Genomic DNA, 52,260 nt, shown 5'->3' with positions numbered 1-52,260 from the left:
AGATGTTGGACACCACGCCGACCAGTTCAACCTGCTCATACCCCTGTTCTTTCAGATATTCCGCCAGCGCCAGCGAACCGAAAGTTCCCTTTTCAAAATTCCGGTCCGTTTCCCGAATCTGCTTTGCCGTTTCACCGAACAGGTCCCATCCACCTGTTCCGCGGACACAATGGACCACAGGAAGATTTTTGCCTTCCTGGGTTTCCAGATAATTTTCCGCATGAGTATCCAGCGTAACGATGATGTCGCCGCCGGAAGAGCGGTATTCCCGAATTTTGGCGGCGATCGCCTCGTCAAGTGTTTCCGCTTTTGGAAATCCGAGGCTTCCGTTGACAAAATCCTTTTGATAGTCCACGACAATCAAAGCCTTTTTCATTACACTAACCACCTTTTCCTTCCGGTTCCGTTTTTATTTTGAATCGATGACCATTTTACCCGCCGTTCCATTCTGCGGCTTCGTTCTCCTGTCCACATCCGTCTTATCTCCTGCAGCCTGCGCCGAAATATTTGGAGGGCCGGAATCTTCTGTGGTAACCCCGATCAGGTTGCATGGCACGACGGTCAGAAAATTCACCATCTCTTTCGCCAAAAACGACGGTGAGTACTTCATGTCGTGATTCAGCCACCATCTTGCCAACGAAATATAGAAAGAGGCCATCAACTCAAAGAACAAATCTCTCGAAACCTGAATTTCTCCTTCAAAACTTTCTTCCAACTTAGTTTTCAGAACATCTTCGCACTTTCTGCAAAACCCCAAATGTTCGTTATCATTTAAAATGAGTTTATAAAGCAAAGAATCTTTTTCAATCGAATGAAAGATAGCATTCAGATTTTCCCGAAAGCCATCGTAATTCAGACTTCCGTGGACAATATGCTCTTCAGGCTCCACCAGGCTCAATATGGATGAGATTGCTTCATCCGTCACTTTATTCAGCAGTTCATACTTATCGGCATAATGCAGGTAAAAAGTGGAACGGCTGATCCTTGCTTTGTCTGCAATATCATTTACGGTAAGATTGCGGAACCCCTTTTCATCCATCAGCTCTATAAAGGAGTTTCTTATAAACGTCAGGGTTTTCATCACACGCAGATCCTGTTCACTGGACATTTTCATACCACCTGTCTATCATCTTTTATCTGAATCTACACTTTCTGCCTGTATATCGTATAAGCTACATTTGCATACGGATCAATCATTGCGGCGACCCGATTTAACGCTTATACTTTGGATGTAAAATTCTAAAGGAGGCCGATATTATGGATAAAAAATGGACGACTAAAGATTTTCCTGTTGGACTTTTTCAGATGCATCCGGATGTAAGCGTCAATTTTCAAATGAACCGGTTTTACAACTGGTCAAACGACGAAACGATGCGGGAGGAAATGCAGGCCGCAAGTCCGTCTATCCGTTCTTACGAAGATCTGATCGCATCATTTACGCGCCTTGGCAATCAGGCGCTGGACCGGGACGAAAAGCTGAAAGCCGCCCCGTATTTCCGTGGAGCCGAGTTTTTTGTCCCGGAAAGCAATGCACAGAAACAGGAACTGCGCCACCGGTTTCTTTCACTGAACAATGCTTATTATGGCATTACAGATGATCAGCAATACCGGATTCCTTATAACAGCGGTTATCTCTCAGTCTATCGTTTTACGCCTCCATCCCCCCAAGGGACTGTCGTCGTGTGCAACGGGTTTGACGGTTACATTGAAGAGTTCATGCGCATGCTTCTGGTTTTGAAAGACGCCGGTTATGATACGATTGCCTTCGATGGCCCCGGCCAGGGGACAGTGCTGGAAGAATGCAACATGCCGATGATTCCCGAATGGGAAAAACCAGTCCATACCCTCCTTGATTATTTCAAACTCAATGATGTCACCCTGATTGGTGTGTCCCTTGGCGGCTGCCTGGCTCTGAGGGCCGCCGCTTACGAGAAAAGGGTAAAAAGAGTGATTGCCTTCGATGTTCTTGCGGACTTCTTTGAAGTACTGCTGCGCCAGATGGATGATTCCTTACGTGAAAAAGCACGATACGCCGTCCTGCATGGCAGGCGTTTGGAAATCAATACAGCCGTCGACCTGATGATGAAAAAAAGTCTTGTAGTGGAGTGGGGGATCAGGCAAGGGATGCACGTGATGGGGAGCGACTCCCCTTATGATTTCCTCCACAAGACCCTGTCCTATAACACAGCGGAGATTTCGCCGCTCATTACACAGGATGTTCTTCTGCTCGCAGGACAGGACGATCATTATGTGCCCGTTCACCAGTTAACCGAACAGATCTCCGCTCTGACAAACGTGCGCTCTTTGACGGCGCGAATGTTTACCGCAAAAGAAAATGCAGGGAGCCACTGCCAGCTCGGAAATATCGGACTTGCCGCGGAAGTGATACTTGATTGGATCAATCAGACGGCGCCGGCGGATGGACTCAAACCGGCACCCGCAATCAGCACGATCTTCCCGGCATGACTCAGCTTTTTGAGCGCGGCTTCCCGCCTGAGAGCTTCGCTTTTTGTCGCAAAGCTTTCCTGATAAACCAGCGTAACCGGCAGGCGGGAGCGGGTATATCTTGCGCCTTTTCCACGGTTATGTACGGCGGCGCGCCGATACGGGTCGGTCGTATAGCCGCTGTAGATCGTACCATCCGAACAGAGCAGCATGTATGTGTAATATTGGTCCGCTTTTCCGTTTTCCATCGTCGCTTACGGCCCTCCAGACAAAAGGATTCTCATTGTGCGGCGATAATCAGACTTTCCATTTCCGCTTCCATTTTTTCAATGTCGATGTTTGCCCGGGATTCCATTGATTCAAGCCGATGTACGGTGTCATGGACCTGGCTCTGTACATGGAAAACGCTTTCCTGCGACTGGTTGATTTTTGATTGCATAAACCAATCGGAAATCAATCCGTCAAAGAAAAAATCTGCGAATTTTGCAAATCCGCCCGTTTCAATATGAATGTCGGAATGGATTTGAACGTCGGCTAACTCGGCGTGAAATTGCCGTAACAGCCGCTGCGCGTTTTCGGTTTCCTCTTTTGCGTCGTCAATATGGGAATGCTTTGCAAGGTCGGAGATCAGCCCGCCGCCAAGAAGGTCCCAGGTTCCCCAGCCTTCGGCATGGCCAAGACTGCTTTGAATCCGATCCAGACTGGCCAGCGCTTCCTTCCCGGCGGATATTGCTTCCTTGATTTCTTTCAGATTTATTTTTCCACTGCTTATTTGGGTTGACAGTTCCAGAATCCTTTGAGCGGATTTACCGCCGTCTTTCATGATCTGTTCCTTTTTATCGGCATAGAGAATGTCGAAATCGTGCTGACAATCCACATAGTTCAGCCGTTCCATGGAAAGTTTTGAAATCTGATATTTTATATTTTCTAAATCTCTGATGGCCTGATCGTATTTGAGCTTCGCGGCAAGAGCTTCCGCCTGTTCTTTTTCAAGATGTTCTTCCAGCTTCCCGAACAGGGAATAAAAGACAGCGGCAATACTTCTGTCGCCCAGCTTAACGACATCGTAGTTTTCTTTTTCTAAAGCAGTCTTGAGCTCGGCAACTTTGCGGCTTAATTGGGACTGTTCATTTCGCAGGTCCTGCAGCATGGCGTCAATCTTATGCAGTCGCGCAATCCCTTGCTGAGCCAACTGTATTTTCTCGTTTATCATAGAATCCATTCTTACACCTTCCAAGTCTAATAAAAGTTGAACGTGTTCAGGCCCGCGCGCTGCAGGCGAATGAGATGAATTGCTTCTCTGAATCTTTTTAATTATATCATGGTTATTGTACCAATACTATATTTCCCCTGATTTTTCAGCACGACACTTTTACGACGTAGAAGTGGGTTTTAGCCGCTTTCAATCACTTGAAAAGAATTAAAGCAAGTAAAAAAGCCGCCCCAATAGTCAAAAAGATGGCTATCTGATACGGTTTTTTTGGTGAACCATCGGGGATTCGGGTGTTGGCACACTCCACCCGCGTTCCGCGAGTCCCTTAAGCAGCTATAAGCAGTCGGAACTTTCCTTTTTCTCCCCACCTGCACCGCGGGGTTCTCACCCCCAATGGCAAAATAAAGAAGCACCCCTGCGGGTGCTTCTTTATTTTGGTGAACCATCGGGGATTCGAACCCCGGACACCTTGATTAAAAGTCAAAAGAATGACTAATTTTCGTTTTACCGTGTTTTATTTGGTTTCAAAAACCGCATTAGACAGCCATTTTTCAATATTTTGTTTCTCGACATTTTACTTGATTTCGCTACGGTTACTACGTGTTTACTACGTATTCAGGATACATTTTCATTGAAATTTCCCTTTGATTCCCCCATAATATCTTTAGGAGGGGAAGTTATGAAAATCTATGTCGATCCAGTGGGTTATGCTAATCTCGTGCAGTCGGAAGCGGAAATACCTGGGCCATATACGGAAATAGGCGGCGCGGATGCATATGCACTGTACCGGGGAGCGGACGGGAAATTGTATGCTGTTGAAATGCCTGGATATAACGTGAAAAATCCCACCGGATTAACCGGTGGGCTCGTTAATATATTTTGTTATGCCACTGTCAGTATCCACGACTTCGCCAGCGCGTGACCCTTATATGCCCTCTTCTCTGCTAACTACTGTAGCGATATGCGCTAAGTATTTTGCCTGTCTTTTGGACAGCAATGCAATACTTTCGCTGTTATGTATTTCAGAATGAAACTCATCATCAGGAAGAGGGAGGTATTTTAATAACGCATTTACATTATGACACATTTTTACGGTAACAAAAGCAATACTTCCACTAAGATGTGATTTCATAAAAGAAATGCACTCTGATTGACTTCTTCCATTAGCCCTATCGACTGAGAGTCCCTTCTTATCTTTAAAAGCAGCGCTCGACAGAGTGCCATCTGGTTTCCAATAACAATCCGCCGGAAGAATTGCTCGATATATTTGTTCTCCCTCATCCTCAAAATTAACATCCATAAAAATTATTAACCACCTTGTTAATTTCTTGTGCATCAAAATTCACATAAGAGGTATTTTCGGTGCCTTTTGAGTCCATTGAAAAAACTTGTAGTTTGTCTTCGAATAATTCGAACTCTAAATATGAACCGTCATCCTTTTCATATTCAAACTGTATACTATCACAAGCGGTTGGGAAAATGTCTGGCTGGTGTGCTAAAGTCAAAACCAGCCCCTTCATTTTTGCAATAACATTCATTGGAATGGGCGCGGCTCCGTGTCCATTCCAATTGGTTTCAAATTTTGAAAAAGCATCTAGTCTCTTTAAATTTTCACTCATTTTTTCATCACCCATAGTAGTCACCTCATTGCTGCATGAACAAACGGCGATACTATTATATTCGAGGTTAATGTTTTTTATCCCCGTAGAATTTCCAAATTCCTGATGAACTGCATTTGGAAGGTAAGTTTTTGATAGAGCATTATTTGAATAAACTTTTGGGCCAAGCATTCCAGCTATCGAAATGCCAATTACGGCAACAGGTAATAATAGACTTGTCCCCAAATCATTTCTTTTAGTGTATGTATTAATCGCCGATGTCATTGTTTCTCACTCGCTATCACTGGTATTACAGAACCACCTATATCTTCGCCGTTTAGAAATACGGTTGTCTTGTAATCGCCTTCATTCCTAAATAAAACATTCCTATAGTCCATATTCAACACTAAGCCTTGATACTCCGGTGGTAAATTACCTTGTCCTTGATCGGCTGGAAGCTCTACTACCCCGGTATCTTGTATTGAAACTCCGTTCGGGTCACTAAAAACAATTTGTAGTTTGTTGCTTTGGGTTATATTAAAGCCGAGAATTCCAAAAGAAATAGCAAAAGAATAGTTTCCAGGTATTCTTATCGGTGTAAGTACCATTAAAGGACCTGTGATAACAGGCTTTGGTGGTTGCATAGGAGGTACACTCTGAATTGCCTCACTGTAAATAAAAAAAGAAAGTTTTGCCAATTTAATCAATCCTTTTATCTTTTTTCTTCTTTATCTGACGCAATTATATCACGTATAGTTAATATTTTCCATATTTTTATTATAATTAATTTTAATTCTTCCCAGATTTCATTAACTCTATACGATTTATAGTTCTTCACTTTAATATCCATGTAATACTAGGGCTACCACATAACCCTACTTATCCTACAATAGTTTCCTTATACAGGGAAACTATCAAAAAAAAATCCCGCTGCCAGCCAACCGGCCAGCAGCGGGATAAATTGTGTCTATTCGCTTTTTTCGTCCTCGGGCATCGCCTGTGCCGCTTTGCTCTCAACCTGATCGCGTACCTTGTCCACAATCCGTTTCAGGAATGCCGGGTAGCTGACGCCAATGTCCGCCATGTTTTCCAATATGCTGATGATCTCGTTACAGATCAGCCACACGGCGACCAGGGACGCGACCGCATAGCCGATGTGCAGCACGATCCCCGCCTGCTCCGCGCCGTATGTAATCAGCATATCAATAATAGCGCCGATGCCGACCAGCAACCACATGCAGACTTTTTTTACAATTCCGCGAAAGCCTTTATAGCTGCTGATCTTCTGGTCCCGATACTTCGCCGCGGCAAGGCCGGTACCGTAATCGATTATATTGAGCAGCACCAGCATGAGCACCGGCACGGCCAGAATCCCCAGCCATGCCGACAATGCAGTGAATACCGCAATAATGGCTACTTTTATTTTGTCCATAGATTTTACCCTCCAAAATATTATTTATTTGATTTTTGCTGTAAATATTTTCTCCGAACGCCCCTGCGGATATATTCCTACATCCTGCCCGGGCTCGCCGATTGGCACGATATGCCACAGGATATAGCCCTGTTGGATGCACCGGATGATCTGTACACGCCCCGGAGTTCCGGCCACAAGCTCAATTTCACCGGTCGTTTTGGCGGTATAGCAACTGCCTTTCGCTATCTCAACCGCGCCGGACGTATCGCAGGTGTATGGCACGACTCCGAAATCCCGATAGGACACATTCATGTCAAGGCCGTCACTGGTGATGCCGTCCGCCTTGCCGTCACTCGCATACTGCCACATGTCGCACAGCGCGGACCGGTCGGTATTGTCCGGCGTTGCCTTGCTGTACCACGCCATCCAGATTGGGATTCCTGCGGCCTTGATGCGGGCGACGTCAAGATATTTTGCAACGTACAGCCAATTGTAATTGCTGTAGATCATCGGCGGGTACCCGGCAGCCTTGATCTTCAGGCAGAAGTCGATTGCCATGTCAGTCAGCTTGTCCCGTCCGAGTTTGGACAATTCCGTGGTTCCTGGGGCATCCTCCACGTCCACGGCGACCGGCCATGTAATCCGATATGGCTTAATCGCCGCCAGACAATCCCGCACTTGATCAGCTACGCTGCCCGCGCGAAGAAAATGGTATACGCCGATCGGCAACCCTGCGGAAATCGCGGCCGCGGCATTGGCCTTGAAACAAGGGTCTATGTAGTTGACTCCCTCGGTTGCTTTAAGCATCGCATACTGGATGCCGGCAGCCTTAACGCGCCGAAAATCAGGATTTCCCTGATAACGGGCGATATCGATACCTTTTATCATGCGAATTCCTCCCCTGTAATTGTCTGAAACTGCTCCGGTGTGATCTGGCCGTACGGATTGCTGTCCGTCAACACGGCCTGCCGGAGCTGATCGATCGTTACCCATTTACGGGTATACGCCAACGCCCAAAATGCCATCAGGATGCGCCTCCTTTCAGGGCCATTATGTCAATCTGAGTCTGTGCGAGCGCGGCGCCCAGCGTGTCCACTGCGGAATTGAGCTGCATGTTTTGCAGTGTCAGATCGGCAACCGTCTGACCGAGAATGTCGGTGTCTGTCGGCTGTTCAGGCGGCGGAACTGGTTCAACAACTGTCGGTGTATCTCCCCATACGGCAATGATAGCATTATAGGTTTCTTCATCCACATCGGCTTGTAGTTCAACTCTACCTTCTGCGCTATTGCTGTACCATTTTCTATTATTAACATCATCAATGATTTTTAGAATAGATACACCTTTTTCTGTTAATGAATCATAATACATGTTTGACCTCCTAACCATCAAATCCATGAGTGATAAGAAAAATGGAATCCTATTTCCGGATTTACATTTGCAACAGCTGCAGCATCAAAAGCAGCATATCCTGGTTGCACTTTACACAGGAACAGTCCGCTCTCATCAATCATTAATCTCCCAAACGCCCATGTTGTAGTTTCTATATTTGTTATTGGAATCAACACACCGACATTTTCTGCGGATGACCAAGGAAATCCTTGAATTTGCACCTGACCACTACCCAGACCGGTTTGCGGAACAGTTACTCTGCAGCCAATTAGTACCTTATGACCAATTTTCGTAGCCGCCATCCTCGGCCCATACGATATATCGATCTGTTTTTTTATGGGACGTGTAATGGCCGACATTATCGGTGACAGAAAGCAAGGCGGTTTTTAAAGCATCAAGAGAGCTCATAATCCTGTGTCACCCTTTCCAGTGTCAAGTCCATCACAGGCGGTTCCGCATCCTCCGGGTACTGCACAAGCGTAATTCGGTACTGCTTCCCATCGTTCGGGATTGCAATATCCTGCCCGGATACATCACGGCGGAGCAGGCAGCGGAGCACCATATCAACCTTCGCCCCAGCCTGCATCGCCTGATAGTAACGTTGATTACCGACAGTTCGTTCCTTGTAGCGGAGCGTTTCTTTCAGTACCAGCGCCTCCACAGGCATCCCGCCGGGCGGGGCGGAGTTCGTCACGGTATAGATTTTCACAATTCCGTCGTTATGGGTCTGTGCTTTCTTCCGTATCATACGCGCCCACCTCCGCTTGAATTTGGAGCGTCAACAGCTCGTGCAGATAATTTGTCTGAAATTCGTCAAGAGCGTTGCTGCGGGCATATCGGCAATACTCCATCAGCAATTCGCGGGGCTTATCCTCGGCGGTATAATCCAGTACCATGCCCGCCGAGGTGTCGAGGTACTTAATTCCGCGCGCAATAATCCCGGACAGCTTTGTGTCGCCGCCCGGGTCATCCCACGTTATATCCAGATTGTTTTTGACCGCGTCGAGCAGCCCATCGGGGAGGGCCATCACATCACCGCCTCAATCGCTGTTTTTATGTCCGCTTTTCTGGCGGCGCTTAGACCGGTAAGCCCCATTCCCGCCGCCGTTTCAAGCAGTTCCGCCCGTGTCATGGCAGCGAGGTCAGGGCTGTTTTCGGTTAAGCGCCCGTCGGAAAATCCGCTGCGTTCGTCACCTTAACCTGCTGGACGTAAGGCACAAGCCCGGAGATGTCGAGATAAACAAAAGCATTCTCGTCCAGCGCCCTGCCGTTTCCGTACAGCTTAATACGGTAAACGCGCTGATCCTCGAGGAATTTGTATTCGTCGGAATATTCCAGTTTCCCGGCCTTACCAGTCCCGAGGCCCATAAAATATTTCGGCCCAAGTCCCATCACCGCATGGCCTTCCGGTACCGCCGCCGACTGAATGACCGTGGTCGGAAACGGGAACACGCCGGAATTGAAGCCGCCGTCCGTGGTGCGGGGAGTAGTAGCGGGGAACACCTTCGTGAAATAGTCCGCAGGATTCACAATCAGCAGGACAGAGGCAATTGCGCGGCGCTTGTTGTTCGGCCCCTGCGAAAGCGTGTTGAGGATGGTTCCGTAGGTCGTCGGGTCAAGAGCAGTAATCGCGGTTGCAGTCTTGCGGGGGAACACTCCGCCGGTGTCTCCGGTCAGTGCGCGGGTCATTCCGAGAGGCTTTCCGCTGCCGTCTCCGTCCACAGCACCAGCTTCCAATTCAACCGCGAGCGCTTCGGAAAGCAGGGTACGGACATACTGGTCAAGCCATGTCGGGCCAAGGTCAAGCATCGCGTTTGCGACGGGGATGAATGCCGACAGTTTTTTCTTGTCGAGATTGATCACCGCAAACGCGCCGGACAGTTCATCCGTGATCGTCGCGGTCAGCTCGCTCCACCCGGCCACGCCGGAGGTCGTGGAAATCAGAATTTCCGTCAGGGCGCTGGTGTTCTGGAAATTGATCGCATCAAGGAGCGGGTGATTTGCGGTTAGGTCATCAAAAACCGCATTGATCGTGGTTTTCGGGAGCGTTTCATCGATCAGGGTAACAGCAGATTTTGCGTGGCCTCCGGTCATGTCGCTACGAATCGCGTCAATAGCGCCCTGCCAGTATTTGGTTTCCTCGCTGGTGAGCTGCCGGACGCCGCGCTGCGCGAGGACGACTGTGTCGTTCTGCTGGATCAGTTCCTGCGCATCCTTCATCACCGCGTCCTGAATGTTGTTGGCAAGGTCAGACCACGCCTGCGCAAACGCCTCGGTGTCGTTGGACTTTACCGCCTCGCTCATACGCTGGAGGATTTCGGCCTTCTTTTCGTTGAGGGTATCAAGATTTTTCATGTTATCAGTCCTTTCCGCCCGTAAGGGCGCTCAAAAATTTCATGGGATTGTTTTCTTTCGGGGGTTCCGGAATCTTTTCCATGAGCTTTTCCACGACGGAGGACGCCAATTTTTCAACGTCAATCGGAGATTGTGTAGCAACTTTCGGCTTTGCCGTAAATTTTTGGAACATCATCCGCATGGCGCTTTGGCTTGCGGCGCTGCTTTCGGTGGCGCTGGAAATCTCTGTCGCAAAACCCATCTTCAATGCGTCCTCCGGCAAGATCCATGTGCCCTCATGGTTTTCACCGTCAAGCATAGTGTCCAGCTCTTCCCGGCTGATTGTAACTTTTTCAGCGTAGGCATTCCCGGCCGCCTGCGAGATTTTTTCCAGCACATCCGCCTGCTGCCGCATCTGCGCCGCATTTCCTTCCGTTATACTCCACGCATTATGGATCATAAGAATTGATGCGCTGTTCATGATCCGGTTACCCCCCGCCATAAATATAATGGACGCGGCGGAGCAGGCGAATCCATCCACGATTGTGTTGACCTTTGCCTTGCTGTTTTTGAGGGTATTAAAGATTGCTATACCCTCGTTGGTGTAACCGCCCATGCTGTTGATGTGGACATTAATTGTATCGACGTCGAGATTCTTAATCTCATTGACAATGGATAGCCCAGAAACATCTCCAAAATCAAACCCAAGTGCTGCATCAACCCCGGTGCTTGCGGCGTCTACAATGTCGCCGAAAATGTACACGTCAGCCGTGCGCCCGCTGGTTTCCATCGAATAATACTTTTTCAACTAATCACCCCCTCTCGCGGAATCATTCTTTCTTAGCTGTTCCATCATCGTTTCCCTCCATAGTCGCCATCAGATCGGCAACGGTATAATTTTTTGTAATCATGTGACGGTTCGCCCAATCGGCATCGATCGGCTCGTCATTACACAGACGGCGAATGTCGTTAATGCTATACGCGCCGGAAGAAATCAGCTTGTCAATGGACGTAGACACGCTTAACAAGTCAATGTGCTTAATGGACTTTGTGTCAATCTGCATGTAATTGCGTTTCAAAAATTCCGATTGGCCGTAACGCTTCCGGTTGATCTCCTCCTCGAGCATGCAACATAATGGATCCACACAAAACGTCAATAGCTGGTCCGTAACCTCATTCACGCCCTGCACGTCGCCATGAAGCAGTGCAGGAGGAACGCCGAATGCTTTTGCCGTGAAGTCGGAAATATCATCTACCATCGCCCGGATATCGCGGGTGCTTTCGGAAGAATAGGTCTTGCTGCCGATGTCAGCATAGGACTGTCCAGAGCCGAGAGGGAGAATAGCATCGCCGGTACTCATGAACGTTTTGAACTTGTTTTCCAGCAAGTCGTCAAAGGCTTTTCTTTGCTCCGACCCCGCGACCGGCAATGTCTCATAATTGAAAATTCCCTTCGTTCCACGCGACTTCTGATAGGCTTTCATGCTATAGGCAAGCAGCTTTGAATAGCTTTGGTACAGCGCCGCCGTGACCTTCCGCATATCTTTTTCGGAGAGCTGCCAATAGAGGACCTCCGACTGGCTAAAAGACCGTGAAAAAGAAAAATCACCAACCGTTACGTTGGTAAAAATATCGTCGTACAGAGCGTAAGGCGTTCTAATAAAACTGTCCGCTACAAGCAGCTGCCCGTTCTGCTCAATAATCAAGCATTCATTATGGCGGTAGAGTTGTGCAATCCATTTATGGATGAATCCGCTTGAATTCTGATTTTTATTTGGTTCCACATTCCAGAGATAATACTCTGCGCCTTTCTTTTCAACGCCCCCGGAGTAAGTCTTGAATTCGCACTTGCTGACGGCGTTTGCGATGGTATTTACAGTTGACCAGAAAGCAAGCTCCCGGTAATACACATCCGCATAGGCTTGATAATATTCGTCGATGTCCTCGGCAAGGCCCTCACCGCTGACTGGTACCGCCTGCCCGCCGAGCTTTTCATACAGCCAAGATATTAATCCCAATTTCTCACCTCCATTACAGGGTAATTACCGGCATATCGTCATAGGAGCTTGTGACTTCATCCAGTTCACTTTCAATCGTCATTGAGTGGACTACCGACATCCACGGGTCTGTCTTTCTGGATTTCGCTTCGATTTTTGCATAGTAAAAATTCCCTGTGCTGGTTCCTTCCGTTCGCCCCCGCTCTTCCCGCTTCGTATTCCGAGCCGCCCAGCGAAGGGGGGGATAATCTCCCCATGCAAAATTCTGATTGATAAACACGCTGTCGATCACCGGTACCGTCCGCATGATGTCGTTCGGCCGGACGCAGACCAGATTCTTATATGTCTTTGTGTCAAACCCGACGTCACGGAGCGCCCGCGCCACAACAGCGTATTTGTTGTTATCCAGGGCAAGCTTTTTGATGTTGTACTTCTGCGCCTGCTTTGAAATCCATTCGGCGAGGATATCCGGATTGATTTCCTTTTCGTCGACCAGCGTCAGCCACCCGCGCGCCGCCCAATCTTTCCACGGAATTTTCAGCCGGTTCAGGTCGGCGGACTGTAAGCAGAGCCATGAGTGATTGATGTCATATCTTTTTTCCCCTTCCTTGAAATGGAGGTTTGCGCTGGCAAAGTCGTTGATTGCCGCATAGTCAATCCCGGCCGTGCAGGGGTGTCCGGTCAGGTCTGAAATCGGCTGATTCGTCGCGGCTATGTTTTCCTCCGCCGTGATCGGCGTTTCTTCTCCGCTGCGGGGTAGGTTCATACGCTTTGTGTAAAAATCAAGAAATGTCTGCCGGTCGTACTTCATCTTGACGTACTCGGAATCCATTTCTTTTTTCAATTCAGGGAAGCACGGGAGAGACGGATTTGCCTTTTCCCACAGTTCAGGATGGTTGACTTCTTCGTCGGAATCCATCTTATAGATCAGCGGGCAGAGGCCAAGCTCGGTAATGTCGCCGCTCAAAACATCATGTGCCAAGCGGAGATCATCATCAAGTACGCCGTCGCGAACATATCCGTTTGTGGTAATTTTGAATATCCGGCTGTGTTTCCGCTTGCCGAACCCAGACTGAAACACGCCGATGTTTTTGGAATTTTCGTACTCATGCTCTTCATCAAAAATCAAACACGCCGAGCGCTTTCCGTCTTTGGTGCGGGCGTTCGACGTGTTGTACTTGATATAGGATTTTGTCTGTAAATTTGTAATCTCGACTTTGGACTTATAAAAAAATCGTTTGGATTTTGCCCAGGTGCTTTCCAGCATGGAGTAAATATCTTCAAACGATGTTTTCGCCTGATCTTCGCTGTTTGCGATGATATCGACGTTGTACCCGTTTACTCCGTGATACTTCGTCGTGAGATACCACGCTAAACCAGAGATAAACCCGTTCTTGCCATTCCCGCGCCCCATCATGATGAAGAACTCATTGAACACGACGGTATCGGTTTGACGATAGTAGCAATGCACAAGAGCCAACACAAAAAGTTCCCACGGCAGGAGCTTCATTTCAAAATATCGCTCAATCAGTTCAACGGCTTTGTCAATCTTCGCGGTGTCGATAAACACATCGGCCGGCGGGTAAAGCTTTCGCTCAATATAATCCATCGCCTGGTGGATTTCTTTTGAGGATTTGACTTTCCCGCTGCGGACCGCCGACATGTAATCGTCGATGTACTTACATTTCAGCATCCCCGCCACCGTCCGTCTGCGCGGGGCGGATCCCGAGGCTGTCCAGCAGTTTCAGCATCTGCGCATTGGTTTTCAGGAGATCCCCGACGGAATCATTGCGCTTGATATTGGTCCCGGCCTGAGTGACGCTCTCCACGGTGACGCCACGCGCTTCAATATCGGCTATCAGGCGGTTTTTGGTGTCCCACAGCTTCATGTAATCGGTAATCATGTCGGTGTAATAGGTGCCGACCGTCCCATTGCGCTCAAGCTGATCGATGAGATCCTGCTGAATTTCGTCCCGCAAAATTTTCTGTTTCGTCTTTTTTGGCACACCCATCACCTCCCATATGTGCGCGATGGAAATATAAAATGTCTTGAACCCACCCGAGTAACGCCCTTTGAAATTAAAATGCGTTTTATTTTGACCGGGGGTATTGTCTGGACAAGATAAATTCACCGTCGCCATCGTCGCGTAAAGTAAATAGCTTATCACACTGGCAACAGCAAAACACGGTCTTGCCATACTCCTGCATATCCCTGTCGTTGAATTCTGCAACCGTATTACATGCTCCACAGTGTGAGCAAGCAACTTCTTTGCTCATCGTTCTCACTCCCAACTCTCCGGCCACGGCTCGAGCTTCGCATGCCGCAGCCGTTCCGGGTGACATACTGTTTCGTGACAATTCTTGCACACGGCAATCAGGTTCCGCCGTGGCATTCCCTGCTTATCCAGGTACCATCTGCTTAATGCAAGTTCCGGTCTGTTGCGCAGATAATTGACATGATGCACATGGTTTGCTCTGGCATAGCTACCGCGCTTTCGGTGCTCCTGGCATTCGTTCTTCTGTTCTCTCAGGACTTCCGCCCGCAGATGCCGCCACTCTGGTGAGACGTAAAACTCATGGGCATTATTGCTTGCAATAAGCTCTTTTAGTTGCCGCAATGTTTCACCAGATAGGATAATAATGACCTTCCCGTCAATCTCTGTTGTGCTTATGTCTTTTGGATATATTTGCCATTTACCATTCATTTACGTTTCTCCATTATGCGCAAAAAATACGTATAAATATTTTTAAAAGTCCTTGACTTATGCGCATTAAGTGTGTATAATATAATCATGAGGTGAGGACATGAAGCGCAAGGACTTAATAAAAAAGTTAGAACAGAATGGATGGTGGAAAATCAGAGAAGGTGCTAATCATGATATCTACACCAACGGAAAGAAAAGCGAGCCGATACCCCGGCACAATGAAATCAATGAACTTCTAGCAAAAGCAATCATCAAGCGGCAGGGGCTGAAATAAAGCCCCTGACCGGCCGCATTAGATAAAATTCGTAGCTCAGAAATTATGGGCAAAATAGCATTAATACGAAGTTGGAGGTGCTTACTATGAAAAAGGTTTATCCCGTTGTCCTTACCCCGGCAGAACGCGGATATGTCGTATACGTCCCCGATCTACAGATTAACAGTGAAGGAAGCGACATTGCCGAAGCGATTGAAATGGCCCGTGATGCCATCGGCCTGTGGGGAATTACTGAACAGGATTCCGGCAAAAAGATTCCGGAACCATCTTCCGCGACAGACATTGACCACGATACGAATGAAATCGTAACTCTGGTTGATATTGACTTAGATTCCTATCGGCGTGCCAATGATATGCGGACAATCCGCAAGAATGTAACTGTTCCCAGCTGGCTTAATGATTTGGCCGAAAAAGCAAACGTCAACTTTTCGCAGGTCTTGCAGGATGGTCTAAAGCAACGGCTGCATGTTTCTGATCGGTAAACTGATCCCCGCCCGATAAAGGCGGGGATTTTTCTTTACGCCGCTTCCAATACTGATCTGCCCGCTTCTCAGCTGCGCCGAATTCCCTTGAATTGAATGTTGGACGATAATGATATTTCATGGGTTAAACACCACACAAAAAGGACAGCCCACTAAGGTCGTCCTTTGAAATATTCAAAGCGCCCCGCCGTGCAGGAGCGGAGCGCCTAAAAGGAGGGCGCGGCGTTGTCGTCTCCGCCCCGCGCTGGCGGTGTGAAACTATCTTCCTTAATTTCCCATGCTCTCATATTAACTCATTTGTGGGTACTATAAACGGCAGTCATATAATATTTTTTTCTTTTGCAAGCAAGTAATAAAAATATCTTCGCTCATTATTAAACTTTTTTTCTCCCGTTTCAAGATTGCACAGCATACGCAAATAGTACCATGGAACGTCCCTGGTCACTGCAAGCACTATCTGTTCCCAATCTCTGGCACTGACCGCCTTTGCACATTTTTCTATTAATTCTATGTCTCTTGCCATACTGGCCGCCTGCATTGCTGCGTTTCCAGCCGGGTCTCCCACACCTGAACCATGAGGCATCCCGGTGACCTGCGGACTGTTGTATTTGCTTCTGACTTCCGTTAGTTTTTGCTTTTTGTATTGATACTGCAAACAGAAATTATGTAATTCCCGATACGCAAATTTAGAAATTTCGTATTCATCAAGTTTGAGATCCTTTTTTATCGGCAAGCTTTCCGCACCTCTCTTTCATACATCCTTTTCTCGGACAATAGTAGGTGTCTCTGTCTACTCTTAACCTCCAATCACAGGCCGGTTCCGTGCATAAGTAGCCGTTGCTCATTCGGTACAGGCAGCCATTGCCCGCTGGCATAGAAATTAATTTCTTCTCTTCCGGCCTTTGTTCTTCCCGCTGTGAATCAGGCGGCTTTAATTTTGCTTCCGTGACCGCTGGACTGGTAAGAAAATCAGGTGATATTCCGTAATACTTTGTTATCAGAGCGACTGCTTTCTTTCCGGGTGCATTTTTGCCGCTTTCCAGCAGGCGGTAATATTGCGCGGTTAGTCCTATCAATTCCGCTGTCTTTTCCGGATCGCGGCCTGTCCCGCGGCGTAGGTGTCTTAATTTTTCTGATGTTGTCATGGGGTGGCCTCCTTCATTCTTCTGCATCCGACAATCCATTTTGTAGGAATTTTTCCGCAATATATGTACCAGTCTTCCCCACCGGGCCAGTTAGTCACGAGCTGATGATCTTCTACCGGCATGTCCTGGACGAAATCAAGCGCTCGAAACAGTTTTTTACGGTAACTATCTGGAATATTGACGGTCAGGCGGTATGCTGTGCGGCTATAATCGATCACATGTTGAGTCGCCCAGCTTTGATTTCGCGGGTCCGGGTCTGCTGTGAGCCATTGGCAACGCGGGATAGGCTGTAGGTCATTTCCTTCCCAATGGGGAAACTTACCTTCCGTCAATCCATTGGCGAGGATGCTGTTCTTCATGTGAGCGGCGCAGAAATGGTATAAGGTCATGGAGTGGCCTCCTTCTTTACAACCGGTGGAAGTTGGCTATCTATTGCCATCCAAAATCCGTCTGCACAATGCGGGCAAAGCCAGAATTCAGAGTTATCGGTTCGTACTCGTAACCAATCTTTCAGCCTATCGGCATCTTCAGCTTTTAAACATTTTTCGCAAGCTATTTTCATTTCTCAGCCTCCTGTTCCTGCGCCTGCCGGGCGCACTTTTCGAGCAAATCCCGGGTAATCGCTTGTTTTACCGAATAAGAAGATTCCGGTAGGGCTCTGTCAATTGCCAGTTCCAGGGCCTTTCTCAGTGTGGAGATCTGCTTTTCAGCAATAACCAGCTTATCACAATATTCTCTGGCCGATGCGCAGGCTGTCTCGCAAGCTTCATTCGCTTGTTCCACCTCGGCAAGCAGCGACTTAACATCCCTGCCGTAAATCAAATCATTAATACCGTCATACTCATGCACCGCAGCAGCTTCCGCCCGTGCCTTGATTTCTGCAAGATATTTAGCGTCCATTTTTATATTTTCCTTTCTTTTGAATTAATGAAGATGTATAATTTAGACAATAAAAGCTTAAGGGTGATTTTTATGAAAATGGTTAGCGAAAGTGCTAGGATGTCTAACAGTTCATCGTCTACTACCGTACTATACTACGAACCAGAGGAATGCCCAATTTGTAAAAAAGCTATTAAGCCGTTTTACATTCAGGGATTTTTAAATATCGAATTTTCAAAATTGTATTTAATGTTTGAATGCAGGGCGTGTCATAATTCTTTCATAAAAACTTGTGATGTTACAATTATAAAAGCCAACACTGGAGGATTTTCCTCTATAAAAGAAAAAGATGACACCGTATTTACTATTGCACCAAACCCTCCCGTACCTATCGCATTTTCAAAATACATTAATGAAATTTCTTCAAAATTCGTTGATATTTATAATCAAGCAAATTCTGCTGAATGCTATGGACTAAATGAAATTGCCGGAATCGGGTATAGAAAATCCATTGAATTTCTTGTCAAAGATTATTTGGTTCTCTCATGTGAAAGTGATGATGAAGCGGAAGCAATAAAGAACAAAGCACTTGCCCAATGCATTTCGCAAGACATAAATAATGAGAATCTAAGAATAGTTGCATCTCGGGCTGTCTGGATAGGAAACGATGAAACTCATTACATCCGAAAACATGAAGATAAAGATATTGTCGACTTAAAGCGTTTAATCGGCCTCACTGTTAGGTGGATTGAAATGGAATGCATGACAAAAGAAGCAAAAGGTATTCCATACATAAAATAATCTTAGGCTGAAGGTTTATTGCTTTCGGCCTTTTCTTTTAGCAATTTTTTGTTCAATTCTATAGATTTTTCTAGCAAGTCCTTATAAGCATTCAAATACAACTCTGCATCATTGTTTTCCGGGGCGGCATTTTTCTTGCGCTCAATTTCCGTCCGCAGCCTTGTATTTTCGTTTCGCAGATCATGGACTGTTTCAAGCAGATTGCGGACGTTTTCCGGAACGGCGCGGCGGTTCGTAACATTAAACGCAACCGCAGCTTTAACCACTTTGTCGACCGCCTTTTCTTCATTGGTTCGTAAACTATAATTGCTTGGTAAAAGGTTTACTATTATGATTGCATTGGTTAAACTATCCATCGTTTTCACTCCTTCTCAAAAAGCATCTTCATCCTTTTGGCTGCTGCATACTCGAATTCTAACCCGGCACCCTCGCTGTGCTCCCATCCGGAAAGAAAATATACCGAGTCGCAGACGTCCATCATTCTGTAGCAGATCGGCATATACGAATCATGCGGAAGTCCCGGCGGCATAAACGCTGGATTGAAAACGGAATATCCCAGCTTTTCAAGGTGTGCCTGTGCGTTCATGAAATTCCATTGGTAATGCTCAACCCCGGTTATCGGACCGGCGATGTAAATCACAGGCATGTCTTATGCCACCTCCCTAATGTAGCACCAGCTCTGCGGCGCCCGCTGTAGGTTAAAATCAGACAATGGCCGCGGATGCTTGTACTCCGTTATTTTGGCAAGGTACCAGCCGTAAACCGGCCGGCCGTTCGCGTAGGTGTCTATTTCTTCGATTGACAGGCAGCTTCCTTCCACCATTACAGGGCTGTATATTCGCTCGGTGGCTCTCTCAACCGCCAAGCAGATGCATTCCCCGACTACGGCCCCGCGGCCTTGCTTTGTTTCGTACAGATAGACGCGGAAAGCGCCTTCAATGAGCGGGTGACTCTTACGGAGTTCTACCGGCTTTTCCCGTTTAAGGATTTTGCGGCACCAGCGCGGGCGGACGCTCAGTAATATGTCAATCATGAGCATCACCCCACGGGAATTCTTGAATCAGCGGCGCGCCCCAAATATCGGTTAAGCTGGATTTCATGAAGACCGGAATTCCGGCCACGCGGCAATCCGCAACAATGCTTTCTATCCATGCCCGCTGTGGGATGACCTTTTCTTTTCGGTTCCCGGTTTCGGATCCGATGATTACCCAATCGATATCAGGCTTCAGATCGGCGCCGTCTTCACTTTCCCACATCCCGCAGCAGTCACAGTACCATGGCTTTTCCCCTTGACAGGTTTTCGGGTTGTCCCGATAGACTTCATCCGATCCGCAAATGGGGCATCGGTTCTTTTTAAGATTCAGAGTGACCGGTCCTAAAATCGGCTCGATGCTTAAAAATCGGTGGCCTTCCGGCAGTCGTGAAAGCGTTTCTATTTTTTCGGCGTCGGCCTGACTTGTCACGGAAGTACCGAACCAACAGTTTTCAAAAGATTCCGTTGTGTCACTGCACCCTCTGTCCTCCGCGGCGTAATTATCAATAGCACTGTCATAGCGTCCGGGGTTTTTGGTTAGAAACAGATACCGGTGCCATGGAGCCGAAACGATACATTCATCAAACACGGCCCGAATCCATTCATCTGGCACCCAATCACCGAAAAGGTCCGCCATTGAGCATACGAATATGTTTCGCGGCTTTGTTTTCTGCTTTGGTTCGTCCAGACGGTAGCGGTGGAATGTGGGTTCAAAACCGAACGGGTAAGGGGCCTCACGATACCATTCATCTTTGGTTTTTGCCAACTGCGGCTCTGAAAGTTCATATGGTGGCTGAAATATTTTTTCTTTGTACTTAGCTATGAACATTCCCATCTCTTTTTCGTAACCTCCCCCCGCGAACCTCCTGGCAATTTTCCTTGCATAACAGTATTCGCAATTGTGGCGGCAGCCGGTGACAGGATTCCATGACATATCGCACCAATCAATTTTTGTTTTGTTCATGGTTCTTCCTCACTTTCCGCTTTTGTTTTGGTCTTTTACTTTTTGACCTGTCCTTTTGCCCGCTGGCGGTATTCATCAATCGATTCCAATACCGGTAACTGCTCTCACCTTTTGCCACCTATTTTCCCTCCCCGCTGTCCCTGCAGGATTTAATATCATGCACGAAGTCAAGGAACAGGACGGCGCCGGAAAAGCGGACTCTCCAATTCTGAATGTCCCGCTGTGTTACATACTGACGGCCGTAATACTTTTTCATATCACGCCAGTAAATCCATGGAATAGTGAAAAACTGGTCTACGATTCCGATACAGACGAACGCCGCGGCGCCCAGGTGGTGATGATGTTCCAGAGAATCCATCTGATCTGGCGTAAGTACGTTTCTTTCCATAGAATCGGTTGTTGTGTACTTCGCTTCAAAAACGATGGACGCGCCGCCCGCAAGCGTCCCCTGAAAGTCCGGCTGTGCGGGTGCGGTAAACCGGCCTTTGAATATTCCGTTTTTCAGCTTTTCCAGCACCCGGAACGGCTCCGGGATTTTGTCGACCTCTGCGCGCTGGTCCATGCTGTAGATTTGACACGCCTTTTTAAGCTGGTCCTCAAAGATATGGCCTTGCGCGTTATTCTTCCGCCCTCTGATCTGGTTCCATGGGTTCGGCATACGTTTTGATTTTGCTATCTCATGAAAAGATTTCGCCATTTCATTTGGCATGAATGTCACCGCCCTTTCCGCCCATTATAGCGCCGTTCGCACAGGAGAAATCCGGCTCAACGTCTGCACTGAACGTGTCGCAATAATTGTCGTGCCACTGGTCACAATCCTTGCAATGCACCACCGGCGCATACTCCCCGGATGCGATTTTTCGTTCATCGGCAGCAGCCTGTAGCGCGGCTATTGTAATTGGGATATCATCCTCTTTATGCCACCCGTACACCGTTTCAAGAGTATTCGCAACCTCAGTGTGATTCATTTCAAGCCCCTTCTTTCTGTTCGGCGCCGCTGGCGATGAAGTCAAACAACGTCGGCTGGTCTATGGCGGCTTCCGCAGACTGTAAATACTCCACTCCATCATGAAAATAATCTGTGTTCAGTTCATCCCCAATGCCGTAACGGCCCATTTTCACGGCCATGTAAGGGACCGTCATCAGGCCGCCGAACGGATCATAAACCGTTTCGCCCTCATTGCTGTACCGCCTGATTACCCGCTCGACGATATCCAGTTGAAGCGGGCAAACATGCATTTGCAGCCGTTTTTGACTCTGGCTGGTATTTAGCGTGCGCATCCTGTTTACATCATCCCATACATCCGGGTTCCAACTGGCGGGCGGCGCCGTCATAAAGGTCTTTGAAAGCCGGTCGGCCTCCCCTAATTCTTCCGTGATTTCCACATGCTCGTGATAATCGTAAATATTGCTCTTAGAAAACTTTTTGAATGTCCGCTGTAACTGGCTGATCGGCATAGCGGCGATTTCATCACGGGTTAAAAACCGGTTCCCGGAAGTGCGCCAGAATGCGTGCGCATCAAGCTGCCACTGTGCCAGCGAGTATTCCTCTTTCGATTTCACGACCGGCACGTCCGCATAGGCTTTCCCGGTATTGCTCGGCAGCTTGCGAAACAGCAGTATGTATTCCGGGCATCCGACGCCCATTTTTGTCCCGTCCTTGCACTGCTCCGTATACCCAAGCCGGTACGTCTGGTTGTTTTCGCGGACAACATCGGTAATCACCGTAATCATGCCGAAATACTGAAAACCATGCTTCATATAATGCTCGATGCACAGCGCGTGGAATGGCTCAATCGTCGGCATCCCGGTACCGGTAGTGTTTCCGAACAGTACACGGTCCTTAACATGACACGCGAACACCCGGCCGGGTTTCAGAATGCGAAGAAGGTTCGGGGAAAGGTAATCCATCTGCTCAAAGAACCGTTCCGAATCCGGATTGTGTCCTAAGTCGTTATAGCTGGCCGTGTACTCATAATGATTTCCGAACGGTATCGACGTGTGAATCAGATCAACACGGTTTTCCGGCATATTTGCTGCTTCCAGAATGCAGTCGTTATTAACCGCTGTGAAATGCTTTCCTTTGACTTCCAATCTTTTCACCCCGATATGGCGTTCCAGTTTCTCTTGAATAGAGGTACCGGAAAGCCCGTATTTTTTGACTATGGCTGCCATCTTTTCCGCCATTTCTTCGTACTGCTTCCACTTCCGTTGCAGTCTGGTGAGGATTTCAGCTTCACTGTCCATGTAGATAATGTCGATAATGACCTGTTTAGTTTGCAGGAAGCGGTAAATTCGGTGAATGGCCTGAATGAAATCATTGAACTTATCATCAATCCCCAGGAATATCGCCCGGTGACAGTACCGCTGAAAATTGCATCCGGATCCGGACAATTCTTTCTTTGTTGCCAGTAGACGAATTTTGCCGTCTGAAAAGTCGATTGTGTTTTGTTCCCGGACGTCAAGGTCCTGCGAACCGAAGATTTCACATAAACCGCGGCTCCCTATTATTTCAGTAACGTTTACATCGCCTTTATTTGCCTCCAGGATAACAAGGCCACCTTTGGTTTTTCCGCACTGATGCCAACCAGCCATTTTAAAGCAATAACCGGGATTGGTGGATTGAATCTTTTCCGGATCAACGTAGGTATATAACCGTTCTCCCGGCCAGCGTCCCCACGCTATGGACATTGCTTCAAGAATAAGCTTCGATGACTGTATTTCACCCTCATTACGAAACACAGCGCAGTTAATTCCCTTTTGCCCGCTGTCATCAATGAATTTTCTCCATACGAACAGCGCGTCTTGCTTTTGTGTGAGAAGGACCATTTTTTCACCTGGTCCGCAAAATAGTTTTCGATCCCGTCCATCCGCATAGTGATAAGCGGAATAATGCCGTTCGTATAGTTCTAAGCCTTTTTTATTACCATCCCGGTATTCATGCCAGTAATGATAATCCATCTTTGGGAATGTATTTTCTATTGCCCTGCGTTCGTCCTCTAAATCGTGCCAGAGGATGAAATGCTCAAATCGGCTACGGTTGATGATCCGCGCGGCTTCCTGCACCCGCTGGCCGATACTGTCCCGTTTTTCCCGGGCGGCGTCGTTCAGGGAAAGAGCTGCTTCCCGGAACATTTTCATTTGGCCGTCTCTGTCACACCCGGCCGTACTGTTGTCCGCCCGCAGCTCATGATAATAGACTTTCATCGGCGGCAGATCGTAACCGGTATCATCATAACCAAGGTCGGACGGCTTGCTGATGTACAGCGCCCAGCTGGACACCCACAACCAGAAATCATCTTCTTTTCCGGGGTACAGCGTAAGGTTATTCGCTTTCGTCGAATCGCGCTTGAAAAAACGTGTCAGGGCCTGTCCGGTATCCATGACCTCTAAAAATCCGGCGTAGTGTATCAGCTCTTTATACCGATTCGGCGCCGGTGTCGCAGTAGCGACCAGCTTATACGGCACCCCTTTGAATTTATCAAGGAACACCTGATATGTTTTGCTCCCAAAGCTGCGGAGTACCGCGGCTTCATCCAGTCCTGAGGATGCTTTGAAGTATGCCGGATCGATATCCCCGTCCCGCACCCGCTCATAGTTGGTCATGAGGATTTGACTTTTATTGTGCCTGACCTCTTCCATGGTACGGACGTATTCCGGCGGCTTGATTTTCAGCTTGTCGACCGCATCGGCATAAAACTCCTGTTTCACCCCCAGCGGCAAAACAATCATGCTTTGCCCGTCGGTATGTTCCGCTGTGAGTCTGCTGAATTCAAGTTCCTGCATTGTTTTCCCAAGCCCGAAGGCTTCAAACAGGGCGCGTCGGCCACCTTTGACCGCCCACATCACGGCATCCCGCTGGTGAGGTTTTAATATGGGGTTGACTTCATCCGGCGAAATGGTAAACCCGCTGTCCTGTGCAATATCAATTTTTGATTTGAGGAATTCTATGTAATCTTTCATATCACACCGCCTTAAAACAATTTGGTTTGTTCTCCCGTTATTAGGCTTTTTTCAAGGATTTTCTTACTTTCGATTTCTTCCACAATTGCATCTTCTTCCTCAGGCCGAAACCACTTTTGATAACGCCTAAGTTCCAATTCATCCAGTCCACTAAACCCGACTTCAAAAATTCGTTTTTTCAGTTTGTTTTTCTTAGCTTCGCGGGCGGAAACCCGGCGTTCGTGCTTTGCGGCTTTAATTTCTTTCTGCTGATCGCTGGCATGGACGACTTCAATCCCTTCTTGGATATTCGCCAGATCGTCCATCAGGTCGCGGGTTTCTCGACTTTCTGCCCTGAAATTCACGTATTGCACCGAAAAATTGGGATCGCTTCGGATTTTAAGCCGCTCCTTGTGCTCATACGAACCCATTTTTTGTTCTATGATTCTCCACTTTGCGTATTTTACGATTGCTTCACAGAGCGTAAGTGATGCCTGATGTTTTAGCAGCTTTTTTCCTTTAGTCGCCGTGGTCACCACTTTATCAGGGAATAGCCCCTTGCCCTTTTCGGTGTGAGTAACGATTTCGTCATAGTACACATTGCCTTTTTTGTGACACAATTCGGTTTGCAGCACATTGCAGAAAGAGCAGCCATACGTAGCGCATCCTCGCGGATCGTAATTCATGTGCCATTGCTTGGTATGCCTGTCGTAATAACTTTGGAGTCTGCAAGCTCGGCCACCTTTTTGAATGTTAAATTCCTCGAAAAGCTCGTTACTCTCTTTGTTGACGTCATCGATCACCTTATCACAGCTGCGTTCATAATCGTAAGGCTCATTGACCTGGTGACACGCACAAGAAACAATTTTTCCCGATCTACTCAGCAATCCGCATCCGCGCAATAATTCATGATTAATTTGACATGGTTCTTTCAGGCTGAACCGCGGACAGGTGATTGTTGGATTGTCGTTTTCAGGTATCCAGTCAATCCCCATGTACGACATGCTGCCATTGGTAAAGTGGTCACCTGAAACAAGCAATCCGCACGGAGTGGAAAAAACCATTTTCCGTAAATGCTCCAATGTATAGGTAAATCCGCCATAAAACCAAAAGTACGGTTTTACATAATCAGGGTAATTCTCACGAGTATATCCTTCTGCAAAAAGTCTTTTGGTAAGCTCATTTGGCTCATGCTCTGGCTCATTCATGTCATATCCCCATACATGGCCGCATCCCGAAATAGTCTTCCATCGTGTCCCGCAGTTCATCAACCGTTTTGTCATACTCTTTTGCGATACACTTTTCACAGATCGGATTCTTATAAACCAGTGCTTTGCTGCATCGGGCATCCCAGCTATTAAGCTGCTCGCCGCAGATGTGGCAATTCTGGTCAAGCCATTTCACTTTTTCAGGCATCTTTATTCCCTCTTTCTGACCTTTTTTCGCTCCGGCCTGGTCCTGATCTGGACCATACTGTAAAACTGGTACGGGTAGCCGGTCACTTTGCTGATCCCGTTGACGGTCTTGTCCTTTTCGATGTAGTACCCCCAGATAGCTTTCGGTTCTTTCAGCCAGCGCTTCCGGGAAACCACTTCATTTTCCGGCTCCGGGATTTTCAGGTTTCGGCTCGGGCTGAATCTTTTTTTATATGGGCTTTCCCCGCTTTTGTATGTATGGCTTGTCCGTTTGATGATGTATTCCGCCAGATCGGCATACTGACCGGTATCATCCAGAGGAAAAAACTTCAATCGGCCCCATGGCCAGATCGCATTCAGCTTTCGCGGGTCAATGTAATTGCATACCACATGGTAATGCACCTTGCGCCGCCCACGCTGGCCACGCTCCATGGCAAAGATATATTTGAATTCAAGCCCTTCTTTACGGTAAAGGTTCCTTGCTCTCCGGATGAAATTATCAAACAACTTTTTTGCTTCAAAAGGATCCGGATTGTATTCCCCTTCGAAACCCGCAACCATGTGAAAATCGCCCTCTTCGAAATTTTCATTGATACGCCACCGAAGAGATCGTTCCGCATTGATTTGATTAATCTTCTCCATGGCTTCCGGTGTAATGTTGATATCATCACTTCTCGGAATCCCTTTCACATGATATCTGGCGGAATATTTCTTCCGGGTTTCGATTACCCTACCGGTTTTGATACACTCTATCAGATAGGGCACCCTGTCACCTCCATCTGGTCGCAAACCTAATACTTTTATCAAGCCTTCAAGCGGCAAGGAAGCCGCTTCATTCTTGACTTTTTTGACCCTACGGAGTATAATATTTATATAAGGTTTTTTCATCCGCAGGGATAAGAATGACGGCAGCGTTTCGACCGCTCCGTCATTCTTTTTTTATTGCTGTTTTCAAAGTGCGCATAGATCATTCTTTTGGCTTGGTAATCGGCAAAATTAAACCTACCAGCTCGTCCAGATAAAACACGTAAACGATCGGCGTTTGAAGTTCGTCCCGATCTCCTGGAATATACAGTTTAAAATCAAATTTCTCCCCGAAGAGATGGTAATAAAAATTGTTGATTAAAAGACTGTTTCCACGGTCATCTTTAAGTTTAGCCGCAAGGCAGTTTCCACTTGGTTTAAGATACTCCAAATGAGCATTTGGCAGAAAAGCCAGCCTTTGCCCTGAAATTACCAAATCTTCAATTCCCTGAATTTCTTCCATTTTTTCATTTGCGAAAATAATGCTGTTTTCGTCGTAAATCACCGCAGCCATCCCGTCACTGAGCCATGGCGAACCGTTTACATCCGCGACCTTTGCTTTGCTGCCGAGGTAGATCATGTCCGTCATGACCTTATCCATCCTTTTATGTAAGGCAACTATGTTTTTATTGGTAAAAACCATGATTATTCCTCCTTTATTTTTCTTCTGCTCGACGGGCTTCATCCGCTTCACAGAATTTGATGATTTCTTTGATCGTGCCGCCGTTTAAAAGCTGAAGCTCAAACAGCGTTCGTTCCTGATCGGACATCGGAAAACTGCAGTGGATTCCATGGGCGACGCAGAAGCGGCGCTTCAGCTCTGCTATGACCGGGTGGCTGATGTTGAACATGTAGTAGTTGCAGGTCTTTGGCCGGTCCGGAAGGTCCGTTGTGGCAAATACTCTTTCCGCCAGCTTTTCAAGGTCTTCCATTATGTATTCCTCCCCGACATACGGAGCAGCGCCGCGGCGATTGCATCCTTGGTATTGCGTTCCAGTCTTTCAATTTCGCGACGCAGCGCGCACACCTCATGGGTAAGCACGGCGGAAACGATCAACAGGACCATGACGACCGCGAAAAGAGCAAATAACCATATCGCCAGATATTCTATTAACTGCACTGTTTTTCCTCCCTTTCTGTTGGTTTGATTCTCCACAGGTACCCTAAGTGCCTGTCCTCTTCATATGACAGTCTGGTGATCGCCTCCTGAACGGTTCCGAACGAGCGCAGATAGTCTTGAAACTCGACGCCATTGGAGAAAAGCGGGCGGCGCTGAATCTGATAACGTTTCATGCGGTCCTCCTGTCTCCGGTGAACCGGTCCTTGCCCTCGGCTTCCAGCTTGTCCCCCAGCCGCCGACGCAGCAGGGCATCCGCTCTCATGATGTAGATTGACCAGGCTTCCAGTGGGTTGTCAAATTCAAGCTTGCTGTCATAACAGAGGCCCCCGGCCCCGTCGGAAGTGCAGCCTAAGAGCACGGCATACTTGTTCGTATTCAGATCATGAGCATACGCAATGCTCAGCGTCCGGCATATGTATTTCATATCAATCAATCCGTCCTCTCTGAATAACAGGCACACGGCGGGCGGGCGATTGATAACCGGCCGTACTTCGGGCAATCCTCGCAAGGGTTTCCTTCAAGAATCGGGCAGCATTCTGACACGGAACAAGAATTGCACCAGCAGCTCCGGCAGTCATACGGTCCGGGGTCCGCTTCGGGGCGGGCGGCCGGTTGCGTCTGGCCGGGGCTTCTCTGCGCGTACAGGGTCAACCCCTTCCGGAGCGTGTCCGAGATCTCCGCCAGCGACTTGCAAGCATCCGATATATTTCGATAGTCATAGGGTGACAATTTCAACACTCCTTTTTTGTGAATAATTGTTTCGCATCCGACTTGAAAATATTTCCTTTCGATTGTAGAATTAAGTCGAAAGGAGGTGCTTATTATGACATACTCAACAGGTGAGAAACCCGGAAAAGGTAATTACCAGTGCACGACCTGCGGCGAAATAGTCCATCTGGACGATGATACCGATACTTTGCCGCCATGCCCCAAGTGTAACCACACAACATATCGCAAAGTGTAAAGCGTCCCCGCCAAGTAGCCGTTATCTCCGGTTGCTTGGCTCTTTTATTATGTAGGGCTGCTCTACTCCGTGCCCGCAACAAGCCGACGTCGCGCCCGGAACGTATCCAAGGCAAGCGTCGTATCCCTCCGGTGTCGGCATCCTGCCACATCTTACGCAAGGACGCTCTTCGGTGATCGAATGACCGTCTGAGGCATACACCCACCGCGCACCGTCGTAAGTAATTAAGTGGCCTCTTTTATATGACGTGATCATTTTTCTCTCCCTATTTGGCAAACTGTCTTTCCAGTTCGAAAATCGCCCAGCGAAGCACGGCGGCGGTATCCGGGTCTGTGCGCTCCAGCTGATGAAGCAGCTTGTACAGCTTATCAATGCGTTTTTCTTCCAACGACATGTTCGATACTCCTTTTGCTTGAAATATTTTCCTTTCCGAAGTGGAATTATGTCGGAAAGGAGGTGAAACATATGGGAAAGCCAAGGGTTACCGTAAACACAGAGGATCCAAACGGAAGGAACCAGACCTTTCATGATAATCAGACCGGACGAAATATGAATCGCGAACAGTTTGTAAAGTCGATTAATAACGGTCATTACGAAGATTATCATGTCAGGAATATTAACAACGTTGATACTCCGTGTTCAAATCCCGATCGGAGCAAGGGAAACAATTTAGGATAGTTTCACTTTGTATCCGTCGTGTTCGATAATTTCTTTGTCGGACACCACTGCGATCACTTCGCCGCTATCGGAAGTAACGACGACCTGGTCGCAGTCTTTTTCACCTATTTTCATCCCGTTCCCCTCCTTCCTTAATAATCCCCGCCCTAACCAGCCTGTCCCTCACGGCACAGTGCGGGCATATGTAACCGCTCCGGGGTATATGCTGCAGGATACTGATTATCCAGCGCTTGCCGCAGCGGGCGCACAGGGCGGTCATGAGGCTTGTACCTCAATTTTCAGTGTTCCTCGCTTGTAGGCTACGAGCAGGCCGGGACTGATGTTGTAAGTCCATTTCCCGCCAGGATGTTTGACAGCATATCCGTATGGTGCCGTTCTCTGTTGCAATCCATAATGCACGGACAATAGGCTTTCACTGAGGTATTTGGCAGCGGCGCGGGGCGGCACCTTGTCCATCGCGAGGATTTCTTGATCTGACAATTTTTTCACCCTCCCTATCCGGCATGTGCCGTTATTTTTAGATTTCCAAGCGCCGCCTTGATCTGCTGATAGTCCATCCCCATTTCGAGCATCACAGCCACCCGATTTTCCATAGCGGCTACCGCTTCGATTTCCTCCGCGCTCATATAATCTGACGCAGTCACTTTCAGAGGCGCGTCGCGCTCCTCGCGAAGCTGTTTTGCACTCATTCCGGTTACAATTCGGTAAATCAGATCGGTGTAATGTTTGTACCACATTGATTTATGCGGAGTTTCCGGCAGGGCCTTGATGCCATCGGTAAGGGATTCGCGGATTGGCTTACGGTCGAGCTTTGCGATCTGGCGGCGCTGGAGCTCGGTGCGCATGGTATAAAATTGTCGGACAAGCTCGGTTTTGAATTTCACCACAACAGGCGTGTTCTTAAGAAATGTAATCAGGAGCGTTGCTTGAGACTCATTCAGATGATAAATTTTCTTGTTCTGAATGCCTCCGCGCGTTTTAAAGGGTGTGATTTCAAATCGCACCCTTCCGAATGTTTCAAGGGCTTTGATTTGCTTTTCAATGGTGCGCTGAACGGAACGGTAGTTGTTTCCCGTACATTCCGCTATCACGTCTGACGTGGTAAATGGCTCCGCGCCAATTTTGTTAGGTTCGAGAAAAACTAAGTCGGACATTATAAACTCCTTTCTTGTAAAATTTTCCTTTCTGCTGTAGAATTGTGGAGAAAGGAGGAATGAGTGAAATGAGTGAGCTGTTTCTGTGTCCGTTTAGGGATAAGCAGTGCGTAAAAGATAGCTGCGGTGTTTATGACATCGCCAATGGCGAATGTAGTTTTTGTTCTTTGCCTACAATCGCAGTAAATTTAGAAGACATTCTTTCATCCGTTGGAGACATTGCAGACAATTTGAAGAAGGATTAGGTCTTTTTTTCCTGCACGGTAAAGGTTGAATCATGAACAATAATCTCCACTGTCCGGAGAATGCTGTGAGATTCATTTACCGTGCATTTTTCTGATTCAAGTAGCCGCGCGATTTTTTGCGCGATTTGTTCTTGCTTATCCATTTTTTCACCTGCCTTTTCATTCATTTTTGAGCATCTCGACGTACCTTTGAACCAGATCGCGTTTCTGCGGGGGGAGTTCGTCGAAAGCGTCCGCGAGTTTCTGCCCTTGCGGAGATGTTTTAGAACGATCAAGTAGGAAGTCTATAGAAACTCCCAGATAATCAGCGACGGATTTTACCTTATCAATTCTGGGAGAAGCTTTATCCCACTTTTGCATGGTTCCATTCCCGAACCCAAGGGCTTTTTCAATTTGCGCGAAGTTTGTTCCACGATCCTTGCAAATGCTTTGAATCTTTTCGTACAGCAAATAAATCCTCCTTTCGAGAAATTTTTGCAAAAACTATTGACAATCACGCGATTATAATCTAATATAATAATCACTGATGTAATAGATTATAATCTTGTGAATGCATATAATGCGGGGGCTTCGATATGCATTCGAGGGTGTTTTAGCGATTTCGTTCTTGCTATACCCATATACTACACGATTATTATCTTGTTGTCAAGTATATTTCAAGATTTTTTTCTTGTAAAATTGGAGTGATCTTTTTATGACGTTACGAGATAGAATTCGTGAGCTTGCAAACGAAAGGGGAATGAGTCTGCCCGATTTAGAAGCGGCCCTTGGATTTGGAAACGGGACAATAGTAAAATGGGACAAGGCTTCTCCAAACACTGAAAAATTGAAAGTTGTGGCTGACTTTTTTGACGTTTCCCTTGATTATCTTGTAGGACGTCAAAAAAGCTCCGATTCATCGGAGCTGGACGGAGCGTTTTTCCGGCTCAAAAAGGGGCTCGAGCCGTATGGCCTTGATAAGGATGACGCGGATTTCCTTTTAACGGTTTACAGAGCACACAAAGAAAAGAATAAATAGGAAAGGCGTACATATGGGAATGGGGAGTACAAAGTTAGAGTTGTATAGTTTTGTAAATCAGTTGCATGATTATTTCAGTATTGACTATGATTCTTTCCCGATAGATACAGTAGACCTTTGTTCCAGACATGCTGATATTCAGTATCACTCATTTCACACAAATGGATTTTGTGCGGCCATTTTATTAGGCGAGAAAACTGATACCGTTGTCTTGAATGAAAGCAGGACGCCAATTGAGCAAAATTTCGATTGCGGGCATGAAATTATACATATGACAAAGCATCGGGATCTTGGGATCGATACTTTTTCGTGTATGGACATGAAGTCCAAAAGAATGCCTAACACCGGATTCTGGGAATGGGAAGCGAATGAGGGCTCGGCTCAGTTTTTAGTACCGTACTACTCGCTTTTACCAGAAATCAAGAAAGTTCAATCACTTCTTAAAACGACATGGGACTTTCGTTCATTCAAATCTGATATGGCTGAGAAGTATGGCGTAACAGAAGCAGTTATAAATTTCAGGTTTGAAAGTCGTCCAGAATATCATTGAGACGCTTCAGAAGGAACGCCAGAAGCTGGACAAAGAAGGAAAGCCGATTATGAAAGACGGCATTCCTGTCATGCTGAAACCGGCGTCATACTCCGCGCTACATGATATTAAGACTCTGATGGGCCTGCTGTGCAAGTACGCCATGAAGAATAATATCATCCACGATAATTGGGCCGAGCTGCTCGATCTTCCGAAAGACAAAGGTGGCGTAAAAGACTGCTGGGACGAACTTGAGCGGAAGAAAATTGAGAACGCTGCTTTTGGTCTGAACGGTGCCGAGAAGGTACCATTTTCCGATTGTGTCCTTTTCCTGAATTACACCGGTCTGCGCATCACCGAATTTTTGAGTCTGAATAGGTTCAGTGTTCACCAGCACGGGAAAGAATACGCTCTGTACGGAGGCATCAAAACCGACGCCGGAAAAAACAAGATCGTCCCGGTCCACCACAAGGTACTTCCGATTCTGCTGGCATGGATGGAGAAGGACGGTCAGACGATATTCTGCCGGGATAACGGAATGCCTTACACGGCAAACTATTTCCGCAAGAATTGTTTTTATCCTACATTGGAGGAAATCGGGGTTCGCCGTCTTACCCCGCATGCTTGCCGCCGGACCTGCGCGACGATGATGTCTGCAGCAGGGGTGCAAGAAGAAGATTTCATTGCAATCATGGGCCATGCGGACTTCCAGGTAGACATTGATAGTTACATTTTTCAGACCGCCGAAAAACTCCGGCCATCAATTGAGAAGATGTCATAATTACTACGTCGTTACTACGTAAATAGAAAACAAAGAACCGCATGAACTGGAAAAATCCAGTATTCATGCGGTTCTTTTGGTGAACCATCGGGGATTCGAACCCCGGACACCTTGATTAAAAGTCAAGTGCTCTACCGACTGAGCTAATGATTCATAAACAGCTTGTATATTATATCAGCTTTGGAAGCTAATGTCAATAACAAATGCCTGTCCGCGTACAACGCCCGCAGACAGGCCCTATTGGCTGGGCTGGCAGGATTTGAACCTACGGAATGACGGAGTCAAAGTCCGTTGCCTTACCCCTTGGCTACAGCCCAATATGAAGCGCGGAACAACTCAGCTATGCCCCGCGCCAATTTTTAAATGGGGTGGAAGATGGGATTCGAACCCACGGTCTCCAGTGCCACAAACTGGCGCTTTAACCAGCTAAGCTACATCCACCATATATGGCGCGCCAAAAGGGACTCGAACCCCTGGCCTACTGCTTAGAAGGCAGTTGCTCTATCCAGCTGAGCTATTGGCGCTTATACCCATGGAGCGAGTGATGGGAATCGAACCCACACGACCAGCTTGGAAGGCTGGAGTTCTACCACTGAACTACACTCGCATTTTAGCGACGGCTATTATTGTAGCATAGTTCAGTGGCAAATGTCAACACGTTATCGACCGTTCCTCCAAATTTTTAATTTTTATTTCAAAACATTCAGGATAATCCCATCTTTTTCATCCGCCGTCACGGCAATGCCGGTGACCGTATCGCCGTAATTCTCTACGATCAGAGAAGCAATCTTATCCTCCACCTGGCGGCGGATCAGGTTTCTCAGGTCCCTGGCGCCGCTCTTGCCGCCAAAGGCGTGCTGCGCAAGATAATGGGTGGCTTTATCGTCATAAACCAGCCGGATACCGCGTTCCTTCAGGGAACCGACGTACTCGTTCAGCATCAGGTGGGAAATGGCCTCAAAATCGTCCACACTGAGCGAACGGAACACGATGATCTCATCCACCCTGCTCAAAAATTCCGGGCGCAGGAAGTCCGAGAGGGCCTTCATCGCCTTTTCACGGGTGACGTCGGCGGCACTCTTCGCAAATCCCAGCGCGCCTTCCTTCTTTTCGCTGCCCGCGTTGGAAGTCATGACGAGGACGGTATTTTCGAAGTTGACGGTGCGGCCGTGCGCGTCGGTAATGCGGCCTTCGTCCAGAATCTGCAGAAGGATGTTCATCACGTCGGGATGCGCCTTTTCAATTTCATCAAACAGCAGAACCGAGTACGGACGGCGGCGGACCTTCTCCGTGACCTGACCGGCCTCGTCGTAGCCGACGTAACCCGGCGGCGAGCCGATAATGCGGGACACCGAATGCTTCTCCATAAATTCGGACATATCGAGCCGTATCAGTGTCTCCGGCGTGTCAAACAGCTCTTTTGACAGCACCTTGACCAGCTCGGTCTTTCCCACGCCGGTGGGACCAACAAAGATAAAAGACGCAGGCCTACGGCGGGGGCTGATCTGCACCCTGCTGCGGCGGATCGCCGCCGAAACAGCTTTTACCGCTTCCTGCTGCCCGATAACCTTCGAATTTAAAATGCCCTCGATATCCGCCAGCTTTTTCAGCTCGTTTTCCTGAATTCTGCTCGCGGGGATACCGGTCCAGAGCTCGATCACGCGCGCGATGTCTTTTTCCTCTACCTCGGCTCCCAGCGCCAAAGGGGCCAGCTGCCTCGTTTTGTCTTCCAGCCTGGAAATCTCGGTGCGCACCGCAGCCAGCTTTTCATAATCCGGCTGAACGTCGTCCGCCGTAAGCTCTTCCTCACGCTCCTTTAGCTTTTCCAGCTCAAAGTTGGCTGAATCATAATCCGCCATGGGAATATTTCTCAGCGCGGCACAGGCGCACGCCTCGTCCAGAAGATCGATCGCCTTATCCGGCAGAAAACGGTCGTTGATATACCGTTCGGAAAGGACCGCAGCCTTGCGTACAATCTGCTCCGGCACCCGGACCCGATGATACGCCTCATAATAAAATTTGATGCCCATCAGCACGTCTACGGTCTCCTCTACGGAGGGTTCCGCTATGGTAACGGGCTGGAAACGCCTTTCCAGGGCGGCGTCCTTTTCAATGTACTTGCGGTATTCCACAAACGTCGTCGCGCCGATTACCTGTATTTCGCCTCTTGAGAGCGCCGGCTTCAGGATATTGGCGGCGTTCATGGAGCCCTCCGCGTCGCCTGTGCCGACAAGGTTGTGCACCTCGTCGATAAACAGTATGATATTCCCTTCCGCCTTCACCTCGTCCACAAGGCCCTTGATGCGGCTTTCAAACTGGCCGCGGAACTGTGTTCCGGCAACCAGAGCCGTTAAATCCAGCAGATGGATTTCCTTCCTCATCAGCCTTGCGGGGACGGTCCCCTTCGCGATACGCAGGGCAAGCCCCTCCGCCACGGCGGTTTTTCCGACGCCCGGTTCCCCGATCAGGCAGGGATTGTTTTTCGTGCGGCGGCTCAGGATCTGGATCACACGGGAAATTTCCTTGTCGCGGCCGACGATGTTGTCGATCTCACCCGCCTGCGCCTTTGCGGTCAGATTGGTGCAATAGGCGTCCAGATGCTTGCGTTTGGTCTTTCTTTTTTCCCGTCGGTCCTTTTTGACCGGTTCGTTATTCTGAATTTTTTCCGGGCTGCTTTCATTGCCGGAGAAAATATTCTGAAGAAAAGGAAAAGTCGCGGCTCCGCCCGGCACAAAGCCGTCGTCACCGCTGTCCTCCTCTTCCGTGCCGTCCGCGTTGGCGGTCATCAATTCATTCAGTTCCGACTCCATTGCCTCCATCTGTTCCTCGGTAATCCCCATTTTTTCCATCAGATCATTGACCGGCTTTATGCCGAGCTCCTTGGCACAGACAAGGCAGAGGCCCTGGCTTTCTTTGGAATTTACCGTCGGTGAAATAAACACAACCGCCGGCCTTTTATGGCATCTCGAACACATCATAGGCATCCATCACTTCTTCTCTTTCAAAAATAAATATATACCGTCATCAGGTTGTTTCCGAAATTATTTTCTGGTTGATTTCTTATCCATCAGCTCATCGAGGTTCATGGCATCTTTCGGATCGTTGGAGTGCAGGATGGAAAGATACATTTTAAAATATTGGACAAAAGCGTAGATCATAAACGCGGCGGTAATGGAAAGCAGGACAATCGTCACGGTCAGGTCCTGAATTTTCCAGATTCCCTTCATTGCCACGATCACGGCAAAGGAAACATAAAACAGAGTGGTCGCAACCTTACCGTACCATTTGGAACCGCCGGGCCTTTTGTTCTTCTTAATTAAGAAACAGGCGGCGATCACCATGACGGCTTCCTTCAGAACGAAGATCCCCAAAAGCGGAATCAGAACCGGCTCTTCAATGGCAAGGCAAATCGCGACCGCGCCCTGCGTTAACTTGTCGGACAGAGGGTCAAGCATCTGCCCCAGCTCCGTGGACTGGTTGAATTTGCGCGCGATGATTCCGTCGAACATGTCGGTAAGGCCGGAAACAATCAGCACCACCGCCGCCTGCAGCAGTTTATTGTGCATAAAATAATAAACGAACGGAGCGATCAAAATGATGCGCAAAACCGACAGCCCGTTTGGTATATTAATATTCTTGTTCCTATTTTTCATTCATAGTTACCTCGTTCTAAATTTCCGCCTGGTACAGTAAATATACCGGATTATGAATATATACATACTTGTAAATATTGGACTGTGTGATTTCCTTCTCGTTAATCTGCGGGAATTTTGCCGTAAGGAACGGAAGGGAAAGCTGCAGAACGGCACAAAGAACCACCACGGCCACCGCGCCCTTGACCAGCCCGAATACGCCGCCAAGCAGGGAGTTGACCCCGTGCAGGAGCGGCAGGCTGAAAACGGCGTCCAGCGCGCGGGAAACCATTTGAACCAAAAGCTGAAGAATCACAAAAAGTACCAGGATCGATATGACCTTAACGGCCGCGCGGCCAAACACCGTCACCGGGCTCAGCTTGGCAAGAGAAAGGCAGATTGCGCCCGTCAGGTAATTGGACAGCACAATCGCGGCGGCAATGGCAAAAACGGAACCAACCAATCCCACCAGCGACCGGACAAACCCTATTTTAAAGCCTGAAATCACAAAACACAAGGCTATTACGCAAAAAGTCACATCCAATATTGTGCCCAATTTCTGCCTCCCTGACCCATATGATTTTTCATATGAAATTTAATATAACACAAAATGCCGTCAACTACAAGGGGACTCATTTGCTGTTAGCCAGACGAATCTCCGAAACACCCAGAATATAGGCGGAGGTCTCGTCATGAAGGGCAATCGCCCTGGCATCGCTCCCCGCGTCGCAGGTTCCGGTCAGAGTACCCGCCGCGGCGGAATAAAAACGTACCTGCCCCTGTGAAAGGACGGCCATTGCGTCCGCGTAAAGCGAAAGGGATTCGACCGGCTGCGCAAGCGGGACGGAGGCCGCGGCGCTGCCGGTGTCGTCCAGCACAACCAGCTTGCCGTTTCCGGCGCTTCCGTAAGGCGTCAGCCCCAAAGCGGTCTTTCCGCTATCCATACTATATGCTGACAGATGCAGTCCCTGATAATCAAAATTTGTTTTTCCGCCGGCGCCGATCACCGCGGTCAGACGGTCCCCGACCGCCGTCACCGTGCCGTTGCCGCTGTAGGAAATATCCAGCATCATATTTTCGGCATAAACCGCGGCCGGCTCCACCGGCTTGCTGTTGCTGAAATCGAGCAGGTATACGGCGGAGGTCATCGCCCCGTCCTTCGCGCTCACCGCGGCGACTGCCGCTTTTGTGCCGTCCGCGCTCAGCGCGACGGCGGTGGGATAATAATCGGAAAACCAGTAGTGGAACAGGACCTTGCCGTCGGCGGCGTAGGCCGTAAGGCACCCTAAGTAGCCGTCCGCCTGCGTAATCAGCGCGTAACGGCCGTTTACCGCCAGCGCCCCGGCGAGGATGTTCTGCTGCCCGTCCTCTTTCACGAGCGTTTTGCTCTGGCTCTCCACCCGATAGCCCTTTCCTCCGAGGTTATAGATCAGAATCCGGCTGCCGCCGACCTTCATAACAGGCCGGGAAAAGCTGTGCTGGCGGCTGACGACGGCCTTTGCCGTGGAGTTCAGCACCGTCAGCGCGGTATCGCTGACGACGACCGCCTCTTTATTCATCGACTGGAAATTGCCCTTTGAAACGGAATTTCCCACAATCCTGGACGGGAAACCGTCGCCGATTCCCATGCCGACCACGCTGTTCTGCACCCATTCCAGCACGTTTGACGGGGTCAGATTATAGCGGTTGAACCAGATCAGCATGGAAAACACGCAAAGAATCAGGATCAGAATAATTTTATACACCCAGCGCGGGACGCGGCTTTCCCGCCGTTCACGGCGCTTTTTCCTGCGCTTTTCCATCCTTTGCTGGTATTTGGCTGTATCTATTTCGGTTGTGTCGAACCGCTGCCCCCTGTCGCTCATGTTATTTCACATCCTCATAAAAAACACGGTTTAAAAACAGTCCGTAAGGCGGCGCGGTGGGCCCGGCCGCGTTGCGGTTTTTCTCTTCAAGGATCCGTTCCACATCCCGCGGCTCCAGCTTTCCCTGCGCCACACGCAGAAGCGTACCGACCATAATCCTTACCATATTATATAAAAAACCGTCCGCCGCCACGGTAAAGGTGACGAGGTCGCCCTCTCTTTTCACCTCCGCTTTGGTGACGGTACGCGTCATATTGCCCCGTTCGCGCGCATCCATTGTGCAGAACGACGTGAAGTCATGCGTTCCCACAAAAAAAGCGGCGGCTTCGTTCAGGCGCTTTTCATCCAGACTGTACCAGTAGTGCAGCGCACGGCGGTTCAGAAAGGGGTTCCGGACCGGATGGTTCCAGATCCGATAGATATATTCCTTGCCCTTGCAGGAATAACGCGCGTGAAAATCCGGGGATACCTCCCGGCAGTTCAGCACCGCCATGTCCTCCGGCAGAAAATGGTTCAGCGCGCCAACCAGACGCTCGCAGGGAATGGCATGCTCCGTCTTCAGGCTGACGCAGTATTGACGGGCGTGTACAAACGAATCGGTGCGGCTGCAGCCCTTGATGTCCGGCCTTTCCCCAATCACCCGGAAAAGCGCTTCCTGAAAAACCAGCTGTACGGAAACGGCGTTCTTCTGGATCTGCCAGCCGTGGTAATGAGAGCCGTCGTAACAAATGGTCAGCAGAAGATTTCTCATTGTGCCGCTCCTTTCTCCATGCCGTCGTTTTCTTTCTCAGTGCAGGGACGCCGGGAAATAGATTCCGCAGAAAATCACCGCCGCGCAGACGACGAGCGTCAGCGCGGCCGCGACCGCGTCCAGTCCGGACACATGCAGCACCTTCATTTTGGTGCGGCCTTCCCCGCCGTGGTAGCAGCGGCACTCCATCGCCATGGCCAGGTCGTAAGCCCGCCGGAAGGAGGAGACAAACAGCGGAATCAGCACGGGAATCAGCGACCGGATTCTCTGCATCAGTCCGCCGCTTTCCATATCGGCGCCGCGCGCCTTCTGCGCGCTCATGATTTTATCGGTCTCTTCCAGAAGCGTCGGCACAAAGCGGAGCGCGATCGTCATCATCATGGCGATCTCATGCACCTTGACGTGGAACAGCTTCAAAGGCTTCATAATCCGCTCCAGCGCGTCGGTCAGCTCCGTGGGGGACGTGGTGAAGGTCAGGACGGAACTGAAAAGAATCAGGCTGACAATGCGGATGGTAATAAAAACGGCATTGGATACGCCGCCGGAAGTAATCTGAACAAAGCCCCAGCTCCACAGGACCCGGCCGCCGCCGTAAAACAGGTTCAGCACGGAAGTGAAGATCACCACGAACAAAATAGCCTTCAGGCTTTTAAAATACTGTTTCAGCGGAACGCCCGACAGGAGCAGCACCCCCAGAATCAGCGCCGACATGGTGAGCAGGCCCTCAAAATTGGAGGCTACGAAAATAAAAACGATATAGACGAAAGTAATGACGATTTTCACGCGCGGGTCAAGGCGGTGAATAAAGGACTTTCCGGGAAAATACTGCCCGAGCGTAATATCTCTAACCATGCTTCCTGCTCCCCCTTTCCAAGAGCGGCATCAGCTGCCGCAGCGCCTGTTCAATCGTCAGAACGGTGGTAACGGGGTAGCCCTTCGCTTTTAAAACAGCCATGATTTTCGTGATCTGCGGCACGCGCAAGCCCATTGTTTCCAGCTCCGTGTCGCGCGCGAACACCTTTTCCGTTTCTTCGAACATGGCGACCTTGCCGGAATTCATCACCAGAACACGGTCCGCGGTGCGGGCGATGTCCTCCATGCTGTGGGAAACCAGCAGGATCGTGTTGTGCCTGACCTCGTGGTAGCTGACGATCTGGCTTAAAAGCACGTCGCGCCCGCGGGGATCAAGCCCCGCCGTGGGCTCGTCCAGAATCAGCACCTCCGGATCCATGGCAATGACGCCCGCGATGGCGGCGCGCCGTTTTTCCCCGCCCGAAAGCTCAAACGGGCTTTTTTCAAGCAGTTCCCCGCTCAGGCCCACAAAATCCGCGGCCCAGCGCGCGCGCTTGAGGATTTCATCCTTATCGAGCCCCATGTTGCCCGGGCCGAACGCAATATCCTTCAAGACGGTTTCCTCAAAAAGCTGATGCTCCGGATACTGAAAGACCATGCCGACCTGAAAGCGCACGGAGCGGATTTTTTTCGGCTCCGCCCAGATGTCCTTCCCGTTGAGCAGCACGGTGCCGGAAGTGGGGCGCAGCAGGCCGTTGAGCTGCTGGATAAAGGTGGACTTCCCGGAGCCGGTGTGCCCGATGACCCCGATGAATTCGCCGGGTTCGATGGAGATGTTCGCGTCGTCCACCGCCGTCTTGCGAAACGGGGTTCCCTCCCCGTAGGTATAGGTCAGATTCTTTGTCTCAATGATCGGCATACGTTTCTCCTAAAGATGCTTTATTTAAAAGCGGCTCAAGCGCCGCGACACATTCCTCAATGGTCAGCGCGCAGTCCGGCAGGTCAAACCCGCCCGCTTTCAGACGATAAATCAGTTCGGTGGCCTGCGGCACGTCCAGCTGATGCTTCTTGAGCAGCTCCACCTGGGAAAAAACCTGCTGCGGAGTCCCTTCGGTCAGAATATTGCCGCTGTCCATGACGATCACACGGTCGGCCTGTACGGCCTCGTCCATATAATGCGTAATCAGGACGATGGTGATCCCTTTTTCCTCATTCAGCTTATGGATGGTATTGAGAACCTCGGTGCGCCCGCGGGGGTCGAGCATCGCGGTGGGCTCGTCCAGCACGATGCAGTCCGGCTGCATGGCGATGATGCCCGCAATGGCGATGCGCTGCTTCTGCCCGCCGGAAAGCTTGTACGGCGCGTTCAGCCGGTAATCGTACATTTCCACCGCCTTCAGCGCGTCGTCCACCCGTTTGCGGATTTCAGCGGGCGGCACGCCCAGGTTTTCCGGACCGAACGCCACGTCCTCCTCAACAATACTCGCGACAAGCTGGTTGTCCGGGTTTTGCAGCACCAGGCCGACGCGGCGGCGGATCTCATAGATCACGCTCTCGTCCATCGTATCCATATTGTCCACATACACCTTGCCGCCGCTGGGCAGCAGCATGGCGTTGAAGGTTTTGGCGATCGTGGATTTTCCGGAACCGTTATGGCCCAGAAGGGCTACAAATTCGCCTTTGCGGATACCGAGCGACACGCCCTTCAGGACCTCGTGCTGTTCTTCGATTTCCGGCTCGTCATAGCTGAAGGAGATGTCGTCCGCTTTGATATAATCCATTTTTGTACCTACCTGTTTATCGTTCATTTACTTTCCCATATCGCGGTGCTGCCGCAGGGCAGCACCAGCCCGCTTTCGGTCACCGGCAGTCCGATTTCGTCGGAAGAAACGCGGCCGCCGAATTTGTTCTGAATCAGCACGCCCAGAAGATATTCCATTACCGCCGGGGACAGCCCCGTCGTATAGGAGTTCAGGATAAAGAACAGCGGATGCTCCGAAAGAATCGGCACGCACATTTCCACCAGCGGATAAAGCTGTTCCTCCAGCTTCCACACCTCGCCGCCCGGACCGCGCCCGTAGGACGGGGGGTCCATAATAATGCCGTCGTAGGCGTTGCCCCGGCGCTGTTCCCGCTGCACAAATTTCACGCAGTCGTCCACCAGCCAGCGGACCGGTCTGGATTCCAGGCCGGACGCGGCGGCGTTTTCCTTCGCCCAGGCGACCATACCCTTCGACGCGTCCACATGGCAGACCTGCGCGCCCGCTTTCAGGCAGGCCAACGTCGCCGCGCCGGTATAGCCGAACAGGTTCAGCACCTTCAGCGGCCGGCCCGCCTCCGCGATTTTTTCCATCGCGAAGTCCCAGTTCACGGCCTGTTCCGGAAAAATGCCCGTGTGCTTGAAGCCCATGGTTTTCAGCTGAAAGGTCAGTTCCCCATAGTTTATTTTCCACATGGACGGCACTTTTTTCAGCTCCTGCCAGTTTCCGCCCCCGGTGGAGGAACGCAGATAGCGCGCGTGGGCCGAATGCCACAAAGGATGCTTCTTCGGCGTATTCCAGATGATCTGCGGGTCGGGCCGGATGAGGACGATATCGCCCCAGCGCTCCAGCCTTTCCCCCGCGGACGTATCCAGCAGTTCGTAATCCTTCCAGTTTGCAGTTCTCAATTTATTCCCTACTCTATATCTTCTTACAGCATTCCCTTTCCGGTCGCTCCGTTTAGCGCCCGGAGGAAACTGCTGAAATGAATTCATTTATTTGTGAAGCCGGTTGATCCGGCTTTTACGCCAGCCTGTCGCGCACGGTATCGGCCACGGAGTTGGCCAGCACGCTGATATATTCGGGGTCCTCCCCCTCGATCATAACGCGGAGCAGCGGCTCCGTGCCGGAAGGCCGGACAATGATGCGCCCGCTGTCGCCCAGCTTCTGCTTCGCCTTTTCGACGGCGTCCTTTACCTTGTCGTCGGTGTAGAAACGCAGCTTGCCTTCCGCGCTGACCTCCACATTGACGATGATCTGCGGGTAGCGCGTCATCAGGGTGGCAAGGCTGGAAAGCTTCGCCCCTCTGCGGTGGACAATGCTCAGCAGCTGCGCTGCCGTCATTTCTCCGTCGCCGGTGGTGGCAAAGTCGAGGAAAATAATGTGCCCGCTCTGCTCGCCGCCGAAGTTATAGCCCTCCAGCAGCATTTCTTCCAGCACATAGCGGTCGCCGACCTTGGTGGCGGCGAACTTGATGCCGTTGTCGTCACAGAAACGGTTAAAGCCCATGTTGGTCATAATGGTTCCGACCACGGTGTTTTTGCCGAGCTTTCCGCGGCTTTTCAGATCCGCGGCGCAGATCGCCATCAGGAAATCGCCGTCCACCAGCTGTCCCTTGTCGTCAACCGCAAGGCAGCGGTCCGCGTCGCCGTCAAAGGCAACGCCGGCGTCAAGACGGTTTTCCTTGACGAAGGACATCAGGCTCTCCATATGGGTGGAGCCGCAGTTCTCATTGACATTGACCCCGTCCGGACGGTCCGCCAGCATGTGGCATTCCGCGCCCAGCTCGGTAAACAGTCTTTCCGCCGTGCGGCTTGCCGCTCCGTTCGCGCAGTCGATGCCGATGCGCATACCGTCGAGCGAAAAGGGAACCGTACTCTTGATATGGTCAATGTAGTCGCGCGCCGCGTTTTCCGCGCGGGAAACGCTCCCCACATTTCCGCCGACCGGGCAGTCCGGCTTCTGCGCATGGTCGAGCACGATCGCCTCGATCTGCTCCTCCAGCGCGTCCGGCAGCTTGTAGCCGTCGCCGCTGAAAATTTTGATTCCGTTGAATTCACAGGGGTTGTGGCTGGCCGTTAGCATCACGCCCGCGTCCGCCTTGTATTTTCCGACCAGAAACGCGACCGCCGGGGTCGGGATGACGCCGAGCTGCACCACGTTGGCCCCGACGGAGCAAAGGCCCGCCGTCAGAGCACTTTCCAGCATATCGGAGGAAAGGCGGGTGTCCTTTCCGATCAGGATTTTCGGATGCCTGTGGTTGCCGTCCGTCAGTACCATAGCCGCGGCGCGGCCGATATTCATAGCCATTTCACAGGTCAGCTCGCTGTTCGCGATTCCTCTGACACCGTCCGTACCAAAAAGTCTTCCCATTATAAGCAACTCCTAATATGTTTTATTGTTGATTTCAGAACAGTTTCTGCTGACTGTCCTCCTGCCCCGGCGGGGTCAGGCCAAGGTGCAGGTACGCCGCGTGAGTGGCGCAGCGCCCGCGGGGGGTGCGGCTTAAAAAGCCGATCTGCATCAGATAGGGTTCGTAGATATCCTCAATGGTCACGGCTTCCTCGCCGATGGCGGCGGCAAGCGTTTCCAGCCCGACCGGCCCGCCGTTGTAAAAGCGGATCAGCGTGCTCAGCATCCTCCGGTCGTTCGCGTCCAGCCCGATTTCGTCGATTTCCAGCCGGTCAAGGCCGACCTTCGCCGAATGGTAGGTGATCACGCCGTCGCTGATGATCTGCGCGAAGTCGCGCACACGCTTTAAAAGCCGGTTGGCGATTCGCGGCGTGCCGCGCGAGCGCGAGGCGATTTCCAGCGCGCCGTCCGCCTCGATCGGGATTTCCAGTATTTTCGCGCTGCGGGTCACAATTCGGGCAAGCTCCTGCGGGGAATACATCTCCAGCCGGAGCACGACGCCGAACCGGTCGCGCAAAGGCGCGGAAAGCTGACCGGCGCGGGTGGTCGCCCCGACCAGCGTGAATTTCGGCAGCGGCAGATGATAGGAAGCCGCCATCTGGCCCTTGCCCGTGATAATATCCAGCGCGTAGTCCTCCATGGCGGGGTACAGGATTTCCTCCACGCTGCGGGAAAGGCGGTGCACCTCGTCGATGAACAAAACGTCGCCCGGGTTCAGGTTGGTCAGAAGCGCCGCCAGATCGCCCGGCTTTTCGATCGCGGGGCCGGACGTGATGCGCAGATTGACATTCAGCTCGTTCGCGATGATTCCGGCGAGCGTCGTCTTGCCCAGCCCCGGCGGGCCGTAGAGCAAAACATGGTCCAGCGACTCCCGGCGCTGTTTTGCCGCTTCAATAAAGACGGAAAGATTCTCTTTTACCTTATCCTGTCCAATATATTCCGAAAGCACCTTCGGCCGGAGCGGATTTTCCACTTCGGCATCCTCCGGGGCATACTCCGGTGCCACCATACGGTTTTCAAAATCATAGTCGTTTGTATTGTCTTCGTAATTCAACTTCCGGTTCTCCCTCCTTCTGCATTTCAGGGATTCCCTTATTCTCATTGGCTCTTTTGTTTTACTTCTCTTTTATAGTCCCTGTTTGTGTTATACTTATCTTCTATTAAGTAAAAAAATTATTTCATGCCGCCGCCCATCGCCTTCAGCGACTGGCGGATGAGCTCCTCCACCGGCAGGGCGCTGTCAAAGCGTCCGACCACCGCCGCGGCGTCCGTGGGTGAATAGCCGAGCACTGTCAGCGCGTTGACCGCCGCGGCCGCGTTGGACGAGGCGGAAACGATCCCCGCGGGGACAAACGCCGCCCCGCCGGTCTGCAATCCCTTTACCTTGTCTTTCAGCTCCAGCGTGATGCGCTGCGCGAGCTTCGCGCCCACCCCGCTCGCGCGGGTAAGGGTTTTGCTGTCCCCGGTGGCGACCGCCATGGCGACCTGTTCCGGGGCAAGCTCGGAAAGAATCGCGAGGCCGACCTTCGGACCGACTCCGCTGACGCCCGTGAGCATTTTAAAGCAGTTCAGCTCGCCCAAAGTCGCAAAGCCGAAAAGGTCCAGCGCGTCCTCGCGCACGTTCAGGTGCGTGTACAGCGTGGCCTGCTCCCCAAGGGCGGGCAGCGTGCGCTGGGTGCTGAGCGTCGTCAGGCACTTGAAGCCGACCCCGCCGCACTCCACCACCGCAAGCCCCGGCTCCATATGGATTAACTTTCCCTTTAAACTGTAGAACATTTTCCTGCTCCTGTTTTTCCTTTATTTGAAACAGTCCGAACGGGTCAGCATCCGCCGGCGGAAAACGGAACCCGCCGCCTGCCCGTGACAGATCGCCATGGCAAGCGCGTCCGCGGTATCATCCGGCTTCGGCACCTCTTTCAGGCAGAGCAGCCGCCTGGTCATCTCCATCACCTGCGGCTTCATTGCCTGCCCGTAGCCGGTGACCGCCATTTTCACCTGCAGCGGCGTATACTCAAAAACCTCGATCTTCGCCTTCTGCGCCGCAAGAAGAATGACGCCCCTGGCCTCCGCCACGCCGATGGCCGTTTTCTGATTGTTCTGAAAATACAGCTTTTCTATGGCTACGGCTTCGGGCTTCCAGTGAGCGATTACCTTTTCCAGCGAATCGTAAATGATTTCCAGGCGGCGGTTGAAATCCTCTCCCGCCTTCGTGACGACTGCGCCGTGCTCCAGCGGCTGAAACCTGCCGCAGTCCGCGCGGATGACTCCGTAGCCCACAATGGCGTATCCGGGGTCTATTCCGAGTATGATCATGCTTTCCGCCCCCCTGTCCCGCCGGTTTTCGTGCCGCCGGCGTATACCGCGCCATTGCCGGGGCAACCCATAATATCCGTTTATACCACAGGCGCAGCGCGCCGCTGTGGTATATTGATAAATTGGCGAAGCCGGTATCATAGCCGCTTTGCGGCTATTATACCACATACGCACTCAATAGTGAAGAGAAGCCGGGCACTTTCCCGGCGGGTGTTTATCGGTAATTTCGTCAAAGTTATATTTGTTTTTGATGAATTTTAGTATATAATCAGTACAAAGGCAGGAGGTGTCCCTATGCTGGAAAAGGCAGACAAGAAAACGGAAATATCCGAAAAAGACGGCAAACAGCGGGCAAAGGAGCTGAAAGCAGCGCTGGCCGCCCTGCAGCAGCCGATCAAGCAGAACAAGCTGCCGGTCATCATTCTTTTCGAGGGCTGGGGCGCGGCCGGAAAAGGCAGCCTGATTTCCAGCCTGATTTTAAATTTTGACCCCCGCGGGTTCAAGGTGCATTCCGTTACGGAGCCGTCGGAGCGGGAAAAGCGGGAACCGCTTTTGTGGCGGCACTGGCTGAATATTCCCGAGCAGGGCAAAATTTCGGTGCTCGACCGGAGCTGGTACCGGGACGTTTCGGTCGCGAAACTGGAGGACAGCGTCAGCGACGCGGAAAACCTGCGCCGCATGGACGATATCAAGACCTTTGAGCGCCAACTGACGGACAGCGGATATCTGATCATCAAATTTTTTCTGCACATCGGCAAAAAGGAGCAGAAGAAACGGTTTGAACAGCTGGAAAGCTCCAAAAACACGGCATGGCGTGTGACGGAGACCGACTGGAAACGCAACCGCCGGTACGAGGATTATTATCAGGTGTTTGACGAGATGCTGGAATACACCTCCACGGAAAACGCGCCGTGGCACGTCGTCCCCTGTACGGATAAAACCGCCGCGGAGCTGGAGATTTTCCGCACCGTCGTCGTCGACTGCATCAACGCCGCCCTGAAGCCCCAGTCAAAAGCCGCGCCGACCGTTTCCAACGAAAATCCGGCCGTCGATCCGGGGAATTTTCCGCTGCTGCCGATGCCGAAGCTCGCGGAAATCCCCCTCGACAAAACGCTGGATGAAAAAAGGTACAAGCCCCGCCTGCGCGAGCTTCAGGACGAGCTGAGCGCGCTGCACGGAAAGCTGTACCGGAAGAAAGTACCCGTCGTCATCGTCTACGAGGGATGGGACGCCGCCGGAAAGGGCGGGAATATCCGCCGCCTTGCGCAGGCGCTCGACCCGAGAGGCTACGAGGTGGTCCCCATCGCGGCGCCGAGCCGTGAGGAGGCCGCCCGCCACTACCTGTGGCGTTTCTGGAAAAACCTGCCCAAGGACGAACACATCGCGGTGTTTGACCGTTCCTGGTACGGGCGCGTCATGGTGGAACGGATCGAAGGCTTCTGCACGGCGGAGGACTGGCAAAGGGCTTACCGTGAAATCAACGAGTTTGAGGACCAGCTTCACGACTGGGGCGCGGTGATTGTCAAATTCTGGCTGCAGATCGACAGGGACGAACAGCTGAAACGCTTTCAGGACCGGCAGAGCACGCCGTCCAAGCAGTGGAAGATCACGGACGAGGACTGGCGCAACCGCTCCAAATGGGAGGAATACGAAACCGCCGTCAACGACATGCTGCAGTACACCTCGACCCAGTTCGCCCCGTGGCACATCATTGAATCCCAGGATAAAAAATACGGGCGCATCCAGGCGCTGGAAATCATCACCGGCGCGATACGGGAACGGTTCGAATAAAAAAAGAGAAAGATGTGATGGAAATAAACTGCATACAGACCAATGTACTGACCGAAGAGCAAATCCAAAAGGTACGGGAGCTGGAAACAATCTGTCAGGAGCACGAGGGACTGAAACGCTCCGTATTTCTGTCCGGTGAGCTCAATCTTGACCCCCGCGCCGACTGCTTTTATCTGTCGTACGAGGGAGACCGGCTCATTGCTTTCCTGTCCCTCTTTATGATATTGGAGGGGGAAGCGGAGGTTTCGGCGTACACGCTGCCCAAATTTCGGCAAAGGGGCGCTTTCACTCTGCTGTTCCAAAAGGCCGCACAAACGCTTGCCAGACAGGGAATCCACCGGGTGCTTTTCGTACACGAGCCCCGCGGCGCGGACGCAAAGCGCGCATTGGAAACGCTTGCGGCCGTTCCTTCCCATTCGGAATATTTACTGGCGTTTGACCGCGCCAAATTCCGCAAACCGGCCGGTACCCTCCGGCTGGAAACTCCCTGCGAAGCGGATATCCCCCGGTTGGCCGCGCTGGATTCCGAGCTGTTCGGCGACAGTCTGGAAGAATCCGTGTCCATTATGAAAAAAGCGCTGCAGTCCCCCGCAATGAACGTTTATTCCGCTTTTTTGGGAAATGAACCGATCGGAATGTGCAACGTCAGCACGGAAAACGGAAACCGTTCCATTTTCGGACTCGGCATCGTACCGAAATACCAGGGAAAAGGCTACGGGCGCGAAACGCTGAGCCTGCTGCTGGAACGGCTGATACCGCGGGACGGAAAGATTACGCTGGAGGTCGCCAGCACCAACCGCGCTGCCTATCAGCTGTACATAACAAGCGGATTTGATACGGAAACGCAGTATGATTATGATCTGCTGACGCTCCATTAAAATAAGAAAACCGGGCGCGGCGGGATGAATGGATCAGCATCCCGCCGCGCCGCATTTTAAACCCTTTTATTTTTGTGTTACCACCGTCGTCCACAGCCTGACAATGGAGGAAACCAGCAGGATTCCCATTGCCAGCGCACCGGCAATGCCCAGCGTGTGCAGCCCGGTTTCAATAAACATGGAGTTGTTTCCGATGACGCAGTATTCCATGGTATAATAAATGCCGCCCCCCGGCACCATGGGAAGAAGCGCGACGAGCAGAAAACCCGTCACCGGCATTTTGAGAATCCTCGCCATCATTTCGGCGTAGACGGAAATCGCGATCGTCGCAATAAAATACTGCATGATATCGTTTTGGACGGGGCTGCTCAGCAGATAGAAAACCCAGCCGATCCCGCCGCCGACCGACGCAAAAATCAGGGTTTTCCCACGAAGGTTCATCACGGCCCCGAAGGGAACGCAGGCGCAGAACGCCCAAAGGCATGGTAAAAAATTCATGATGCTACACCCCCCATATCATGCGCGTCATCGTGAGCGCAATGCCCGCCCCGATGGCGATCGCGGTGGCGACCAGCACGCTTTCCGTAAAGCGGATCAGCCCCGCCATCAGGTCCCCGGCAATCAGGTCGCGCATAAAGCTGGTAATGGCGATTCCGGGGACAAGGTTCATCAGCGCGCCGATGATGACCTTATCCGTATCCAGCGCGAAATTGAACTGCGCCGCTATCATCGCGAGCGCCGCGGCCGCAAAGCTGGCGACGATATTTACGAAGAAGGGGTTGGCGTGAAAACGGTTCATATGATGACACACGATTTTAATGGCCGCGCCGCAGAGCATAGCCCAATACGCGTCGGTAAAATCCCCGCCGTAAAACAGCGTAAAGAAAAACGCAACCATCGCAAACGCGAAAATCTGAAACAGCAGCCCGTGAACCGGGCGGCGCTCGATCTGATCCAGCTCGCGGCGCACCGCTTTAAAATCCGGACGGTCGCGGCAGATCCGGCGGCAGAGGTCGTTTCCCCTTTCCACCTTGTCAAGATTGGTTCCCCGCACGGGGATACGCCGGATCAGGGTAACCGGCTTGCCCGCCGGCGTGGTGATGGTCACGTTGATACAGGTGGGGATCGCAAAAATTTCACCCGTATCGACCCCGTAAGCGCGGAAAATGCGCTGCATCGATTCCTCCACACGGTAAATTTCGGCGCCGTTTGCCAGCAGAAGGCAGCCCATGTCGGTGGTAAGCGTAATCAGATCGTCATAATTCATTCACAACACCCTTTGAAAATATCTTCCCATTTGAAACCGATTGTATTCTATCATATTTTCGGGGACCAAACAATATGAACAAAGGGCGGCCGGAATTTCCGGCCGCCTCTGTTCATACACAACGTAAGCGCAGCGTCATGAAAGGCTTTATGCGGGACTAAAATCAGGATTTCCTTCCAATTAAACAGCAACGATATGCTTTGCGTAATCATAATCCTGTTTTTTGACCAAAATCCTGTAATAATCCTGAATTGCCGGCGCCCCCCTTGACAGGCTTGCATTTCTTCCATCCAAATTATTCAGAGACACCCTGAACGAATTATTCTGGATTTTTGTCTTAAACAGGATGTTTGCGTTTCTGAGAAGAGACTGCTTTTCTAAATAGTCCTGGTAATCCATGCTTACATAAAGTTCCTGCCAACCCAAGTCGAATAATGACATCAGAGTCACCCCTTCCTATTAATCATCACATTCGCCAATTTCCTTTATTATAATATTGCAAAATATAAATGTAAATACTCCTTTTTAATGACACACAAAAGAGCGGCCGGAATTTCCGGCCGCCCCCGCATATTGATAATCTGACTTCGTGTTATTTCTGAAGTGCTTTCTTTGTCACCTCGACAATATGGCCGGCGTTCAGGCCGAACTCGTCCAGCAGGTCGACCGCCGGGCCGGAATGGCCGTAGACGTCGTTCACGCCGACCTTGATCACCGGAACGGGGAACGCTTCGCAGACAGCGCCGCACACCGCGTCGCCCAGTCCGCCAATGACGTTGTGCTCCTCGACGGTGATGATTTTTCCGGTTTCCTTCGCGGCCTTGATGATCAGCTCGCGGTCAAGCGGCTTGATCGTATGGATATTGATGAGCCGTGCGTCGATGCCCTGCTCCTCCAGTGTTTTGACCGCTTTCAGCGCACGGGAAACCATGAGGCCGGTGGCCACGATGGTGATATTCCTGCCGTCGCGCAGGGTGACGCCCTTGCCCAGCTCAAACCGATAGTCGTCGGCGTTGTTGAAGCTCTCCACCGCCAGCCTGCCGAGGCGGAGATAGACCGGGCCGTGATGCTCGATCGCCGCTTTGACGGCGGCCTTCATTTCATAGTGATCGGCCGGATTGAGCACGACCATACCGGGGATCGTCCGCATCAGCGCGATATCCTCGTTGCACTGATGGGTCGCGCCGTCCTCGCCGACGGAAATGCCCGCGTGCGAACCGACGATTTTGACATTCAGCTTCGGATAGCCGACGGAATTGCGCACCTGCTCAAAGGCGCGGCCCGCCGAAAACATGGCAAAGGAAGTGGCGAACGGGATCTTTCCGCAGGTCGCGAGGCCCGCGGCCACGCCCACCATGTTGCACTCCGAGATGCCGCAGTCGATAAAGCGGTCCGGACAGGCTTTCTTGAATACACCCGTCTTCGTTGCCGCGGCAAGGTCGGCGTCCAGCACAACCACCTGCGGATATTTTTCA

At 50.5% G+C, this 52,260-nt stretch carries 75 protein-coding genes and 6 tRNA genes (2 of these 81 only partly in view); 12 read left to right on the top strand and 69 right to left on the bottom strand.

All coding sequences use genetic code 11. From position 1 onward, the window contains the following. Both VXK30_RS03195 and VXK30_RS03190 read right to left on the bottom strand, forming a co-directional pair. Nucleotides 1–376, bottom strand: partial view of a cysteine hydrolase family protein gene (locus VXK30_RS03195; protein WP_275716121.1) — the 5' portion only. The gene continues 155 nt to the left of window position 1, outside the view; only the first 376 of its 531 coding nucleotides appear in the window; it begins with the start codon at nt 374–376; the stop codon falls past the left edge of the window. 33 nt (nt 377–409) lie between these two features. After that, nucleotides 410–1,108: a TetR/AcrR family transcriptional regulator gene (locus VXK30_RS03190; protein WP_275716119.1), complete on the bottom strand. Its 699-nt coding sequence runs from the start codon at nt 1,106–1,108 to the stop codon at nt 410–412. 149 nt (nt 1,109–1,257) lie between these two features. On the opposite strand from VXK30_RS03190, the gene VXK30_RS03185 reads away from it, so the two are divergent. Continuing rightward, complete coding sequence (locus tag VXK30_RS03185) at nt 1,258–2,466, top strand: alpha/beta hydrolase (RefSeq protein ID WP_275716117.1); 1,209 nt, start codon at nt 1,258–1,260, stop codon at nt 2,464–2,466. Here the strand turns inward: VXK30_RS03185 and VXK30_RS03180 are convergent. The 3 genes from VXK30_RS03180 to VXK30_RS03170 form a co-directional block, all read right to left on the bottom strand. Next, nucleotides 2,403–2,693: a GIY-YIG nuclease family protein gene (locus tag VXK30_RS03180; protein WP_275716115.1), complete on the bottom strand. Its 291-nt coding sequence runs from the start codon at nt 2,691–2,693 to the stop codon at nt 2,403–2,405. The genes VXK30_RS03185 and VXK30_RS03180 overlap by 64 nt on opposite strands. A 32-nt stretch (nt 2,694–2,725) precedes the next feature. Continuing rightward, nucleotides 2,726–3,667, bottom strand: coding sequence for a hypothetical protein (locus VXK30_RS03175; RefSeq protein WP_275716113.1), 942 nt, complete (start codon nt 3,665–3,667; stop codon nt 2,726–2,728). A 426-nt stretch (nt 3,668–4,093) separates the two neighbouring features. Then, a tRNA-Lys gene (locus tag VXK30_RS03170) sits at nt 4,094–4,184 on the bottom strand. A 153-nt stretch (nt 4,185–4,337) separates the two neighbouring features. Here VXK30_RS03170 and VXK30_RS03165 point away from each other — a divergent pair. Next, nucleotides 4,338–4,580, top strand: coding sequence for a hypothetical protein (locus VXK30_RS03165; protein WP_275716111.1), 243 nt, complete (start codon nt 4,338–4,340; stop codon nt 4,578–4,580). A 3-nt stretch (nt 4,581–4,583) separates the two neighbouring features. On the opposite strand, the gene VXK30_RS03160 is transcribed toward VXK30_RS03165, so the two are convergent. The 16 genes from VXK30_RS03160 to VXK30_RS03085 all read right to left on the bottom strand — a co-directional run bounded on the left by VXK30_RS03160 (nt 4,584) and on the right by VXK30_RS03085 (nt 15,096). Beyond that, the gene (locus VXK30_RS03160) at nt 4,584–4,958 is read right to left on the bottom strand and encodes a hypothetical protein (protein WP_275716109.1); all 375 of its coding nucleotides are present in this window, start codon (nt 4,956–4,958) and stop codon (nt 4,584–4,586) included. Continuing rightward, the gene (locus tag VXK30_RS03155) at nt 4,948–5,541 is read right to left on the bottom strand and encodes a hypothetical protein (RefSeq protein ID WP_275716107.1); all 594 of its coding nucleotides are present in this window, start codon (nt 5,539–5,541) and stop codon (nt 4,948–4,950) included. The genes VXK30_RS03160 and VXK30_RS03155 overlap by 11 nt, the downstream gene beginning before the upstream one ends. After that, nucleotides 5,538–5,954: a hypothetical protein gene (locus tag VXK30_RS03150; RefSeq protein ID WP_275716105.1), complete on the bottom strand. Its 417-nt coding sequence runs from the start codon at nt 5,952–5,954 to the stop codon at nt 5,538–5,540. The genes VXK30_RS03155 and VXK30_RS03150 overlap by 4 nt, the downstream gene beginning before the upstream one ends. Nucleotides 5,955–6,223: 269 nt before the next feature. Continuing rightward, complete coding sequence (locus VXK30_RS03145; RefSeq protein WP_275716103.1) at nt 6,224–6,688, bottom strand: phage holin family protein; 465 nt, start codon at nt 6,686–6,688, stop codon at nt 6,224–6,226. Between the two features lie 24 nt (nt 6,689–6,712). Then, nucleotides 6,713–7,558: a GH25 family lysozyme gene (locus VXK30_RS03140; protein ID WP_275716101.1), complete on the bottom strand. Its 846-nt coding sequence runs from the start codon at nt 7,556–7,558 to the stop codon at nt 6,713–6,715. Next, entirely contained in the window at nt 7,555–7,695 is a 141-nt protein-coding gene (locus tag VXK30_RS03135) for an XkdX family protein (RefSeq protein WP_275716099.1), read from the bottom strand. Before VXK30_RS03135 ends, VXK30_RS03140 begins: the two co-directional genes overlap by 4 nt. Next, entirely contained in the window at nt 7,695–8,039 is a 345-nt protein-coding gene (locus VXK30_RS03130; RefSeq protein ID WP_275716097.1) for a hypothetical protein, read from the bottom strand. The genes VXK30_RS03135 and VXK30_RS03130 overlap by 1 nt, the downstream gene beginning before the upstream one ends. 17 nt (nt 8,040–8,056) lie before the next feature. Continuing rightward, a complete protein-coding gene (locus tag VXK30_RS03125) occupies nt 8,057–8,362 on the bottom strand; it encodes a hypothetical protein (protein WP_275716095.1) in 306 nt (101 codons plus the stop codon). Nucleotides 8,363–8,454: 92 nt separating this feature from the next. Beyond that, the gene (locus VXK30_RS03120; protein WP_275716093.1) at nt 8,455–8,808 is read right to left on the bottom strand and encodes a phage head closure protein; all 354 of its coding nucleotides are present in this window, start codon (nt 8,806–8,808) and stop codon (nt 8,455–8,457) included. Then, complete coding sequence (locus tag VXK30_RS03115; protein WP_275716091.1) at nt 8,780–9,088, bottom strand: hypothetical protein; 309 nt, start codon at nt 9,086–9,088, stop codon at nt 8,780–8,782. The genes VXK30_RS03120 and VXK30_RS03115 overlap by 29 nt, the downstream gene beginning before the upstream one ends. 130 nt (nt 9,089–9,218) lie before the next feature. Further along, complete coding sequence (locus VXK30_RS03110; RefSeq protein ID WP_275716089.1) at nt 9,219–10,415, bottom strand: phage major capsid protein; 1,197 nt, start codon at nt 10,413–10,415, stop codon at nt 9,219–9,221. Between the two features lie 4 nt (nt 10,416–10,419). Further along, complete coding sequence (locus tag VXK30_RS03105) at nt 10,420–11,202, bottom strand: head maturation protease, ClpP-related (protein WP_275716088.1); 783 nt, start codon at nt 11,200–11,202, stop codon at nt 10,420–10,422. Between the two features lie 22 nt (nt 11,203–11,224). Further along, nucleotides 11,225–12,412 (bottom strand): phage portal protein, encoded by a 1,188-nt coding sequence (locus VXK30_RS03100; protein WP_275716086.1) that lies wholly within the window; start codon nt 12,410–12,412, stop codon nt 11,225–11,227. A gap of 13 nt (nt 12,413–12,425) precedes the next feature. Continuing rightward, nucleotides 12,426–14,084, bottom strand: coding sequence for a terminase large subunit domain-containing protein (locus VXK30_RS03095; RefSeq protein ID WP_275716084.1), 1,659 nt, complete (start codon nt 14,082–14,084; stop codon nt 12,426–12,428). Continuing rightward, a complete protein-coding gene (locus VXK30_RS03090) occupies nt 14,071–14,397 on the bottom strand; it encodes a P27 family phage terminase small subunit (RefSeq protein ID WP_275716082.1) in 327 nt (108 codons plus the stop codon). The genes VXK30_RS03095 and VXK30_RS03090 overlap by 14 nt, the downstream gene beginning before the upstream one ends. Nucleotides 14,398–14,673: 276 nt before the next feature. After that, nucleotides 14,674–15,096, bottom strand: a complete 423-nt coding sequence (locus VXK30_RS03085; protein WP_275716080.1) for an HNH endonuclease — start codon at nt 15,094–15,096, stop codon at nt 14,674–14,676. Between the two features lie 100 nt (nt 15,097–15,196). Here VXK30_RS03085 and VXK30_RS03080 point away from each other — a divergent pair, with 100 nt between their 5' ends. Both VXK30_RS03080 and VXK30_RS03075 read left to right on the top strand, forming a co-directional pair. Continuing rightward, entirely contained in the window at nt 15,197–15,370 is a 174-nt protein-coding gene (locus VXK30_RS03080; protein WP_275716079.1) for a type II toxin-antitoxin system HicA family toxin, read from the top strand. An 86-nt stretch (nt 15,371–15,456) separates the two neighbouring features. Continuing rightward, nucleotides 15,457–15,852, top strand: a complete 396-nt coding sequence (locus VXK30_RS03075) for a type II toxin-antitoxin system HicB family antitoxin (protein ID WP_275716077.1) — start codon at nt 15,457–15,459, stop codon at nt 15,850–15,852. Nucleotides 15,853–16,171: 319 nt separating this feature from the next. Here VXK30_RS03075 and VXK30_RS03070 read toward each other — a convergent pair whose 3' ends face one another. The 5 genes from VXK30_RS03070 to VXK30_RS03050 are packed head-to-tail and all read right to left on the bottom strand — an operon-like array spanning nt 16,172 to nt 17,897. After that, nucleotides 16,172–16,585, bottom strand: a complete 414-nt coding sequence (locus VXK30_RS03070) for a hypothetical protein (protein WP_275716075.1) — start codon at nt 16,583–16,585, stop codon at nt 16,172–16,174. Continuing rightward, nucleotides 16,557–16,997 carry a helix-turn-helix domain-containing protein gene (locus VXK30_RS03065; protein ID WP_275716073.1) on the bottom strand — a complete coding sequence of 147 codons (441 nt, stop codon included), beginning with the start codon at nt 16,995–16,997 and terminating at the stop codon, nt 16,557–16,559. The genes VXK30_RS03070 and VXK30_RS03065 overlap by 29 nt, the downstream gene beginning before the upstream one ends. Continuing rightward, nucleotides 16,994–17,386: a hypothetical protein gene (locus tag VXK30_RS03060; RefSeq protein ID WP_275716071.1), complete on the bottom strand. Its 393-nt coding sequence runs from the start codon at nt 17,384–17,386 to the stop codon at nt 16,994–16,996. Before VXK30_RS03060 ends, VXK30_RS03065 begins: the two co-directional genes overlap by 4 nt. Next, nucleotides 17,383–17,559, bottom strand: a complete 177-nt coding sequence (locus tag VXK30_RS03055) for a hypothetical protein (protein ID WP_275716069.1) — start codon at nt 17,557–17,559, stop codon at nt 17,383–17,385. The genes VXK30_RS03060 and VXK30_RS03055 overlap by 4 nt, the downstream gene beginning before the upstream one ends. Beyond that, the gene (locus tag VXK30_RS03050; protein ID WP_275716067.1) at nt 17,556–17,897 is read right to left on the bottom strand and encodes a hypothetical protein; all 342 of its coding nucleotides are present in this window, start codon (nt 17,895–17,897) and stop codon (nt 17,556–17,558) included. Before VXK30_RS03050 ends, VXK30_RS03055 begins: the two co-directional genes overlap by 4 nt. Before the next feature lie 72 nt (nt 17,898–17,969). On the opposite strand from VXK30_RS03050, the gene VXK30_RS03045 reads away from it, so the two are divergent. After that, nucleotides 17,970–18,677, top strand: a complete 708-nt coding sequence (locus VXK30_RS03045; protein WP_275716065.1) for a hypothetical protein — start codon at nt 17,970–17,972, stop codon at nt 18,675–18,677. Nucleotides 18,678–18,679: 2 nt separating this feature from the next. On the opposite strand, the gene VXK30_RS03040 is transcribed toward VXK30_RS03045, so the two are convergent. From VXK30_RS03040 to VXK30_RS02970, 15 genes are all read right to left on the bottom strand, one after another. Then, entirely contained in the window at nt 18,680–19,033 is a 354-nt protein-coding gene (locus VXK30_RS03040; protein ID WP_275716063.1) for a hypothetical protein, read from the bottom strand. Between the two features lie 5 nt (nt 19,034–19,038). Beyond that, the gene (locus VXK30_RS03035) at nt 19,039–19,323 is read right to left on the bottom strand and encodes a DUF4406 domain-containing protein (RefSeq protein ID WP_275716061.1); all 285 of its coding nucleotides are present in this window, start codon (nt 19,321–19,323) and stop codon (nt 19,039–19,041) included. 3 nt (nt 19,324–19,326) lie between these two features. Then, nucleotides 19,327–19,710 (bottom strand): hypothetical protein, encoded by a 384-nt coding sequence (locus VXK30_RS03030; protein WP_275716059.1) that lies wholly within the window; start codon nt 19,708–19,710, stop codon nt 19,327–19,329. Next, on the bottom strand, nt 19,703–20,674 hold the full coding sequence (locus VXK30_RS03025; protein ID WP_275716057.1) for a DUF5131 family protein: 972 nt from the start codon (nt 20,672–20,674) through the stop codon (nt 19,703–19,705). The genes VXK30_RS03030 and VXK30_RS03025 overlap by 8 nt, the downstream gene beginning before the upstream one ends. A gap of 118 nt (nt 20,675–20,792) precedes the next feature. Beyond that, a complete protein-coding gene (locus tag VXK30_RS03020; protein ID WP_275716055.1) occupies nt 20,793–21,383 on the bottom strand; it encodes a Holliday junction resolvase RecU in 591 nt (196 codons plus the stop codon). Further along, nucleotides 21,373–21,642: a hypothetical protein gene (locus tag VXK30_RS03015; RefSeq protein ID WP_275716053.1), complete on the bottom strand. Its 270-nt coding sequence runs from the start codon at nt 21,640–21,642 to the stop codon at nt 21,373–21,375. Before VXK30_RS03015 ends, VXK30_RS03020 begins: the two co-directional genes overlap by 11 nt. A gap of 1 nt (nt 21,643) precedes the next feature. Beyond that, a complete protein-coding gene (locus VXK30_RS03010; RefSeq protein WP_275716051.1) occupies nt 21,644–24,637 on the bottom strand; it encodes a DNA methyltransferase in 2,994 nt (997 codons plus the stop codon). 11 nt (nt 24,638–24,648) lie between these two features. Further along, nucleotides 24,649–25,824: a hypothetical protein gene (locus tag VXK30_RS03005; protein WP_275716049.1), complete on the bottom strand. Its 1,176-nt coding sequence runs from the start codon at nt 25,822–25,824 to the stop codon at nt 24,649–24,651. A 1-nt stretch (nt 25,825) separates the two neighbouring features. Further along, nucleotides 25,826–26,032 carry a hypothetical protein gene (locus tag VXK30_RS03000; RefSeq protein ID WP_275716047.1) on the bottom strand — a complete coding sequence of 69 codons (207 nt, stop codon included), beginning with the start codon at nt 26,030–26,032 and terminating at the stop codon, nt 25,826–25,828. Nucleotides 26,033–26,034: 2 nt separating this feature from the next. Next, nucleotides 26,035–26,796 (bottom strand): rolling circle replication-associated protein, encoded by a 762-nt coding sequence (locus VXK30_RS02995; RefSeq protein WP_275716045.1) that lies wholly within the window; start codon nt 26,794–26,796, stop codon nt 26,035–26,037. Between the two features lie 202 nt (nt 26,797–26,998). Next, the gene (locus tag VXK30_RS02990; protein ID WP_275716043.1) at nt 26,999–27,478 is read right to left on the bottom strand and encodes a hypothetical protein; all 480 of its coding nucleotides are present in this window, start codon (nt 27,476–27,478) and stop codon (nt 26,999–27,001) included. 13 nt (nt 27,479–27,491) lie between these two features. Next, complete coding sequence (locus VXK30_RS02985; protein ID WP_275716041.1) at nt 27,492–27,767, bottom strand: hypothetical protein; 276 nt, start codon at nt 27,765–27,767, stop codon at nt 27,492–27,494. After that, complete coding sequence (locus VXK30_RS02980; protein WP_275716039.1) at nt 27,767–27,955, bottom strand: hypothetical protein; 189 nt, start codon at nt 27,953–27,955, stop codon at nt 27,767–27,769. Before VXK30_RS02980 ends, VXK30_RS02985 begins: the two co-directional genes overlap by 1 nt. Further along, entirely contained in the window at nt 27,946–28,128 is a 183-nt protein-coding gene (locus tag VXK30_RS02975; protein WP_275716037.1) for a hypothetical protein, read from the bottom strand. The genes VXK30_RS02980 and VXK30_RS02975 overlap by 10 nt, the downstream gene beginning before the upstream one ends. Then, entirely contained in the window at nt 28,125–28,379 is a 255-nt protein-coding gene (locus tag VXK30_RS02970) for a hypothetical protein (protein ID WP_275716035.1), read from the bottom strand. The genes VXK30_RS02975 and VXK30_RS02970 overlap by 4 nt, the downstream gene beginning before the upstream one ends. 366 nt (nt 28,380–28,745) lie before the next feature. Here VXK30_RS02970 and VXK30_RS02965 point away from each other — a divergent pair, with 366 nt between their 5' ends. Beyond that, nucleotides 28,746–28,919, top strand: coding sequence for a zinc ribbon-containing protein (locus tag VXK30_RS02965; protein ID WP_329494537.1), 174 nt, complete (start codon nt 28,746–28,748; stop codon nt 28,917–28,919). A 265-nt stretch (nt 28,920–29,184) separates the two neighbouring features. Here VXK30_RS02965 and VXK30_RS02960 read toward each other — a convergent pair whose 3' ends face one another. From VXK30_RS02960 to VXK30_RS02945, 4 genes are all read right to left on the bottom strand, one after another. Next, the gene (locus VXK30_RS02960) at nt 29,185–29,313 is read right to left on the bottom strand and encodes a hypothetical protein (protein WP_275716031.1); all 129 of its coding nucleotides are present in this window, start codon (nt 29,311–29,313) and stop codon (nt 29,185–29,187) included. A gap of 275 nt (nt 29,314–29,588) precedes the next feature. Then, nucleotides 29,589–29,711, bottom strand: a complete 123-nt coding sequence (locus VXK30_RS02955) for a hypothetical protein (RefSeq protein WP_275716030.1) — start codon at nt 29,709–29,711, stop codon at nt 29,589–29,591. Between the two features lie 141 nt (nt 29,712–29,852). Further along, nucleotides 29,853–30,077, bottom strand: a complete 225-nt coding sequence (locus tag VXK30_RS02950) for a hypothetical protein (RefSeq protein WP_275716028.1) — start codon at nt 30,075–30,077, stop codon at nt 29,853–29,855. A gap of 14 nt (nt 30,078–30,091) precedes the next feature. Beyond that, a complete protein-coding gene (locus VXK30_RS02945; RefSeq protein WP_275716026.1) occupies nt 30,092–30,751 on the bottom strand; it encodes a Rha family transcriptional regulator in 660 nt (219 codons plus the stop codon). Between the two features lie 59 nt (nt 30,752–30,810). Between VXK30_RS02945 and VXK30_RS02940 the strand changes: the two genes are divergently transcribed. Continuing rightward, nucleotides 30,811–30,996: a hypothetical protein gene (locus VXK30_RS02940; protein WP_275716024.1), complete on the top strand. Its 186-nt coding sequence runs from the start codon at nt 30,811–30,813 to the stop codon at nt 30,994–30,996. On the opposite strand, the gene VXK30_RS02935 is transcribed toward VXK30_RS02940, so the two are convergent. After that, the gene (locus tag VXK30_RS02935; RefSeq protein ID WP_275716022.1) at nt 30,993–31,163 is read right to left on the bottom strand and encodes a hypothetical protein; all 171 of its coding nucleotides are present in this window, start codon (nt 31,161–31,163) and stop codon (nt 30,993–30,995) included. The two genes, VXK30_RS02940 and VXK30_RS02935, sit on opposite strands and share 4 nt — an antisense overlap. Then, on the bottom strand, nt 31,156–31,446 hold the full coding sequence (locus tag VXK30_RS02930) for a helix-turn-helix domain-containing protein (RefSeq protein WP_275716020.1): 291 nt from the start codon (nt 31,444–31,446) through the stop codon (nt 31,156–31,158). The genes VXK30_RS02935 and VXK30_RS02930 overlap by 8 nt, the downstream gene beginning before the upstream one ends. 244 nt (nt 31,447–31,690) lie before the next feature. On the opposite strand from VXK30_RS02930, the gene VXK30_RS02925 reads away from it, so the two are divergent. From VXK30_RS02925 to VXK30_RS02915, 3 genes are read left to right on the top strand one after another with little or no spacing between them, the layout of a single operon-like run. Next, nucleotides 31,691–32,014, top strand: a complete 324-nt coding sequence (locus VXK30_RS02925) for a helix-turn-helix domain-containing protein (RefSeq protein WP_275716018.1) — start codon at nt 31,691–31,693, stop codon at nt 32,012–32,014. 13 nt (nt 32,015–32,027) lie between these two features. After that, nucleotides 32,028–32,564: an ImmA/IrrE family metallo-endopeptidase gene (locus VXK30_RS02920; RefSeq protein WP_275716016.1), complete on the top strand. Its 537-nt coding sequence runs from the start codon at nt 32,028–32,030 to the stop codon at nt 32,562–32,564. Between the two features lie 49 nt (nt 32,565–32,613). Next, nucleotides 32,614–33,324, top strand: coding sequence for a tyrosine-type recombinase/integrase (locus VXK30_RS02915; RefSeq protein ID WP_275716014.1), 711 nt, complete (start codon nt 32,614–32,616; stop codon nt 33,322–33,324). Between the two features lie 77 nt (nt 33,325–33,401). Here the strand turns inward: VXK30_RS02915 and VXK30_RS02910 are convergent. The 18 genes from VXK30_RS02910 to ruvC all read right to left on the bottom strand — a co-directional run bounded on the left by VXK30_RS02910 (nt 33,402) and on the right by ruvC (nt 46,849). Beyond that, nucleotides 33,402–33,477: transfer RNA gene (locus VXK30_RS02910), tRNA-Lys, on the bottom strand. 88 nt (nt 33,478–33,565) lie between these two features. Further along, nucleotides 33,566–33,641 (bottom strand) — tRNA-Gln (locus VXK30_RS02905). Between the two features lie 47 nt (nt 33,642–33,688). Further along, a tRNA-His gene (locus VXK30_RS02900) sits at nt 33,689–33,765 on the bottom strand. Between the two features lie 6 nt (nt 33,766–33,771). After that, a tRNA-Arg gene (locus VXK30_RS02895) sits at nt 33,772–33,848 on the bottom strand. Nucleotides 33,849–33,857: 9 nt separating this feature from the next. Beyond that, nucleotides 33,858–33,931 (bottom strand) — tRNA-Gly (locus VXK30_RS02890). A gap of 82 nt (nt 33,932–34,013) precedes the next feature. Then, nucleotides 34,014–36,302 (bottom strand): ATP-dependent Clp protease ATP-binding subunit, encoded by a 2,289-nt coding sequence (locus VXK30_RS02885; RefSeq protein ID WP_275716012.1) that lies wholly within the window; start codon nt 36,300–36,302, stop codon nt 34,014–34,016. A gap of 63 nt (nt 36,303–36,365) precedes the next feature. Further along, a complete protein-coding gene (locus tag VXK30_RS02880) occupies nt 36,366–36,977 on the bottom strand; it encodes a CDP-alcohol phosphatidyltransferase family protein (RefSeq protein ID WP_275716010.1) in 612 nt (203 codons plus the stop codon). 16 nt (nt 36,978–36,993) lie between these two features. Continuing rightward, nucleotides 36,994–37,512, bottom strand: a complete 519-nt coding sequence (locus VXK30_RS02875; RefSeq protein ID WP_275716008.1) for a CvpA family protein — start codon at nt 37,510–37,512, stop codon at nt 36,994–36,996. A 76-nt stretch (nt 37,513–37,588) separates the two neighbouring features. Further along, on the bottom strand, nt 37,589–38,821 hold the full coding sequence (locus VXK30_RS02870; RefSeq protein ID WP_275716006.1) for a DUF5711 family protein: 1,233 nt from the start codon (nt 38,819–38,821) through the stop codon (nt 37,589–37,591). Nucleotide 38,822: 1 nt separating this feature from the next. Beyond that, nucleotides 38,823–39,572 (bottom strand): tRNA pseudouridine(38-40) synthase TruA, encoded by a 750-nt coding sequence (truA, locus tag VXK30_RS02865; RefSeq protein WP_275716004.1) that lies wholly within the window; start codon nt 39,570–39,572, stop codon nt 38,823–38,825. A gap of 36 nt (nt 39,573–39,608) precedes the next feature. Further along, the gene (locus VXK30_RS02860; RefSeq protein ID WP_275716001.1) at nt 39,609–40,424 is read right to left on the bottom strand and encodes an energy-coupling factor transporter transmembrane component T family protein; all 816 of its coding nucleotides are present in this window, start codon (nt 40,422–40,424) and stop codon (nt 39,609–39,611) included. Beyond that, nucleotides 40,417–41,283, bottom strand: coding sequence for an energy-coupling factor transporter ATPase (locus tag VXK30_RS02855; RefSeq protein ID WP_275715999.1), 867 nt, complete (start codon nt 41,281–41,283; stop codon nt 40,417–40,419). Before VXK30_RS02855 ends, VXK30_RS02860 begins: the two co-directional genes overlap by 8 nt. Then, complete coding sequence (locus tag VXK30_RS02850; RefSeq protein WP_442868005.1) at nt 41,270–42,172, bottom strand: energy-coupling factor transporter ATPase; 903 nt, start codon at nt 42,170–42,172, stop codon at nt 41,270–41,272. The genes VXK30_RS02855 and VXK30_RS02850 overlap by 14 nt, the downstream gene beginning before the upstream one ends. Beyond that, nucleotides 42,169–43,032, bottom strand: coding sequence for a class I SAM-dependent methyltransferase (locus VXK30_RS02845; protein WP_275715997.1), 864 nt, complete (start codon nt 43,030–43,032; stop codon nt 42,169–42,171). The genes VXK30_RS02850 and VXK30_RS02845 overlap by 4 nt, the downstream gene beginning before the upstream one ends. A gap of 115 nt (nt 43,033–43,147) precedes the next feature. After that, nucleotides 43,148–44,497 carry a phosphoglucosamine mutase gene (glmM, locus tag VXK30_RS02840; protein WP_275715995.1) on the bottom strand — a complete coding sequence of 450 codons (1,350 nt, stop codon included), beginning with the start codon at nt 44,495–44,497 and terminating at the stop codon, nt 43,148–43,150. A 34-nt stretch (nt 44,498–44,531) separates the two neighbouring features. Then, nucleotides 44,532–45,545: a Holliday junction branch migration DNA helicase RuvB gene (ruvB, locus tag VXK30_RS02835; protein ID WP_275716381.1), complete on the bottom strand. Its 1,014-nt coding sequence runs from the start codon at nt 45,543–45,545 to the stop codon at nt 44,532–44,534. Nucleotides 45,546–45,709: 164 nt separating this feature from the next. Beyond that, a complete protein-coding gene (gene ruvA, locus VXK30_RS02830) occupies nt 45,710–46,312 on the bottom strand; it encodes a Holliday junction branch migration protein RuvA (protein WP_275715993.1) in 603 nt (200 codons plus the stop codon). Nucleotides 46,313–46,333: 21 nt separating this feature from the next. Continuing rightward, complete coding sequence (ruvC, locus tag VXK30_RS02825) at nt 46,334–46,849, bottom strand: crossover junction endodeoxyribonuclease RuvC (RefSeq protein WP_275715992.1); 516 nt, start codon at nt 46,847–46,849, stop codon at nt 46,334–46,336. A gap of 294 nt (nt 46,850–47,143) precedes the next feature. On the opposite strand from ruvC, the gene pap reads away from it, so the two are divergent. Continuing rightward, a complete protein-coding gene (gene pap, locus VXK30_RS02820) occupies nt 47,144–48,640 on the top strand; it encodes a polyphosphate:AMP phosphotransferase (protein WP_275715990.1) in 1,497 nt (498 codons plus the stop codon). A 17-nt stretch (nt 48,641–48,657) separates the two neighbouring features. Continuing rightward, nucleotides 48,658–49,518, top strand: a complete 861-nt coding sequence (locus VXK30_RS02815) for a GNAT family N-acetyltransferase (protein WP_275715988.1) — start codon at nt 48,658–48,660, stop codon at nt 49,516–49,518. A gap of 66 nt (nt 49,519–49,584) precedes the next feature. On the opposite strand, the gene VXK30_RS02810 is transcribed toward VXK30_RS02815, so the two are convergent. The 4 genes from VXK30_RS02810 to VXK30_RS02795 form a co-directional block, all read right to left on the bottom strand. After that, nucleotides 49,585–50,016 carry a threonine/serine exporter family protein gene (locus VXK30_RS02810; protein ID WP_275715986.1) on the bottom strand — a complete coding sequence of 144 codons (432 nt, stop codon included), beginning with the start codon at nt 50,014–50,016 and terminating at the stop codon, nt 49,585–49,587. 4 nt (nt 50,017–50,020) lie between these two features. After that, nucleotides 50,021–50,785, bottom strand: a complete 765-nt coding sequence (locus VXK30_RS02805) for a threonine/serine exporter family protein (protein WP_275715984.1) — start codon at nt 50,783–50,785, stop codon at nt 50,021–50,023. 180 nt (nt 50,786–50,965) lie between these two features. After that, complete coding sequence (locus VXK30_RS02800; protein WP_275715982.1) at nt 50,966–51,226, bottom strand: hypothetical protein; 261 nt, start codon at nt 51,224–51,226, stop codon at nt 50,966–50,968. Between the two features lie 151 nt (nt 51,227–51,377). Beyond that, nucleotides 51,378–52,260, bottom strand: the 3' portion of a protein-coding gene (locus VXK30_RS02795) for a transketolase family protein (RefSeq protein ID WP_329494053.1). 62 nt of this gene lie beyond the right edge of the window; only the last 883 of its 945 coding nucleotides appear in the window; its start codon lies beyond the right edge, outside the window — the gene reads right to left on this strand; its stop codon occupies nt 51,378–51,380.

This window comes from Caproiciproducens sp. CPB-2, assembly GCF_036287215.1.
In the GTDB taxonomy this organism is placed as follows: Bacteria; Bacillota; Clostridia; order Oscillospirales; family Acutalibacteraceae; genus Caproiciproducens.
This window is presented reverse-complemented; position numbering and strand designations above follow the sequence as displayed.

What these genes read in the sequence shown, in the direction of transcription:
- VXK30_RS02805 (WP_275715984.1), bottom strand. Translation starts at nt 50,785, where the DNA reads ATGAATTATGACGATCTGATTACGCTTACCACCGACATGGGCTGCCTT.
- ruvC (WP_275715992.1), bottom strand. Translation starts at nt 46,849, where the DNA reads ATGATCATACTCGGAATAGACCCCGGATACGCCATTGTGGGCTACGGA.
- VXK30_RS03010 (WP_275716051.1), bottom strand. Translation starts at nt 24,637, where the DNA reads ATGAAAGATTACATAGAATTCCTCAAATCAAAAATTGATATTGCACAG.
- VXK30_RS02880 (WP_275716010.1), bottom strand. Translation starts at nt 36,977, where the DNA reads ATGAAAAATAGGAACAAGAATATTAATATACCAAACGGGCTGTCGGTT.
- VXK30_RS03130 (WP_275716097.1), bottom strand. Translation starts at nt 8,039, where the DNA reads ATGTATTATGATTCATTAACAGAAAAAGGTGTATCTATTCTAAAAATC.
- VXK30_RS03120 (WP_275716093.1), bottom strand. Translation starts at nt 8,808, where the DNA reads ATGATACGGAAGAAAGCACAGACCCATAACGACGGAATTGTGAAAATC.
- VXK30_RS02885 (WP_275716012.1), bottom strand. Translation starts at nt 36,302, where the DNA reads ATGATGTGTTCGAGATGCCATAAAAGGCCGGCGGTTGTGTTTATTTCA.
- VXK30_RS02985 (WP_275716041.1), bottom strand. Translation starts at nt 27,767, where the DNA reads ATGGAAGACCTTGAAAAGCTGGCGGAAAGAGTATTTGCCACAACGGAC.
- VXK30_RS02975 (WP_275716037.1), bottom strand. Translation starts at nt 28,128, where the DNA reads ATGAAACGTTATCAGATTCAGCGCCGCCCGCTTTTCTCCAATGGCGTC.
- VXK30_RS02870 (WP_275716006.1), bottom strand. Translation starts at nt 38,821, where the DNA reads ATGAGCGACAGGGGGCAGCGGTTCGACACAACCGAAATAGATACAGCC.
- VXK30_RS03050 (WP_275716067.1), bottom strand. Translation starts at nt 17,897, where the DNA reads ATGGACGCTAAATATCTTGCAGAAATCAAGGCACGGGCGGAAGCTGCT.
- VXK30_RS02855 (WP_275715999.1), bottom strand. Translation starts at nt 41,283, where the DNA reads ATGCCGATCATTGAGACAAAGAATCTGACCTATACCTACGGGGAGGGA.
- VXK30_RS02960 (WP_275716031.1), bottom strand. Translation starts at nt 29,313, where the DNA reads ATGTCGTTGGAAGAAAAACGCATTGATAAGCTGTACAAGCTGCTTCAT.
- VXK30_RS03115 (WP_275716091.1), bottom strand. Translation starts at nt 9,088, where the DNA reads ATGGCCCTCCCCGATGGGCTGCTCGACGCGGTCAAAAACAATCTGGAT.
- VXK30_RS03155 (WP_275716107.1), bottom strand. Translation starts at nt 5,541, where the DNA reads ATGACATCGGCGATTAATACATACACTAAAAGAAATGATTTGGGGACA.
- VXK30_RS02940 (WP_275716024.1), top strand. Translation starts at nt 30,811, where the DNA reads ATGAGTGAAATGAGTGAGCTGTTTCTGTGTCCGTTTAGGGATAAGCAG.
- VXK30_RS03085 (WP_275716080.1), bottom strand. Translation starts at nt 15,096, where the DNA reads ATGAATGGTAAATGGCAAATATATCCAAAAGACATAAGCACAACAGAG.
- VXK30_RS03190 (WP_275716119.1), bottom strand. Translation starts at nt 1,108, where the DNA reads ATGTCCAGTGAACAGGATCTGCGTGTGATGAAAACCCTGACGTTTATA.
- VXK30_RS02935 (WP_275716022.1), bottom strand. Translation starts at nt 31,163, where the DNA reads ATGAATGAAAAGGCAGGTGAAAAAATGGATAAGCAAGAACAAATCGCG.
- VXK30_RS03015 (WP_275716053.1), bottom strand. Translation starts at nt 21,642, where the DNA reads ATGAATCACACTGAGGTTGCGAATACTCTTGAAACGGTGTACGGGTGG.
- VXK30_RS03020 (WP_275716055.1), bottom strand. Translation starts at nt 21,383, where the DNA reads ATGCCAAATGAAATGGCGAAATCTTTTCATGAGATAGCAAAATCAAAA.
- VXK30_RS02990 (WP_275716043.1), bottom strand. Translation starts at nt 27,478, where the DNA reads ATGGTTTTTACCAATAAAAACATAGTTGCCTTACATAAAAGGATGGAT.
- VXK30_RS03185 (WP_275716117.1), top strand. Translation starts at nt 1,258, where the DNA reads ATGGATAAAAAATGGACGACTAAAGATTTTCCTGTTGGACTTTTTCAG.
- VXK30_RS02955 (WP_275716030.1), bottom strand. Translation starts at nt 29,711, where the DNA reads ATGAAAATAGGTGAAAAAGACTGCGACCAGGTCGTCGTTACTTCCGAT.
- VXK30_RS03125 (WP_275716095.1), bottom strand. Translation starts at nt 8,362, where the DNA reads ATGGCGGCTACGAAAATTGGTCATAAGGTACTAATTGGCTGCAGAGTA.
- VXK30_RS03140 (WP_275716101.1), bottom strand. Translation starts at nt 7,558, where the DNA reads ATGATAAAAGGTATCGATATCGCCCGTTATCAGGGAAATCCTGATTTT.
- VXK30_RS02800 (WP_275715982.1), bottom strand. Translation starts at nt 51,226, where the DNA reads ATGTCATTATTCGACTTGGGTTGGCAGGAACTTTATGTAAGCATGGAT.
- VXK30_RS03180 (WP_275716115.1), bottom strand. Translation starts at nt 2,693, where the DNA reads ATGGAAAACGGAAAAGCGGACCAATATTACACATACATGCTGCTCTGT.
- VXK30_RS03040 (WP_275716063.1), bottom strand. Translation starts at nt 19,033, where the DNA reads ATGGATAGTTTAACCAATGCAATCATAATAGTAAACCTTTTACCAAGC.
- VXK30_RS03075 (WP_275716077.1), top strand. Translation starts at nt 15,457, where the DNA reads ATGAAAAAGGTTTATCCCGTTGTCCTTACCCCGGCAGAACGCGGATAT.
- VXK30_RS03160 (WP_275716109.1), bottom strand. Translation starts at nt 4,958, where the DNA reads ATGGATGTTAATTTTGAGGATGAGGGAGAACAAATATATCGAGCAATT.
- VXK30_RS02815 (WP_275715988.1), top strand. Translation starts at nt 48,658, where the DNA reads ATGGAAATAAACTGCATACAGACCAATGTACTGACCGAAGAGCAAATC.
- VXK30_RS03110 (WP_275716089.1), bottom strand. Translation starts at nt 10,415, where the DNA reads ATGAAAAATCTTGATACCCTCAACGAAAAGAAGGCCGAAATCCTCCAG.
- VXK30_RS03175 (WP_275716113.1), bottom strand. Translation starts at nt 3,667, where the DNA reads ATGGATTCTATGATAAACGAGAAAATACAGTTGGCTCAGCAAGGGATT.
- VXK30_RS02850 (WP_442868005.1), bottom strand. Translation starts at nt 42,172, where the DNA reads ATGAACGATAAACAGGTAGGTACAAAAATGGATTATATCAAAGCGGAC.
- VXK30_RS02925 (WP_275716018.1), top strand. Translation starts at nt 31,691, where the DNA reads ATGACGTTACGAGATAGAATTCGTGAGCTTGCAAACGAAAGGGGAATG.
- VXK30_RS02920 (WP_275716016.1), top strand. Translation starts at nt 32,028, where the DNA reads ATGGGAATGGGGAGTACAAAGTTAGAGTTGTATAGTTTTGTAAATCAG.
- VXK30_RS03080 (WP_275716079.1), top strand. Translation starts at nt 15,197, where the DNA reads ATGAAGCGCAAGGACTTAATAAAAAAGTTAGAACAGAATGGATGGTGG.
- VXK30_RS02810 (WP_275715986.1), bottom strand. Translation starts at nt 50,016, where the DNA reads ATGAATTTTTTACCATGCCTTTGGGCGTTCTGCGCCTGCGTTCCCTTC.
- glmM (WP_275715995.1), bottom strand. Translation starts at nt 44,497, where the DNA reads ATGGGAAGACTTTTTGGTACGGACGGTGTCAGAGGAATCGCGAACAGC.
- VXK30_RS03095 (WP_275716084.1), bottom strand. Translation starts at nt 14,084, where the DNA reads ATGCTGAAATGTAAGTACATCGACGATTACATGTCGGCGGTCCGCAGC.
- VXK30_RS02945 (WP_275716026.1), bottom strand. Translation starts at nt 30,751, where the DNA reads ATGTCCGACTTAGTTTTTCTCGAACCTAACAAAATTGGCGCGGAGCCA.
- VXK30_RS03030 (WP_275716059.1), bottom strand. Translation starts at nt 19,710, where the DNA reads ATGATTGACATATTACTGAGCGTCCGCCCGCGCTGGTGCCGCAAAATC.
- VXK30_RS03060 (WP_275716071.1), bottom strand. Translation starts at nt 17,386, where the DNA reads ATGACCTTATACCATTTCTGCGCCGCTCACATGAAGAACAGCATCCTC.
- VXK30_RS03000 (WP_275716047.1), bottom strand. Translation starts at nt 26,032, where the DNA reads ATGCCTGAAAAAGTGAAATGGCTTGACCAGAATTGCCACATCTGCGGC.
- VXK30_RS02915 (WP_275716014.1), top strand. Translation starts at nt 32,614, where the DNA reads ATGAAAGACGGCATTCCTGTCATGCTGAAACCGGCGTCATACTCCGCG.
- ruvA (WP_275715993.1), bottom strand. Translation starts at nt 46,312, where the DNA reads ATGTTCTACAGTTTAAAGGGAAAGTTAATCCATATGGAGCCGGGGCTT.
- ruvB (WP_275716381.1), bottom strand. Translation starts at nt 45,545, where the DNA reads ATGGTGGCACCGGAGTATGCCCCGGAGGATGCCGAAGTGGAAAATCCG.
- pap (WP_275715990.1), top strand. Translation starts at nt 47,144, where the DNA reads ATGCTGGAAAAGGCAGACAAGAAAACGGAAATATCCGAAAAAGACGGC.
- truA (WP_275716004.1), bottom strand. Translation starts at nt 39,572, where the DNA reads ATGAGAAATCTTCTGCTGACCATTTGTTACGACGGCTCTCATTACCAC.
- VXK30_RS03145 (WP_275716103.1), bottom strand. Translation starts at nt 6,688, where the DNA reads ATGGACAAAATAAAAGTAGCCATTATTGCGGTATTCACTGCATTGTCG.
- VXK30_RS02970 (WP_275716035.1), bottom strand. Translation starts at nt 28,379, where the DNA reads ATGAAATACATATGCCGGACGCTGAGCATTGCGTATGCTCATGATCTG.
- VXK30_RS03035 (WP_275716061.1), bottom strand. Translation starts at nt 19,323, where the DNA reads ATGCCTGTGATTTACATCGCCGGTCCGATAACCGGGGTTGAGCATTAC.
- VXK30_RS03025 (WP_275716057.1), bottom strand. Translation starts at nt 20,674, where the DNA reads ATGAACAAAACAAAAATTGATTGGTGCGATATGTCATGGAATCCTGTC.
- VXK30_RS03045 (WP_275716065.1), top strand. Translation starts at nt 17,970, where the DNA reads ATGAAAATGGTTAGCGAAAGTGCTAGGATGTCTAACAGTTCATCGTCT.
- VXK30_RS03135 (WP_275716099.1), bottom strand. Translation starts at nt 7,695, where the DNA reads ATGGCATTTTGGGCGTTGGCGTATACCCGTAAATGGGTAACGATCGAT.
- VXK30_RS03165 (WP_275716111.1), top strand. Translation starts at nt 4,338, where the DNA reads ATGAAAATCTATGTCGATCCAGTGGGTTATGCTAATCTCGTGCAGTCG.
- VXK30_RS03005 (WP_275716049.1), bottom strand. Translation starts at nt 25,824, where the DNA reads ATGAATGAGCCAGAGCATGAGCCAAATGAGCTTACCAAAAGACTTTTT.
- VXK30_RS02860 (WP_275716001.1), bottom strand. Translation starts at nt 40,424, where the DNA reads ATGGTTAGAGATATTACGCTCGGGCAGTATTTTCCCGGAAAGTCCTTT.
- VXK30_RS03065 (WP_275716073.1), bottom strand. Translation starts at nt 16,997, where the DNA reads ATGACAACATCAGAAAAATTAAGACACCTACGCCGCGGGACAGGCCGC.
- VXK30_RS03055 (WP_275716069.1), bottom strand. Translation starts at nt 17,559, where the DNA reads ATGAAAATAGCTTGCGAAAAATGTTTAAAAGCTGAAGATGCCGATAGG.